At 53.9% G+C, this 52,617-nt stretch carries 44 protein-coding genes, 15 tRNA genes, 1 rRNA gene and 4 pseudogenes (2 of these 64 running past the window's edge); 19 read left to right on the forward strand and 45 right to left on the reverse strand.

Annotated features, from left to right (window positions below; genetic code table 11):
- From A0V43_RS12160 to A0V43_RS12170, 3 genes are all read right to left on the reverse strand, one after another.
- Positions 1 to 712, reverse strand: partial view of an Rpn family recombination-promoting nuclease/putative transposase gene (locus tag A0V43_RS12160; RefSeq protein WP_063193184.1) — the 5' portion only. 239 nt of this gene lie to the left of the window's left edge; 712 of the gene's 951 nt are visible here — the first part of the coding sequence; it begins with the start codon at positions 710 to 712; the stop codon falls past the left edge of the window.
- Positions 713 to 990: 278 nt separating this feature from the next.
- Positions 991 to 1,233, reverse strand: coding sequence for a DUF2584 domain-containing protein (locus A0V43_RS12165; RefSeq protein WP_015375661.1), 243 nt, complete (start codon positions 1,231 to 1,233; stop codon positions 991 to 993).
- Between the two features lie 92 nt (positions 1,234 to 1,325).
- The gene (locus tag A0V43_RS12170; protein ID WP_063193185.1) at positions 1,326 to 2,114 is read right to left on the reverse strand and encodes an alpha/beta hydrolase family protein; all 789 of its coding nucleotides are present in this window, start codon (positions 2,112 to 2,114) and stop codon (positions 1,326 to 1,328) included.
- A gap of 291 nt (positions 2,115 to 2,405) precedes the next feature.
- Between A0V43_RS12170 and A0V43_RS12175 the strand changes: the two genes are divergently transcribed.
- From A0V43_RS12175 to A0V43_RS12185, 3 genes are read left to right on the forward strand one after another with little or no spacing between them, the layout of a single operon-like run.
- A complete protein-coding gene (locus A0V43_RS12175) occupies positions 2,406 to 3,410 on the forward strand; it encodes an ABC transporter substrate-binding protein (protein WP_063193186.1) in 1,005 nt (334 codons plus the stop codon).
- An 18-nt stretch (positions 3,411 to 3,428) separates the two neighbouring features.
- On the forward strand, positions 3,429 to 4,220 hold the full coding sequence (locus A0V43_RS12180; RefSeq protein ID WP_063193187.1) for an ABC transporter ATP-binding protein: 792 nt from the start codon (positions 3,429 to 3,431) through the stop codon (positions 4,218 to 4,220).
- Positions 4,204 to 5,013, forward strand: a complete 810-nt coding sequence (locus A0V43_RS12185) for an ABC transporter permease (RefSeq protein WP_063193188.1) — start codon at positions 4,204 to 4,206, stop codon at positions 5,011 to 5,013. The genes A0V43_RS12180 and A0V43_RS12185 overlap by 17 nt, the downstream gene beginning before the upstream one ends.
- Before the next feature lie 123 nt (positions 5,014 to 5,136).
- Here A0V43_RS12185 and ytkD read toward each other — a convergent pair whose 3' ends face one another.
- From ytkD to A0V43_RS12205, 4 genes are all read right to left on the reverse strand, one after another.
- On the reverse strand, positions 5,137 to 5,628 hold the full coding sequence (gene ytkD / locus A0V43_RS12190; protein WP_063193189.1) for an RNA deprotection pyrophosphohydrolase: 492 nt from the start codon (positions 5,626 to 5,628) through the stop codon (positions 5,137 to 5,139).
- Between the two features lie 58 nt (positions 5,629 to 5,686).
- A complete protein-coding gene (locus tag A0V43_RS12195; protein ID WP_041470577.1) occupies positions 5,687 to 6,019 on the reverse strand; it encodes a hypothetical protein in 333 nt (110 codons plus the stop codon).
- A gap of 61 nt (positions 6,020 to 6,080) precedes the next feature.
- A complete protein-coding gene (locus tag A0V43_RS12200) occupies positions 6,081 to 6,476 on the reverse strand; it encodes a phage holin family protein (RefSeq protein WP_011232332.1) in 396 nt (131 codons plus the stop codon).
- Positions 6,477 to 6,626: 150 nt separating this feature from the next.
- Entirely contained in the window at positions 6,627 to 7,067 is a 441-nt protein-coding gene (locus tag A0V43_RS12205; RefSeq protein WP_063193190.1) for a Dps family protein, read from the reverse strand.
- Between the two features lie 150 nt (positions 7,068 to 7,217).
- On the opposite strand from A0V43_RS12205, the gene ytzI reads away from it, so the two are divergent.
- Positions 7,218 to 7,379, forward strand: coding sequence for a YtzI protein (gene ytzI / locus A0V43_RS19165; RefSeq protein WP_128578025.1), 162 nt, complete (start codon positions 7,218 to 7,220; stop codon positions 7,377 to 7,379).
- 22 nt (positions 7,380 to 7,401) lie between these two features.
- On the opposite strand, the gene A0V43_RS12210 is transcribed toward ytzI, so the two are convergent.
- Positions 7,402 to 7,878, reverse strand: coding sequence for an S-ribosylhomocysteine lyase (locus tag A0V43_RS12210; protein WP_011232335.1), 477 nt, complete (start codon positions 7,876 to 7,878; stop codon positions 7,402 to 7,404).
- Between the two features lie 210 nt (positions 7,879 to 8,088).
- Between A0V43_RS12210 and yidD the strand changes: the two genes are divergently transcribed.
- From yidD to A0V43_RS12230, 4 genes are all read left to right on the forward strand, one after another.
- Positions 8,089 to 8,334, forward strand: a complete 246-nt coding sequence (gene yidD, locus A0V43_RS12215) for a membrane protein insertion efficiency factor YidD (protein ID WP_011232336.1) — start codon at positions 8,089 to 8,091, stop codon at positions 8,332 to 8,334.
- Positions 8,335 to 8,437: 103 nt separating this feature from the next.
- Positions 8,438 to 9,400 (forward strand): metal ABC transporter substrate-binding protein, encoded by a 963-nt coding sequence (locus tag A0V43_RS12220; protein WP_063193191.1) that lies wholly within the window; start codon positions 8,438 to 8,440, stop codon positions 9,398 to 9,400.
- A 130-nt stretch (positions 9,401 to 9,530) separates the two neighbouring features.
- A complete protein-coding gene (locus A0V43_RS12225) occupies positions 9,531 to 10,880 on the forward strand; it encodes a cytochrome ubiquinol oxidase subunit I (protein WP_063193192.1) in 1,350 nt (449 codons plus the stop codon).
- A 15-nt stretch (positions 10,881 to 10,895) separates the two neighbouring features.
- The gene (locus tag A0V43_RS12230) at positions 10,896 to 11,927 is read left to right on the forward strand and encodes a cytochrome d ubiquinol oxidase subunit II (protein WP_053413947.1); all 1,032 of its coding nucleotides are present in this window, start codon (positions 10,896 to 10,898) and stop codon (positions 11,925 to 11,927) included.
- 106 nt (positions 11,928 to 12,033) lie between these two features.
- Here the strand turns inward: A0V43_RS12230 and A0V43_RS12235 are convergent.
- The 4 genes and pseudogenes from A0V43_RS12235 to A0V43_RS12250 form a co-directional block, all read right to left on the reverse strand.
- A pseudogene (locus A0V43_RS12235) lies at positions 12,034 to 13,991 on the reverse strand (beta-propeller fold lactonase family protein).
- 96 nt (positions 13,992 to 14,087) lie between these two features.
- A pseudogene (locus A0V43_RS12240) lies at positions 14,088 to 16,165 on the reverse strand (hypothetical protein).
- 145 nt (positions 16,166 to 16,310) lie between these two features.
- Complete coding sequence (locus A0V43_RS12245) at positions 16,311 to 16,799, reverse strand: hypothetical protein (protein ID WP_015375672.1); 489 nt, start codon at positions 16,797 to 16,799, stop codon at positions 16,311 to 16,313.
- Between the two features lie 18 nt (positions 16,800 to 16,817).
- Positions 16,818 to 17,108: a DUF2325 domain-containing protein gene (locus A0V43_RS12250; RefSeq protein ID WP_063193193.1), complete on the reverse strand. Its 291-nt coding sequence runs from the start codon at positions 17,106 to 17,108 to the stop codon at positions 16,818 to 16,820.
- Positions 17,109 to 17,433: 325 nt separating this feature from the next.
- Between A0V43_RS12250 and A0V43_RS19170 the strand changes: the two genes are divergently transcribed.
- Both A0V43_RS19170 and A0V43_RS12255 read left to right on the forward strand, forming a co-directional pair.
- Positions 17,434 to 17,595, forward strand: coding sequence for a DUF1540 domain-containing protein (locus A0V43_RS19170; protein ID WP_015375674.1), 162 nt, complete (start codon positions 17,434 to 17,436; stop codon positions 17,593 to 17,595).
- Positions 17,596 to 17,659: 64 nt separating this feature from the next.
- On the forward strand, positions 17,660 to 17,857 hold the full coding sequence (locus A0V43_RS12255; RefSeq protein ID WP_015731616.1) for a hypothetical protein: 198 nt from the start codon (positions 17,660 to 17,662) through the stop codon (positions 17,855 to 17,857).
- 306 nt (positions 17,858 to 18,163) lie between these two features.
- Here the strand turns inward: A0V43_RS12255 and A0V43_RS12260 are convergent, their stop codons facing one another.
- The 5 genes from A0V43_RS12260 to A0V43_RS12280 form a co-directional block, all read right to left on the reverse strand.
- Complete coding sequence (locus A0V43_RS12260) at positions 18,164 to 19,636, reverse strand: o-succinylbenzoate--CoA ligase (protein ID WP_063193194.1); 1,473 nt, start codon at positions 19,634 to 19,636, stop codon at positions 18,164 to 18,166.
- A 105-nt stretch (positions 19,637 to 19,741) separates the two neighbouring features.
- Positions 19,742 to 20,560: a 1,4-dihydroxy-2-naphthoyl-CoA synthase gene (gene menB / locus A0V43_RS12265; protein ID WP_011232345.1), complete on the reverse strand. Its 819-nt coding sequence runs from the start codon at positions 20,558 to 20,560 to the stop codon at positions 19,742 to 19,744.
- Complete coding sequence (gene menH / locus A0V43_RS12270) at positions 20,561 to 21,373, reverse strand: 2-succinyl-6-hydroxy-2,4-cyclohexadiene-1-carboxylate synthase (RefSeq protein WP_063193195.1); 813 nt, start codon at positions 21,371 to 21,373, stop codon at positions 20,561 to 20,563.
- Positions 21,374 to 21,384: 11 nt separating this feature from the next.
- A complete protein-coding gene (menD, locus tag A0V43_RS12275; RefSeq protein ID WP_063193196.1) occupies positions 21,385 to 23,118 on the reverse strand; it encodes a 2-succinyl-5-enolpyruvyl-6-hydroxy-3-cyclohexene-1-carboxylic-acid synthase in 1,734 nt (577 codons plus the stop codon).
- Entirely contained in the window at positions 23,111 to 24,487 is a 1,377-nt protein-coding gene (locus A0V43_RS12280; protein ID WP_063193197.1) for an isochorismate synthase, read from the reverse strand. Before A0V43_RS12280 ends, menD begins: the two co-directional genes overlap by 8 nt.
- Positions 24,488 to 24,655: 168 nt before the next feature.
- On the opposite strand from A0V43_RS12280, the gene A0V43_RS12285 reads away from it, so the two are divergent.
- The 3 genes from A0V43_RS12285 to A0V43_RS12295 all read left to right on the forward strand — a co-directional run bounded on the left by A0V43_RS12285 (position 24,656) and on the right by A0V43_RS12295 (position 27,374).
- Complete coding sequence (locus tag A0V43_RS12285) at positions 24,656 to 25,585, forward strand: 1,4-dihydroxy-2-naphthoate polyprenyltransferase (RefSeq protein ID WP_063193198.1); 930 nt, start codon at positions 24,656 to 24,658, stop codon at positions 25,583 to 25,585.
- An 85-nt stretch (positions 25,586 to 25,670) separates the two neighbouring features.
- Positions 25,671 to 26,480, forward strand: coding sequence for a yteA family sporulation protein (locus A0V43_RS12290; RefSeq protein ID WP_063193199.1), 810 nt, complete (start codon positions 25,671 to 25,673; stop codon positions 26,478 to 26,480).
- Between the two features lie 99 nt (positions 26,481 to 26,579).
- The gene (locus A0V43_RS12295) at positions 26,580 to 27,374 is read left to right on the forward strand and encodes a TIGR00266 family protein (protein WP_011232351.1); all 795 of its coding nucleotides are present in this window, start codon (positions 26,580 to 26,582) and stop codon (positions 27,372 to 27,374) included.
- 126 nt (positions 27,375 to 27,500) lie between these two features.
- Here the strand turns inward: A0V43_RS12295 and A0V43_RS12300 are convergent, their stop codons facing one another.
- From A0V43_RS12300 to glgB, 5 genes and pseudogenes are all read right to left on the reverse strand, one after another.
- The gene (locus A0V43_RS12300) at positions 27,501 to 29,915 is read right to left on the reverse strand and encodes a glycogen/starch/alpha-glucan phosphorylase (protein WP_063193200.1); all 2,415 of its coding nucleotides are present in this window, start codon (positions 29,913 to 29,915) and stop codon (positions 27,501 to 27,503) included.
- Complete coding sequence (glgA, locus tag A0V43_RS12305; RefSeq protein ID WP_063193201.1) at positions 29,902 to 31,359, reverse strand: glycogen synthase GlgA; 1,458 nt, start codon at positions 31,357 to 31,359, stop codon at positions 29,902 to 29,904. Before glgA ends, A0V43_RS12300 begins: the two co-directional genes overlap by 14 nt.
- Positions 31,356 to 32,390 carry a GlgC family sugar phosphate nucleotidyltransferase gene (locus A0V43_RS12310; RefSeq protein WP_063193202.1) on the reverse strand — a complete coding sequence of 345 codons (1,035 nt, stop codon included), beginning with the start codon at positions 32,388 to 32,390 and terminating at the stop codon, positions 31,356 to 31,358. Before A0V43_RS12310 ends, glgA begins: the two co-directional genes overlap by 4 nt.
- Positions 32,390 to 33,556, reverse strand: a complete 1,167-nt coding sequence (locus A0V43_RS12315) for a glucose-1-phosphate adenylyltransferase (protein WP_128578026.1) — start codon at positions 33,554 to 33,556, stop codon at positions 32,390 to 32,392. Before A0V43_RS12315 ends, A0V43_RS12310 begins: the two co-directional genes overlap by 1 nt.
- Positions 33,438 to 35,449: pseudogene (gene glgB / locus A0V43_RS12320) on the reverse strand (1,4-alpha-glucan branching enzyme). The gene A0V43_RS12315 and the pseudogene glgB overlap by 119 nt, the downstream one beginning before the upstream one ends.
- Positions 35,450 to 35,655: 206 nt before the next feature.
- On the opposite strand from glgB, the gene A0V43_RS12325 reads away from it, so the two are divergent.
- Both A0V43_RS12325 and A0V43_RS12330 read left to right on the forward strand, forming a co-directional pair.
- Positions 35,656 to 36,606 carry a cation diffusion facilitator family transporter gene (locus tag A0V43_RS12325; RefSeq protein WP_013144385.1) on the forward strand — a complete coding sequence of 317 codons (951 nt, stop codon included), beginning with the start codon at positions 35,656 to 35,658 and terminating at the stop codon, positions 36,604 to 36,606.
- Positions 36,607 to 36,736: 130 nt separating this feature from the next.
- Positions 36,737 to 37,363 (forward strand): LysE family translocator, encoded by a 627-nt coding sequence (locus A0V43_RS12330; protein ID WP_063193203.1) that lies wholly within the window; start codon positions 36,737 to 36,739, stop codon positions 37,361 to 37,363.
- 203 nt (positions 37,364 to 37,566) lie between these two features.
- Here A0V43_RS12330 and A0V43_RS12335 read toward each other — a convergent pair whose 3' ends face one another.
- Complete coding sequence (locus A0V43_RS12335) at positions 37,567 to 37,854, reverse strand: hypothetical protein (protein ID WP_013144383.1); 288 nt, start codon at positions 37,852 to 37,854, stop codon at positions 37,567 to 37,569.
- A 9-nt stretch (positions 37,855 to 37,863) separates the two neighbouring features.
- Positions 37,864 to 38,418, reverse strand: a complete 555-nt coding sequence (locus A0V43_RS12340; protein ID WP_063193204.1) for a GNAT family N-acetyltransferase — start codon at positions 38,416 to 38,418, stop codon at positions 37,864 to 37,866.
- A 322-nt stretch (positions 38,419 to 38,740) separates the two neighbouring features.
- Here A0V43_RS12340 and A0V43_RS12345 point away from each other — a divergent pair, with 322 nt between their 5' ends.
- Positions 38,741 to 39,367, forward strand: coding sequence for a TetR/AcrR family transcriptional regulator (locus A0V43_RS12345; protein ID WP_063193205.1), 627 nt, complete (start codon positions 38,741 to 38,743; stop codon positions 39,365 to 39,367).
- Positions 39,364 to 40,266 (forward strand): class I SAM-dependent methyltransferase, encoded by a 903-nt coding sequence (locus A0V43_RS12350; protein WP_063193206.1) that lies wholly within the window; start codon positions 39,364 to 39,366, stop codon positions 40,264 to 40,266. The genes A0V43_RS12345 and A0V43_RS12350 overlap by 4 nt, the downstream gene beginning before the upstream one ends.
- A 135-nt stretch (positions 40,267 to 40,401) precedes the next feature.
- Here the strand turns inward: A0V43_RS12350 and A0V43_RS12355 are convergent, their stop codons facing one another.
- From A0V43_RS12355 to A0V43_RS12370, 4 genes and pseudogenes are all read right to left on the reverse strand, one after another.
- Positions 40,402 to 41,922 (reverse strand): Ig-like domain-containing protein, encoded by a 1,521-nt coding sequence (locus A0V43_RS12355; RefSeq protein WP_206501565.1) that lies wholly within the window; start codon positions 41,920 to 41,922, stop codon positions 40,402 to 40,404.
- A 16-nt stretch (positions 41,923 to 41,938) separates the two neighbouring features.
- Positions 41,939 to 42,157: pseudogene (locus A0V43_RS12360) on the reverse strand (iron chelate uptake ABC transporter family permease subunit); the annotation flags it as partial.
- Position 42,158: 1 nt separating this feature from the next.
- On the reverse strand, positions 42,159 to 43,166 hold the full coding sequence (locus tag A0V43_RS12365; RefSeq protein WP_236930818.1) for a FecCD family ABC transporter permease: 1,008 nt from the start codon (positions 43,164 to 43,166) through the stop codon (positions 42,159 to 42,161).
- Positions 43,167 to 43,187: 21 nt separating this feature from the next.
- A complete protein-coding gene (locus tag A0V43_RS12370) occupies positions 43,188 to 44,129 on the reverse strand; it encodes an ABC transporter substrate-binding protein (RefSeq protein ID WP_013144379.1) in 942 nt (313 codons plus the stop codon).
- 625 nt (positions 44,130 to 44,754) lie between these two features.
- Between A0V43_RS12370 and A0V43_RS12375 the strand changes: the two genes are divergently transcribed.
- Positions 44,755 to 45,369: a hypothetical protein gene (locus tag A0V43_RS12375; protein WP_063193209.1), complete on the forward strand. Its 615-nt coding sequence runs from the start codon at positions 44,755 to 44,757 to the stop codon at positions 45,367 to 45,369.
- A 503-nt stretch (positions 45,370 to 45,872) separates the two neighbouring features.
- Positions 45,873 to 47,099 (forward strand): NAD(P)/FAD-dependent oxidoreductase, encoded by a 1,227-nt coding sequence (locus tag A0V43_RS12380; protein ID WP_063193210.1) that lies wholly within the window; start codon positions 45,873 to 45,875, stop codon positions 47,097 to 47,099.
- Positions 47,100 to 47,209: 110 nt separating this feature from the next.
- Here the strand turns inward: A0V43_RS12380 and A0V43_RS12385 are convergent, their stop codons facing one another.
- The 17 genes from A0V43_RS12385 to A0V43_RS12465 all read right to left on the reverse strand — a co-directional run.
- Positions 47,210 to 47,671 (reverse strand): YobA family protein, encoded by a 462-nt coding sequence (locus A0V43_RS12385; protein WP_236930819.1) that lies wholly within the window; start codon positions 47,669 to 47,671, stop codon positions 47,210 to 47,212.
- A 326-nt stretch (positions 47,672 to 47,997) separates the two neighbouring features.
- Positions 47,998 to 48,081: transfer RNA gene (locus A0V43_RS12390), tRNA-Leu, on the reverse strand.
- 62 nt (positions 48,082 to 48,143) lie between these two features.
- Positions 48,144 to 48,217: transfer RNA gene (locus A0V43_RS12395), tRNA-Cys, on the reverse strand.
- 9 nt (positions 48,218 to 48,226) lie between these two features.
- Positions 48,227 to 48,298 (reverse strand) — tRNA-Gly (locus A0V43_RS12400).
- Positions 48,299 to 48,303: 5 nt separating this feature from the next.
- Positions 48,304 to 48,378: transfer RNA gene (locus A0V43_RS12405), tRNA-Gln, on the reverse strand.
- Between the two features lie 15 nt (positions 48,379 to 48,393).
- Positions 48,394 to 48,466, reverse strand: a tRNA-His gene (locus tag A0V43_RS12410).
- 17 nt (positions 48,467 to 48,483) lie between these two features.
- Positions 48,484 to 48,557, reverse strand: a tRNA-Trp gene (locus A0V43_RS12415).
- Positions 48,558 to 48,566: 9 nt separating this feature from the next.
- A tRNA-Tyr gene (locus A0V43_RS12420) sits at positions 48,567 to 48,651 on the reverse strand.
- Positions 48,652 to 48,657: 6 nt separating this feature from the next.
- Positions 48,658 to 48,733 (reverse strand) — tRNA-Thr (locus tag A0V43_RS12425).
- Between the two features lie 307 nt (positions 48,734 to 49,040).
- Positions 49,041 to 49,116 (reverse strand) — tRNA-Phe (locus A0V43_RS12430).
- A gap of 190 nt (positions 49,117 to 49,306) precedes the next feature.
- A tRNA-Asp gene (locus tag A0V43_RS12435) sits at positions 49,307 to 49,382 on the reverse strand.
- 5 nt (positions 49,383 to 49,387) lie between these two features.
- Positions 49,388 to 49,464 (reverse strand) — tRNA-Met (locus A0V43_RS12440).
- A gap of 181 nt (positions 49,465 to 49,645) precedes the next feature.
- Positions 49,646 to 49,721, reverse strand: a tRNA-Val gene (locus A0V43_RS12445).
- A gap of 9 nt (positions 49,722 to 49,730) precedes the next feature.
- Positions 49,731 to 49,802: transfer RNA gene (locus A0V43_RS12450), tRNA-Glu, on the reverse strand.
- 14 nt (positions 49,803 to 49,816) lie between these two features.
- Positions 49,817 to 49,907: transfer RNA gene (locus A0V43_RS12455), tRNA-Ser, on the reverse strand.
- 4 nt (positions 49,908 to 49,911) lie between these two features.
- Positions 49,912 to 49,986, reverse strand: a tRNA-Asn gene (locus tag A0V43_RS12460).
- A gap of 375 nt (positions 49,987 to 50,361) precedes the next feature.
- Positions 50,362 to 52,617, reverse strand: a 23S ribosomal RNA gene (locus A0V43_RS12465) (it continues 674 nt past the right edge of the window).

A 52,617-nucleotide genomic window follows, 5' to 3' on the forward strand; every position in this document is an offset into this window, starting at 1 on the left:
ATGAGATGATGAGCTCCATCACTTGTTTCGCTTCCTTCGTCTCCATTTGGCTCACCTCGTTTCGCAGTTGGATTTCCTCCGCTTCGGACAACCGCAAATACGTTTCAAAAAAACCGAACAACAGCCGCTGTTTCGCCTCATCGAGCTCAAGGCGGACGAGCATGCGCAAAAATTCCTTTTTCACGTCGACTTTCTCCTCTTCATTATACCCCATTTTGCTTAACAAGGCAGCGGCGACGGGATTGTCATGGCGGATGTACGCGCGCCACGGCAGTTTGCGCAGTTCCACCATCAGAAAGCGGAAGTCAAGAACCGTCAAAAATGGAAATTGAATCATCAATGAGGAAGGTTCGTCGTGGCGTTCGTCGTAGCTGAAAATGGCGATCGGGAGGATGCGGCGGCGGTGTTTTTGAAACAAGCGGCTGAAGTAGAGGAACATTCGCTCGGGGAACGTCCGCTGCTTATAGCTTTGATGTTCGACATGAACGATGACGAGCCCGTCCTCCCCTCTTACCTTTGTTTCGACCAACAAGTCGACGCGGTGCTTTTCCCCAGCTGTCACGTCGGTGAACAGCTCTTCGGAGAGAAAGGAAAGATGATGGACGTCGATGTGCTCGTACACGTCAGGAAAGAAAAGAAGCAAAAAGTCTTCGAAAAACGTCGACAGCAGCTCCTTGAACAACCGGTCGTGATCGATTCGCTTTTTCGCCACGTTTTCCCTCCTTGCGGCATCGAATTCATCGTATGATATTCGCTCTCCGCGGCCAAACTCCTTCTCCTCCCCCTACTTTTTTATGGTATGATCAAACGTCGCACAGGAAGTCCTCAAGCAAAGGCTATTTTTATGCTTGTCTGAATCGGCCTGACGCCACAAGTTAACTATAGACGGAAAAAACTTGAGCCAAGAGCGCAAACCGTTCTTCCGTTTGCGCTCCTGTCCGATGAACCCGTTCAGCTCTCATTCAGCCGCTTCGTGGTGTGCAGCCTCGTTCAATTCGTCGAATACAGGCTGACGAGCTCATACGTCACCGTCGTCCGGCTGTCTTTCCACTCAAGCTTTCTCACGACCGCAACGCCGCTCGCTTCGCTTTGCACCGTCCGGCGCACTTCAAGCGGTACGTCAAGCGGATACAAACGGTACCCTTCTTTTTCCAACACAAACACATTTCCTTGAACGCGCTGTTCCTTTCCTTTTGTCACAATGACCGTCTGCAGCTCCATCGGCATGCCCATATGATTCCAACCTCCTTGGCACCCCATCGATTCGTTGGCGGCCGCGCCGCCACCCGAGCGGCGCGCGCAGCCGCCCCTCTAGTTGTATCGTATCACATTGTCAGCTGTTGTTTCATCCATTCCGTGAGCCTTTGCACCGTCTCGCGATTGGCTGGCGGCGGAAAATAGTGGGTGAACTCAGGGAAGTACCAAGCCGTGACCGGTTTGCCGAGCTGCTTCAGCCGCCGCTCAAGCCGATAGGCGTGCTCAATCGATACGTTCTCATCGCGCCCGCCGTGGATGATGAGCACCGGGGCTTGGAGCCGCTCGAGATAATAAAGCGGGGTTCGATGCCGGTAGCGCTCCGGGCATTTGTTCGGCGTCCCGCCGATGACGCGCTTCATCATTCGCCGCAAGTCAGGCCGCTCCCAATACGTAAGCTCCAGATCCGCCACCCCGCCCCAGACCGCCACCGAACAGACCCCCTCGGCCATTAGGGCGGCATGGAGCGCCATCGCCCCGCCGCGGGAGAAGCCGAACATGTGAACGCGCCCGGGATGGACGAGCGGATGGCGGCGAAGGAGATAAAACCCAGCGAGCGCGTCATAACGGTCGTCGCCGGCGAAATCTTCGTTTCCTTCTCCGCCCCCATTGCCGCGGTAAAGCGGAGCGAAGACGACAAACCCTTGCGAAGCGAATTGGACAAGGCGCGGCACTCGCACCTGCCCCACATTTTTAATCCCGCCGCGCAAATACAAGAAGCCGTCATACACCTTATTTTGTTTCGGCGCCGCTAAAAATCCTTTCACCTTCAGTCCTTGGGACATATAGGTGACAAAGAACACATCGATTCCCGGATGTGGCGACGGAAACAGGTATTGGTCGATGATGTCCCCGTCCATACGCCTGCCTCCTTCCTATGCGAAAACAGATGATGCGAACCACCCGTCATCATCCCCCAACGCCTTCTTTCATTAGGACAAGTGGGGATGTCCGACTGCCTTGCCGCTCTTGCATGCCGCCCTTGGAAGAGCATCAACTTGAAAAAGCCCTCGAGCGCGAGGAACGGCCCGACCGCCACCTGTTCTCGGCCGACCGCCTATTTTTTCTAGGCATTCACACATTTTTCCCTCCTGCATACGATAAGGTGAAACCAATGTTCACCGCACGTGGACGAAAAGGGGGTAAGCCGCATGAAAAAATGGATCGCATGGTTGTGTTCGCTTCTTCTCCTTTTGCCGCTCGCTGCCTGCAGCAACGGCGCCGATCAAGGAGAAAAGCCGCTTGAAAAAGTTCGCCTCGCCGAAGTGACGCGTTCGATTTTTTACGCGCCGCAGTATGTCGCCTTGGCGAAAGGGTTCTTCAAGGAAGAAGGGCTCGATGTCGAGCTGACGACGACATGGGGCGGCGACAAAACGATGACGACGCTGCTGTCTGGCGGCGCGGACATCGCGTTGGTCGGTTCGGAAACATCCATTTATGTGTATGCACAAGGGTCAGACGATCCGGTCATCAATTTCGCGCAGCTCACGCAAACCGACGGCACGTTTCTCGTCTCCCGCAAAAAAATCGACCACTTTACGTGGGAGATGCTGAAAGGGAGCACGTTCCTCGGCCAACGAAAAGGCGGCATGCCGCAAATGGTCGGCGAGTTTGTGCTGAAAAAGCACGGCATTGACCCGCATCAAGATTTGAAGCTGATCCAAAACGTCGATTTCGCCAACATCGCCAACGCCTTTGCGAGCGGGACGGGCGATTTCGTCCAGCTGTTTGAACCGACGGCGAGCATTTTTGAACAAGAAGGAAAAGGCTACATCGTCGCTTCATTCGGCACCGAGTCCGGACGCGTGCCGTACACGTCGTATATGGCGAAACGAAGCTACATGAACGAAAACAAAGACGTGATCGAAAAATTTACACGCGCGATTTACAAAGCGCAGCAATGGGTCGACTCGCACAGCGCCGCCGAGATCGCGAAAGCTATTCAGCCGTATTTCAAAGACACCGATTTGGCTTTGATCGAAAAAGTCGTCGACCGGTACAAAAGCCAAAGCACGTACGCGACCGACCCGATTTTGGATGAAGAAGAATGGAACCACTTGCAAGACATTATGGCCGAAGCCGGCGAGCTGCCGAAGCGCATCCACGTTGACACGCTTGTTGATTCGTCGTTTGCCAAAAGCGCGATGAACAAGTGACGAAAGCGGGTGAACGAAATGTTTCTTGTCATCGACCGCCTCTCGCACACGTATTTGACAAAAACGACCGCTGTCACTGCACTCGATGATGTGTCGCTGTCCGTCGAGAAAGGGGAGTTCGTCTCCTTTCTCGGCCCTAGCGGCTGCGGCAAAACGACGCTGCTTTCGATCATCGCCGGATTGATCGAACCAACGGAAGGGGCGGTGCTCATAGAAGACGAACCGCTCTGGTCGGGCGGATCGGACGCCCAAACGGCGCGGCGTGCGGTCGGCTACATGCTTCAGCAAGACTACCTATTCCCTTGGAAAACGATCGAGGAAAACATCCTTCTCGGCTTAAAAATGACTAGAACGCTAACTGCTCAAACCAAAGAACGGGCGCTCGCTCTGCTGGCGGAGATCGGCCTAGCCGGCGTCGAGTCGTATTACCCGAGCCAGCTGTCCGGCGGCATGCGCCAGCGTGCGGCGCTCGTGCGCACGTTAGCGACCGACCCGAAGCTGCTTTTGCTTGATGAACCGTTTTCCGCCCTCGATCAACAAACAAAGCTGAAACTGGAAGAACTCGTTTGGAAGACGTTAAAACAATACGAAAAAACAGCGGTGCTCGTCACCCATGACATCGAAGAAGCCATCGCCATGAGCGATCGCATTTTCTTGTTTTCACCGCGCCCTGGGCGCCTTGTGCGGACGTTTGTCATCCCGGATGAACTGCGCGGCCGCCCGCCGCTTGCCGCCCGCCAGCATCCGGCGTTTTCGCCATTGTTCCAATCCATTTGGAAGGAGATGGAGGCCCTTGAATCAAGCTCCTGACCGCATCCAGTCGCTGCACCGTGAGTACCTCGCCGCGTTGCGCAAAGAACGGCGGGTGATCCGCCTTTGGCAGGCGGCGCTGCTTGTCGCCTTTTTCGCCGTCTGGGAAGCGGCGAGCCGCTTTCATTGGGTCGATCCGCTCTTGTTCAGCTCACCGTCGGCCATCATCAGGCTGTTTATCGAAAAACTCAGCGATCATTCGCTGTTTGTCCACACATGGGCGACATTGTTTGAAACGTTGCTCGGGTTTTTCATCGGCACCGTCGGCGGAGCGCTCATCGGCGCGGTCCTTTGGTGGTTTCCGCGCTTAGCGAAAACGCTCGATCCGTATTTGGTCGTCTTCAACGCCATGCCAAAAGTCGCCCTCGGGCCGATTTTGATCGTCGCTCTCGGACCAGGATTTACGTCCATCATCGCCATGGGCGTCGTCATTTCCATCATCATCACGACGATTGTCGTCTATTCGGCGTTCCAAGAGGTCGATCCGAACTATTTGAAAGTATTGCGAACGTTCGGCGCCACCCGCTGCCAATGCTTTCAAGAGGCGGTGCTGCCGGCGTCGTTCCCGGCGATCATTTCGACGTTGAAAGTGAACGTCGGCCTCGCTTGGGTCGGCGTCATCACCGGCGAGTTTCTCGTCTCGAAACAAGGGCTTGGGTATTTAATCATTTACGGCTTCCAAGTGTTCAACTTCACGCTTGTATTGATGAGCCTGCTCATTGTCGCTTTGTTGTCGACTGTTATGTACCAACTTGTTGCCATCGTCGAGAAAAAATGGGGCAGCCGCCGTTAAGAGACGTTCGTAAACGATCGACGGGCGTCTCTTTTCATTCCTGACGTCGGGCCGGCATCCGCCCATCCCCCTTGGCTTCTTCCTTCATGGAACCGGATGACCAACAAAAGCCGTCTAAAATCATCACCGCTCTCCGCTTCTTTCCCCTCGGCTGATCAGTCCGCGCTGTTTCAACTCGGCAAGCGAAAGCGAAAGGACATCGTCTTTCATGATATAGCTGAACCGTTCATCCGTGCGGATGTCATCCGGCAGCGCCTCAAGCAGCACCGGGCCGTTCGTTTCCAAATACGACCCCCGCTCGACGAGCGCAGTGATGTCGGCAAAATAAATGTTTTTCACGATATCCGGCTCCACTTTATATTGGCCGATGTATTCGAGCCGGCCGACGATTCCCCCCGTTTCTTCCATCACTTCGCGGGCCGCGGCTTCCGCCGCTGTTTCCCCTTCTTCCACCTTGCCGCCGGGAAACTCAAGGCCGCGGCGCGGATGATCCGTCAACAGCCATCGCCCGCCATAGCGGCAAATGACCCATACATGCCCGGGGGAGGGGGAAAACGGATGATCCGCAAAGGCCAGCCGAACGCGATGTCCGTAATAATCGCGAAATTCATGCATCGGACTCTCCCCTTTCCTCTCCCCATTATACAGAAAAACGCCGCTCGACTCGCGGCGTTTACTCTTCTTTTTCGTCCGGGAGAATGCCCATCGAGCGGATGTGCGCTTTCGCTTCGTCGTTGCCGAGCTCATAAATCATTTTGTAAATGTCGACCATCGTCCGGTCGTACGCATCGTTTTCCCGATCATAGTGGTATTGGATGTACGGCACATGGGTGCGCCAAAACGCCTGCCAGTCGGTGGAGTAGTTTTGGTCAAAATACTCGCGCAGGCGTGCGATTTCCTCGTCGGTCGCCTCAATTTGAAAGTCCCACGGCGATGCCGTTTTCAACTGGGAAATTTCCCCGTGCGCCATTGAGACGTAATACGTCTTTTTTTGTTCATCTGCCACCTTCATCCACTCCTTCTTTTGCTCTTTTTGCTTAGTGTGGGGCAATCGGGGAAAACTATGCTCATTTTATTTCATCTTTCAACAGCTCGATCGCCTTGCGCAGCACGGACGGGATCGGAACGCCCGCCCGGCCGGCGTTTTCCACAATCGAGATAAACTCATTGGCGATATAGAAAAAAATGATCGCATCGCGGATGACATGCATGTTCCATCCAATGGCCAAATCGACGAGATGCGATGCCGCCACCAGAATGAAAATCAACAGTTTGCGGATGATGCCGCGAAAGCCGACTTGACTTGATAGCTTGCCTTCAACCGCGCTGGCGGCGATGCCGGTGAGGTAGTCGACAATGACCAAAGCAAGCAAAATCACGACAAATGAGTCCACGCTGCCGACAAACAGCGACAAAAACGAACCGAACAGCGACACGGCAACCATCGGGATCGGCTTGTTCACGCTCCCCCTCCTTGAACATAGGATACGCGTAACTATCGTATGCCCGGAGGGGAGAACGCGGCGCGGCGCATTCCCTAAAAAATCGCCCTTTTTCGACAAAGACAGGACAAAGCAAAAGGCCGTCCCCGGCCTGAGGACAGCCTCCTCTTCTTATCGTCCTAAGAACGATTTCAACATCCAGACGTGTTTTTCTAAGCTGCGATGAATGCCAAGCAGCATATCCCCCGTCGTTTCATCGTTCACTTCATCCGCCAGCTGCATGCCTTCTTTCAATTCGCCGATCATCGTTTCAAAGTCGCCGACAATCGAAGCGACCATTTGCTCCGCCGTTTCCGTCCCGGCTGCTTCTTTGACGGACGCCTGCTTGAGGCAGTCTTTCATCGTCGCCACAGGCTTGCCACCCAAGGCCAACAGCCGCTCGGCCAGTGCGTCAATGTGGGCCGCGGCTTCGTTGTACAGCTCTTCGAATTTTTCATGCAGCGTGAAAAACTGCGGCCCGGTGACATACCAATGATAGTTGTGCAATTTCACGTACAACACAGTCCAGTTGGCGATTTGCTTGTTGACAAGATCGATCAGTCGAGTTGTCATCCTCTCACTCCTCCTCATGGTTCTTGTACCCAGCTGGTTTGTTGATGAAACATGGAAAACGTGTCGATGGATAGCTTGCCCGATTTCACCGGAAATATGAACGCCAGCTCTGCCAGATATGGTATAATAAAAAGAAAAAAGGCGGGCGTCATGATGTACTGGACCTTGATCGTTTGCCTCATCATCGCCGCTGTCGTTCTCGTGCTGGCGGTCGTCACGACGTCCAAAGCGTATGCCTACAAGCATACGGTCGATCCGCACCCGAATGAACACGGCGGCGAACAACAAGCCGACCCGAAGCAGCCGCAGTAGCGGCGCGGGGCTGGCTTGTTCATCAACCAAACACCTTTTTCAACTCTTCTTTCTCTTGCGAAAGCCAAAAGCGCATCAGCTGTTTGGCCGCCTCTAGATCATGCAGCTTCGCTTGGCCGCATTGCCGCTCGGTCGCGGCTGGCACTTCCGTCGCGGCGAGCGCGTCCTTCATGGCTTCTTCCAACAAATCAATGATCTCGTCCACGGTCGGCGAGCCGCTCACGACAAGATAAAACCCGGTTTGGCAACCCATAGGCGAGATGTCGATAATATCGAAATGATCATATTTGGCCGCATGTCGGCGCAGCGTATACGCCAACAGATGTTCGAGCGTATGAATCGCGGCCGGGTCCATCGCTTCTTTGTTCGGCTGGCAAAAGCGAATGTCAAACTTATTGACGACGCCGTCACTGCCGACTTTGTGAACGCCGCAATGCCGAACGTACGGCGCTTTGACCGCGCAATGGTCCAATTCAAAGCTTTCCACCGGTGAAGGCATGTCAATCACTCCTAGTTATTTATTCTCTTTTTTATCATAACCAAAACGAAGAACGTCCTGCATCTTTTTTGCCTCTCGCTTGGCGTCTATGCCCAAAAAGCAAGGTCTGGGCGAGCGCCCCCATTCCGAGCGAACGACAGTCGTTTTGCTTGAACAAAAGAAAGGTTTGTTCTATTGTAATCATGATGATCACAGAAAGGAGAACTGGGCATGGGCCAATGGCTGATTTGGTGCATCCGCTTTTATCAACGCTTCCTTTCTCCGCTCAAGCCGCCGACATGCCGCTTTTATCCGACCTGCTCGAACTATGGCATCGAAGCGATCCGGCGCTTTGGCGCCATAAAAGGGGGATGGCTGACGGCGAAGCGCATTTTGAAATGCCACCCGTTCCATCCGGGCGGTTTTGATCCCGTTCCTGAATCATCAGAACATGCGAAAAGAAACAAAATCACTTAATGGCCTTGCCATTTGCTTTATTTTTTTGTATGATCGATCTTGTAAATCGTAATGATTACGATATAATAAATGCGGACATCTTGATTCCAGAAAGGAGTTCAACATGAGACTAACGTCCATCATTTTGTCTTTCCTTTTGGCGACGAGCGCCTTGCTATACGGCTGTCAATCGAAGCCAGAAACAAAAGAGGGCCAAACATCGAACGATCAGCTAACGATTTATACAACCGTCTATCCGCTTGAAGACTTTACGAAAAAAATCGGCGGCGACGCTGTGAACGTCAAAAGCGTTTACCCGCCGGGAGTGGAAGCCCATACGTTCGAACCGACAACCAAAACCGTGCAGCAGATTGCCGATGCGGACGCCTTCATTTACATTGGCCACGGGATGGAACCGTTCGCCGAAAAACTGCAGGAAACATTACAAAATGAGCACGTCCGATTTCTCGTTGCTACAAACGGCATCGAATTGCTGGAATCGAACCATGAGCATGGCGACAAATCAAAAGACGAACATGAGGAAGAACATGGCCATGAACACGGAGACAAAGATCCTCACGTATGGCTTGACCCCATCCGCTCCATTGCGATCGCCAAGAACATCCGCGATTTGCTGATTGAACTGAAACCGGAAAAAAAAGACCTGTTTATGCAAAACTTTGAAACGTTAAAGATGAAACTCGAGCGCCTTGACGGGCAATTCCGTTCAACAGTGGAGAAAGCTCCTAGAAAAGAGATACTCGTTTCCCATCAAGCCTACGGATATTGGGAAGACCGCTACGGAATCAAACAGCTGAGCGTTTCGGGGCTTTCTCCGAGCAACGAACCATCGCAAAAAGAGTTGACTCAGCTCATCCAGACAGCCAAACAGCATCACATCCGCTATGTCATTTTCGAACAAAATGTTCATCCCAAAACGGCGGAAGTGATTCAGAACGAAATCGGCGCCAAGCCGCTCCGTCTGCATAACTTGGAATCGCTGACCGATGAAGATCGAAAAGCCCACAAAGATTACTTTTCCCTTATGGCCGAGAATCTCCGCGTACTGCAAAAAGCCCTTCATTGAAATACAACCGCCTGCCTCTTTCGATTGAGGCAGGCGGTTTCGTTTTCCTTCCAGACCATCCTTCCCTAAAATAAGGAATAATCAAAGAAAAAATGGAAAACCATAAGAAAAAAGAAAGGGATGTTGTGAAATGGATGACGTGATCATTGCCCGCAGTTTATTCGGGACGACAATGGCGTTTCATATCATTTTCGCCACACTTGGAGTCGGAATCCCGATCATGATTTTGCTGGCGGAACTTTTATACCAAAAGACAAAAGATTATGATTATGCCGTCATGGCAAAACGCTGGACGAAGGGGTTGGCCGTATTGCTTGGAGTGGCCATTCCGTCAGGCACCATCGCTGGGGTGCAGTTGTCGCTCCTATGGCCGGGCTTTATGGAAGTGATCGGAAAAGTGATGTCCCTCCCGTTTCAAATTGAAATTTACGCCTTTTTTATTGAAGCGTTGTTTATGTCCATTTATGTGTACGCCGCTGACCGCATCTCTCCGTTGATGCGGATTGTGAGCGTGTTTTTTGTCGCTCTTGGCGCCAGCGCTTCCGCCATTTTAATTACCAACGTGCACGCTTTTGAAGGCACGCCGGCGGGATTTCGGATCGAAAACGGCGAAATCGTGGATGTCGACCCATGGGCGGCCTTTTTCAATCCAAGCTTTTTCGTCACGGCCGGACATGTCGTCCTGTCCGCCTATATGACCGGAGCCTTTGTGTTGGCATCAATCGCCGCTTACCAGCTGTTGCGCGCCTCCCAAAACGAGCAAGTGCGGCGTTTTCACCAAAAAGCGCTCAAGCTCTCGTTGACGGTCGGCGGCGTATTCTCGCTGTTGACCGCCATCAACGGGCATGAATCGGCCCAACTCCTTCATCAATACCAGCCGGAAAAACTAGCGGCGGCCGAAGGGCTGTTTGAAACCCAATCCCATGCCCCGTTAGCCATCGGCGGATTTACCGATGCAAAAACGCAATCCGTAAAGTGGGCCATTGAAATTCCGTGGGCGCTCAGCTTTTTGGCCGGCAACCGTTTCGACACCGTCGTCAAAGGGCTGAACGATTTTCCGAAAGAATGGTGGCCGCCGCTGTTTGTCCATACGCTATTTAACGCCATGGTGGGCATCGGCGTGCTTCTCCTGTTCCTGTCGGCGGCCGCGCTGGTCTGGCAGAAATGGCGGAAGCGGCCTGCCTTTCCGCGCTGGCTCCTATATAGTTTTGTCGCCGCCGGGCCGCTTTCCATGATCGGCATTGAATGCGGCTGGATTTTTGCCTGCACCGGAAGGCAGCCATGGGTCATTTACCGGATGATGAAAACGGAAGAAGCCGTCACGCAAACAGGAAATTTAGCGGTCTGGTTTGCTTTGTTTGTGGCGATTTACATCCTATTGAGCATCGCCGTGGCGCTCGTGCTTCGCTATTATTTCCGCCGCCATCCGGTGGCGGACGAGCTGCGCAAACCGCCCAATGAAGGCACGCTGCCCGTCTAGAAAGGAGAACGATTCATGACCAATGAGCTGATTGCCATTACCGTGCTATGGGGGTTTATTTTCATTTATGCCGTCATGGCGACGATGGACTTTGGCGCCGGTTTTTGGTCGATGGTCTATATCCATCGCGAAAAAGCGAATGCCACCAAGATTGCGAACCGCTATTTATCGCCCACCTGGGAGGTGACCAATGTCTTTATCGTCGCGATTGTGGTCGCCTTGTTCAGTTTTTTTCCCGGCGCCGCCTTCCTGCTTGGGACGGTGCTTCTTGTCCCCGGCAGCATCATTTTGATCTTGCTCGCGGTCCGCAGCGCCTTTCTCGTGTTTGCCCACGTCGCCAAAGAATATGAAAAAGCGCTCACCTATATTTCCGGCATCACCGGGATCATCATCCCGGCCTTGCTCATTAGCGTGCTGCCCATTACGCATGGAGAATTCATCGACATCCGCAAGGGCGTCCCGACTCTCGATTTGGAGCGCTTCTTTACAAGCCCCCATGCCTATTCCTTCATGGGCTTTGCGATTTCGAGCACGCTGTTTCTGTCTTCTCTCTTATTGGCGGATTACTCTCTTGAAGCAGGAGACCGTGAAGCCTACCGCCTGTATCGGCGCGACGCTTGGATCACGGGGCCCCTCTCGTTGTTGATGGCGGGGGGCATGATGCTGACGATGCGCTACGAAGCCAAATGGCTGTATGACAGGATGATGGAGTATTGGCCGTGGCTGATCGGTTCGGTGGCGATGTTCGCCGCCGCGGGCATCGCCCTTCTCTTGCCGTCTTCTCGGCACCCTCATGTCAGAGGGAGGCCTCGGCTCGCGGTCATCGCGATTGTCATTCAATATTTTCTGGCTAGTTACGCCTATGGAAAAGCCCATCTGCCCTATATGGTGTATCCGGATGTCACGATCGAGTCGGCCTTTACCCATCCGGATACATTCCGGGCGCTGTTTGCCTCCTACATCGTGGGCTTTCTCATTTTGTTTCCCGGCTTCGTCTATTTCTGGCGTTTGTTTATGCACGATAAGCGCTATGTACGGCCAAAATAACAAGGAAAAAGGTGTCCCCAACACGCGTGGGACACCTTCCTTTATGACGGTGCTATCTTCTGCCCTGCAGAAAGAAAAGCACCCTTTTCCTCACCCATCACTCTCACTATTGCAGCGAGCGGACATAGGCCGCAATGGCCGCAATTTCTCCCGGCGTCAATGTTTGCACTTCTTTCGTCCGATGGCGCCGGATTGCTTCCTCGATCGTTTTCGCGCTGCCGTCATGCAAATACGGGGCTGTCGCCCATACGCCGCGCAGCGTCGGCGTATCCCACTGCTTGGGCGTCCGCGGGTTTGTGAACCGGGCGCGGGCGTCGCCTTTGGAGGCGCGGTCCTTCGGATTGGCCGTGCCGATGTCGTGCAAGTAGGCGGTATTGGCAGTCGTCAATTTCCCGTCCGGTCCGACCGCCTTGACGCTGTCGGTGAAATACTCGCCCCATGGCAGCTTAAGCAATTCCCTTTCCCGTTAAACAGGCGCTCCCCTTCCTTCGCTTCCGCCGTCAAGCTGCCGTTGCGGTTCCGGTACGGGCTTTTCGGCACGGGGAACGAGCGCGGGTCGTTCAAGTAGGCGAGAATGGCGTCAAACATATGCTGGACGTTCGGCGGCAGCGGCTTGGACGGGTCGATCGCCGTCATGCCGCCCATCTCGCCTTGCACGGTATGAATGTAGTCGGTAAAATCGTCGCGCGACCCATCCCACATAAACAGCCCGGTTTTCGTCGCCAAAATATTGCTCGGCACGTTGCGCGGCCCTTTCGCCGTCATGAGCGTCAAGCCGTTGATGTCGCCGTCGCTATGGCACGAAGCGCAGCTCATCCAATTGTTCCCTGTGATGTTGATGGCAAACTCGTCGCTGTTGGCGCTGTAAAAGATCGTTTTTCCTTCACGCACGAGCGGGGAGAGCGAATCTTTCGCAATGAGGCGGATCGTGCCATCTTCCTGCTTCGCTTTCGCATATGGGCTTTTTCCTCCGGTTTTGATCACGGCCAAATCATGGCTCATGGCGTTGTGGACGTAAAGCGTCTTCCCATCCGGCGAAATCGCGATCCCGCGCGGATTGTTGCCGTGGATGCGGCGCAAAATTTGCGTCGCCTTGCCGCCGCGTCGCAAGTCAAAGACGACGAGGTCCTCGCTTCCAGACATGACCGCGTACGCTTTGCCGCCGTCCGGGGAAAACGCCACATCGTACGGATTGGAGACGATGATCGTCTCGTTATGAACATCCGTGACATTGATCGCGGCAAACAGCTCTTTCCGCTCGTCCGGCAACTCAACGTCTTTCGTTGCATCAATGACCGAGATGGCCGGAAAGACCGTTTCCTCAAATTGGATCGGCGTATCGATGTTCGTCAATAAGTGCGGAATATACGCTTTTTTGCCGTCCGAGGCGATGACGATTTGCTCAAGCGTGTTCGGAACGCCTTGGCTCTTTTTTCGATCGGCTTTGTCCGGCGACGGGGCGAGGGCGATTTCCTTGACCGCCCGCCGTTTCTTTGTGTCAATCACGGTGACTTTGGCCGCCAAATATTGCGTCACGTACAGCTTCCTTCCGTCCGCTGTCAGCGCCAGCGCCCGCGGCCGATCGCCCGCTTGGATGTCTTTCGTCCGCTTCCCGCTCTCGGCGTCAAACACCGAGACCGTGCCCGAGCGGTAGTTGGCGACATATACTTCCGCCCCATCCGGACTGGTGACGATGCCGAACGGCTCGATCCCCGTTTTCCAACGGTCGACGACTTTCCGCTTGTCAAGCGACACGACGTCCACTTCATCATCGTACATGCAGGAAACATACAGTGTCCGTCCATCCGGGCTGAGCGCCAGCTGGCGCGGTTCGCGGCCGACGGGAATTTCCGCTTCCTTCGTTTTCGTTTTCGCGTTGATGATTGTCACTGTATCCACATCGATGTTGGCGGTGTAGACATAGCGCCCGTCGCTGCTTACGGCGATGTTGTCGCCGTGCGCCGGGGCATGTCTGACCACTTTCGGCTGCTCATGCCATGCCTTTTCGTCCTGACAACCGGCCAACAGCGCGGCGATCGCCGCGGCGAACCACCATTTTCGCATTTCAATATTCCCCCGTTTTTTCACGAAAATGATAACCATCCTCAATTTTACAAAGAAAAGCGGCGAATCTCAATCGTATTCGCCGCTTTCTTTCTGTTATTTGTTGGCGGATCCAACGTTGACCTTGACCGTCCGCAACACCGGCGCCACGCCGTATGGGCCGCCGGCCGCCTGCACTTGTGGGACATGGTCATGATCGGTGTTGCCCAATTTTTTCCCCTTGATGTACACATCCCCCGTATCCCAAAACTCGCTTGCCTGCATCCCTTCCTGAAGCGTCGGGCCGTCGACGATTCGGTCGTAAAAGTCGACGTAGCGGGAGATGATCGTTTCGCGGTCAAGGGATTTCGCCGTCTCATCCGCTTGGTCGTTGTTCAAGTTTTGCAAGGCCACGCGGAACACCCCGACAACGCGCCGGCGAGCCACGGGGTGTACTTGTCCTCTTTTTCTCCCGTATGGTACACGTGCCATTTTTGATCCCAAAAATGTTTGTTCATTGCCTCATAAACACGGCGCGCCGCATCGCGGTATGCTTCGTCTTTCGTCGCCAAAAATGCCGCCGTCAGCCCGCGGATCGCGCCAAGCTGGGCAAGAAGCGTCGGCTCGTCTTGATCCGGCCCTTGGCCGATCGTATAGCCGTTTTCGACAAGTCCGTCTTTTCGCATCAAGTTGTGCATGATAAAATCCGCTTGCCGGCGGATGAGCTCGAGCGCCCGCTTTCCTTCCGGCGTGCCGAGCCCTTTGGCGCTCTCTCCGCTCGCATAGCCGACAGGCATCCCGTCAATCGCCCGTTCGAAGATGCGGAGCGCTTCCATTGTATAGCCGGCTTGGAACGTATCGACCCGATTTCCTTGCGTTCGCCCGTCATGTTCGGTCACAAACGCGCCCGCTTTTTCATTGAAATGCATGGCATCGATGTTGCGAAACACTTGCAGCAGCACGTCGCGGTTGACGGAATACGGGTCGTCGGCCACGCGGTCGTTCGCCGTCGTCGCGTCAAGGTTTTCCTTTGGCGCGCTTGGGAACGGTTTTCCGTCAAACACGGCCAAAAACGCGGGGTTTTGGTTTTTGTTTTCCGGTCGCTGGTCGGTCATGCCGAAAAACTCCGCCGCCGGCCATAGCATGAGCCATTGGTCCTCAAGCAAGCTGCGGGGATCTTTGACGACCAACTTCGCCGCATCCGGCGCCAGCTCGCTTCCCCCTTCAGCCACTTCCACCGCGTGCGGCAAATAGACGAATCCCCCGCTTGGGTTGTAGCGGCTGCCGGCTGCCTTCGTCAACGCCTGTTGCTTCGCATCATAAAATAAATGGTCACGGATAAAAGCCAGCTTGTTCCATATTTGTTCCGTCAAAATCATCCCTTGCATCCCGTCGGCGGAGCTGACGCCAAGAGCGATGTTCCCGCTTTGATCGTCGTTTGGCGTTTTCGCCTCCACCTCTTCATCGCTGTCTTTTTGATGAAAATTCCCCAAAAAGTCGCCGGCCCAAAGCGCTTGCTTCAAAAAGACGCCGCCGTAAGCCGATGGCGTGAGCACTTTGTCCATTTTTCCGCGATCCCAGCGAAGCGATTGGAAATCGACTTGATAGACGGGAACATATGTACCGTCATCATTTTCCGCATACACGCCCGTGTCAACCTTTTGTGCATAATGCGGATCGCCGCCGGCGTACTCGATGAAGGTTGGGAACATGTTGCGGAAAAGTTCCTCGCGCGGATAGCCGACGCTGTCCGCAAGCTCATAAAAACGGTCGGCGAGCGCCTGATCGGCTGGCTGATGCCGCTGTTCGGCCCGCTGCTTCGCGATCGGGCCGTTGATGAGATGAAGCCCCAGCCCTGACTTTTCCGTCACTTCGTACATCGCCTCTTCGGAATACTCGTATGACTCGATGCCAGCCGTATAGTCGAATTTCGTCGGTTTATCAGGTTTTCTCGCGTCAAGGGTGTCCAAATCAAGCCCGAGCCCTTCAGCGAGCGGTTCGCCCGAAAGTTCAAATTCCGAGTAGGCAAACATATTGCCGGCCGTATCAAAATGATCGTCCGCCACCGGCACGTGCAGGCGCGGCGCTTCCGATGAACGGCCGTTCTCTTTCTCCCCGACGGCGGAACAGCCGGACGCCAAAAGCAGCGAGGCCGCCGCCGACGTGGCCATGACTTTCCAAGGCATGCGTTTCATGGCTTGCTCCTCCATTTTTAAAATAACGATTTTCATTCTCACTAACGTTTATTATACGCCGTCCCTTCCTCTTTGTTCAAGCCAAAATTGATTCGACAACGCTTTGCCTATAAAACGGCGCTTTTCATGCCTGTGGTTCTTCCATTCAAGCCGAAAGCCACTCAACGCGGCGTCCGCCCGTCCATAAAAAGCAGCATTCCAGTTCGTTCGGGCAACATCCGATCGCGTCCCTGCATAAGGACGACGCCGTTTCTTTGCATCGCCGAATGGCTTCCTCTTCCTCGCACCACAGCAGCACACGAACCCGGTCGCGGTAAACGATGTACAACGCTCGATCCGCCTCTTCCCCCAATCCGCCGTCCGCCAACAATAGCGGCTTGCACGCCGCCTCTTCCATCGAACCAAAAAACTGCAGCAAATGATCCGTCACCTTGGCCAACACTAGTGCATAATGCAACGGCGTCGGAAACATCGACAAAGGAAGGAGCGAACGGTGCTGATCAATCAGCCGGAGCAAGCAAAGCGGAGACCGCAGCGAAGGCGCGGTGTCGCAATACGCTTGAATGACGCGACGAAGAAACCGGCGCAGCGCACACGGCCAGACATCCAACGTCTCGTGATGGATAGGCACCATGGCTCGCCTCCTGTTTGTTCATGCATGTTTTTCCAGCTGCTCCAACACGGCGTTGATCGAGCTCCATGACCGTTTCGCAAAATAAATAGGCTTGTCTTTGCTTTTCGCCTTCTCTTTCACTTTCTTCGCCAAATTATGGTTCACGTAATCGATCATGACCAATACGGCATCAACATGGTCAGGGATGCCCCGCCTCACCATATTCACTTTTCTGCCGCTGACATGAATGATCTCACGGAATCCGGAACGCTCCAATTTATCGGTAATATGGCCTAAATGATCCGCTCCAACGACAAGAAGCGATGCCATCATAAAATCCTCCTTTGTTCTCTTCTTTTTTCTCTTTTATTTTAATTGAGAATGATTTTCTATGTCAATTAAAATAAGAAAGATTTTCATCTATTTTTAGGCCATGATGTCCTCTTCAACAGCGGCACGAGGCAAACACCATTTCTGCACGAAGCCCTTCTTTCCATTTGGGACAGCGTGAAGCAACGGGCGCAACGGAAGCTGTCGATTGCCCCTGCCTCCGTTGATCCCAAGCAGGAGTCTTCTCGGTTAGAGATGGATAAAATGCCTGCAAATGCGTCAAACTATAGATGCGGGCGATTTCATCACGACAAGGGGGATGACCATGGCGAAAGATGTTCTTTGCGAAGTGCGCAACTGTCGTTATTGGGCAGAAGGGAATCGCTGCAGCGCTGAAGCCATTTACGTGGTCAGCCATGCCGGAAACATGGCGTCTGATTCCACGGAAACAGACTGCAAAACGTTTGTTCCGGCCCATGAAGCATAATGCGAGACCAACGAGGCGCTGCCCGACCGACCGGGCGGCGCTTGCACGTTGGAGGGGGATGACGATGGACAAACGCGCCAGCCTCATTCAAGCGCTGCAAACGGAAATGAAGCGGGCCGCTTTAGGAACATACCCAGCTTGCATCGACTCCTTCGCCCGTTTGTGGGATTATGAGTTCGGTTCGTTTGATCAGCTCCCACCTGAGATTGAACGGCTCGTCGCCCATCGGGCCGCTGAACTCGGGTGGATGGATGACGTTTGAGGGCCGTCCATTTCGAAACCAACGCCAGATGGAGTAAAAAACATCGTTGGATGGCCATCCCTATGTTTCCATCTGCGCGATGGAAATCGGCCGTGCAAGGGATGACGTTTGACTGCCGTCCTCCAACAGGGGACAAAGCGGATGGATGAAGCTGGATCGCAGCGGTCTAAAAGCAAGGGCTTCGATTCGGCGAACGCCATGCCTCCCGGTCGGAACGCCGCAGGAATGGCAGCGGCAAAAAGGCAGGAAACTCGGCCTAGGCGAGGTCCTGCCTTTTCTGCTTCCGAACATATGTTTCTACTCCTATCAAAATGTTTGTTCCGTTTTTGGAATGAGCCTTTTCAGTTCGCGGCGCAGCAGTTTTTGCGCGGCGTTGCGCGGCAGTTCGTCGACGAAGTAAATGCGGGCCGGCACTTTATATTTCGCCAGCCGCTCGCGGCAAAACGCGCGAAGGGCCGCTTCGTCTGGCGACGCTCCGCGCTTCAGGCGGACGAACGCATACGGCACTTGCCCCCACGTTTCATCCTCGACGCCCGTCACCCCGGCTTCTTCCACATCGGGATGCGACAGCAGCACCGCCTCCACCTCAGCGGGATAGACGTTTTCGCCGCCGGAAATGATCAAGTCAGAACGGCGGTCAAGGACGTACAAAAATCCGTCTTCATCAATATAGCCGATATCGCCGGTAAAAAACCAGCCGCCGCGGATCGCTTGCGCCGTCGCTTCCGGGCGATGCAAGTATCCTTTTGTCACATTCGGCCCTTTGACGACAATTTCTCCCGCTTCATGCGGCGCAGCCGGCTTTTCGTCTTTTAGGATGCAAAGCTCCGCCGGAAAAAGCGGCTTGCCGGCTGAACCGAGCTTCGTCAAACTGTATTCCGGCGCGAGCGTCGCGATTTGCGACGCCGTTTCCGTCATCCCGTATGTCTGGTACACCGGAATGCCTTTTTCTTTGCACGCCTCAAGCAGCGGGCGCGGCGCCGGCCCGCCCCCTAGCAGCATGCAGCGGAACGTATCGGGGTAGCGCGCTTCCCCCAGCTCCGATATCATCCGCTGAAGCATGGCAGCCACGACCGACATGATCGTCACGTCACCGCGCATGATCCATTCGTTCGCTTCCTTCGGGTCGAATGACGTTTGCAGCCGCATCGGCATGCCGTAAATGACGCTGCGCATGGCGATCGACAGGCCGCTGATATGAAACAGCGGCACGGCGGCCAGCCAGCAGTCCCGCTCATGCAAGCCTAAATTGAGCGCCGAACCGACCGCGCTCCACCAATGGTTGCCGTACGTTTGCAAGACGCCTTTCGGAGTGCCGGTCGTCCCGGACGTATACATGATCGTGGCGACTTCCTCCAAATCGCACGTTTCTTTTAAGGAGACGTCCACTTCCGGAAGCGCGGCAACCGCGCCCACAGTCAGAACGCGTCCGTCGCCGTCAAGGCTCCCGGCCAGCTCCTCATCGGCGATGGCAAGCCGCGCGCCGCTGTCGTCAAGCTGCCAGCCGAGCTCATAGGACGTGAGGCGCACGTTTTGCAGCAGGACGCGGGCGCCGAGAAAAAACAACGCATGGATGATCTCGATCATCTCGATGCGATTTTTCATCAGCAAGGCGACAATATCTCCTTCCTTGACGCCTGCTTGAGCGAGGCGCCGCGCCCAGACGGCAGCCGCTTCATACAGCTCGGCAAACGTTTTGGTCCGCCGCCCGTCGCTCACGGCGATTCGCTCCGGGGTTAAAAACGCCCGCTGCTTCAGCCAGTTTGGCATCGTTGTCATCTAGCGTTCCTCCTTTCTTGCCGCTCTCGCCCATCGGCCATCATTCCTCGCTTTGAAAAAGCGGCAAAAAGCAGCTTGATTCTTCATCAAGCTGCTTTATTCCCATCACGGAAAGCGCGGGAATTGGCTGAAGTCCGGCTTCCGTTTTTCTTTGAACGCCCGCATGCCTTCCTTCGCCTCTTCGGTCGTGTAGAAGAGAAGCGTCGCGTCGCCGGCGAGCTGCTGGATGCCGGCCAAGCCATCGGAGTCGGCGTTGAACGCCGCTTTTAAGAAGCGAATGGCCGTCGGGCTTTTTTCCAAAATTTCCTGCGCCCATTTGACCGTTTCTTCTTCAAGCTGCTCAAGCGGCACGACTTTGTTGACCAGCCCCATTTCGAGCGCTTCTTGCGCCGTGTACTGACGGCATAAATACCAAATTTCCCGCGCCTTTTTATGGCCGACGATGCGGGCCAAATAGCCGGCGCCATAGCCGCCGTCAAAGCTTCCCACTTTCGGCCCGGTTTGGCCGAAGATGGCGTTGTCCGCGGCGATCGTCAAATCGCATACGACATGAAGCACATGCCCGCCGCCGATGGCGTAGCCGGCAACCATCGCAATAACCGGCTTCGGAATGACGCGGATGAGCCGCTGCAAATCAAGCACATTGAGGCGCGGAATTTCATCCTCGCCGACATAGCCGCCATGGCCGCGCACTTTTTGGTCCCCGCCCGAGCAAAACGCCTTGCCGCCGGCGCCGGTCAAAATGATGACGCCGATATTCGAATCATCGCGCGCTTTCGTAAACGCATCGATCATCTCGTTCACCGTTTTCGGCCGAAACGCGTTATGTACTTCCGGACGGTTGATCGTAATTTTGGCGATGCCGTTGTACGTTTCGTAAATAATGTCCTCATAGTCGTACTGCTTCACCCATTCAAACGGCATTTACACTTCCCCCTTTGTCATGAATTCACTTACTATTTTAGCAAAAATGCCGGGCTGTTCCACGTGAATTGCATGTCCAGCTTCTTTTACACAGATAATTTCGCTGTTGGGCAGCCGCTCGTGCATTTGGGCAGCGATGCGGCAAAACTTCTCATCGTGCTCCCCGCAAACAAGGAGCACAGGCATGGCAAGTTCGCCAAGCCGCTCCCAAAACGACGGCTGCACGCCGGTCCCCATCCCGCGCAAACTGTTGGCAAGCCCCGTTGCCGTATGGCGGAGCCGCTCGCGGCGAATCGCCGCCCGCACCGAATCCGGAAGCGCCTGCTGAGTGGCAAACAGCGGGATTTTTTCCCAATCATCGACAAAAGCACGGACGCCTTCCGTTTCGATCTTTCGCGCCAACGCCTCATCCGCTTCCCGCCGCGCGCGCCGCTCCTCCTCTGTCTTCAAGCCGGGCGAACTGCTTTCCAGCACTAAGCGGCGAACGCGGTGCGGATGCCAAACGGCGAACGCCAACGCGAGCCGGCCGCCCATCGAGTAGCCGAGCACGTTCACTTGTTCGACGCCCCATTCGTCAAGGAGCGCCGCCAAGTCAGCCGCCGCGTGTTCGATCCGATACCGTCGGGCGTCCTTTGGCGCCTCGGTCCGCCCATGGCCCAACAAGTCGACGGCCATCACACGGAAGTCCGGCCAAAACGGGGCGAGCGGCCGCCACGTGTCCGCGCTGCCCGTAAACCCGTGAAGCAACAGAAGCGGCTCTCCTTCTCCGTATTGTTCCGCATGGTAACAAACCCCATTCACCATCATGGTCATGCCAATCCTCTTCATTCGAGACATTTCGCGATTTCCCGGGCAACCTCGTTCCACAACAATCGATGCATTCGGACATTTTCCGCGCGCGACGTGCGCACTTCAATGACATGAAGCCCGCCTGACGACAGCGATTCCGATACATGGCGGCGGAACTCCGCCCAATTGTGCGGCACCGTATGGCGGCCGCCGTACATCTCGACGGCGTGGGCAAACGACAAATCCGTCGGCGTGCCAAACAGCGTTTCAAACGCCCCTTTATGGCGCGCCTGCGGCAAAAACGAGAAAATGCCGCCGCCGTTGTTGTTCAACAACACAATGGTAGCTGACAACGAATGCATCTTCGCCGCCAACAAGCCATTTAAATCGTGGTAAAACGACAAGTCGCCGATCACCAGCACAAGCGGGTTCGCGGCAACGCTTGCGCCCAAGGCGCTCGAGACGACTCCGTCAATGCCGTTGGCGCCGCGGTTGGCCAAAACGCGAAGCGGCTTGTCCGTCGCAAAGAGAAACGTATCCGCATCGCGAATCGGCATGCTGTTGCCGACAAACAGCGCCGCCCCGGCTGGAAGCAAATCGGCAAGCTCCGTGAACACGTTCCCTTCAAACCATTCTTCTTTCGGCAGATGGCGCTCAAGCGCCGCGCGGGCGATCGCGTTCATCTCGCGCCATATCGCCGACCACGCGCTTTTGTTTTCTTTCGGTTTCGCCCATTCAAGAAGCTGGCGGCAAAGAATCCATTCATCACTCTGAACGAAGCTGTCCGCGGACAACGTCGGATCACGCCAGCCGCCGTCGTCGACAACAATTTGACGAATCGCGCGATGGCGCTTGAGCCATAAAAAGAGCGGCTTCGACACCGGCATGGCGCCGAACCGAAGCACCACATCCGGAACAAGCTTGGAAGCGGCGGTTTCCTCCCGCAATATGGCGTCATAGCTGTCCAGCACGTACGTTTTGTCATGCGTACCGGCGCGCAACTGGGAAAGCGGATCGGCCAAAATCGGAAAATCAAGCGCCCGCGCCAACTCGGTGACCGCCTCGGCAAACCCAGGGCGATCGAGCGGCCCGCAGACGATCAACCCGCGTTCCGCCGCCGATAGCTGCTCATACAGCGCCGATACGCTCTCTTGCGGCAGCGCTGGGCGGCCGCGCCATACTTGCGGCGCTCTCGAAACGGACCGCACCCGCTCCCAAACCGCCTCATCGATATGCGGGACAAGCGGCTCGCGAAACGGCGCGTTCACATGCACAGGCCCGCACGGTGCACCGGCGGCCGTTTGGACGGCTCTTGCCGCCATCGTCCGCGCGTATCGCAGCATATCATCCGCCTCTTCCGGCAGCGCCAAGTCCACAAACCACTTGGCGTAGCGTCCGTATAAGTGCAGCTGATCAATCGCCTGCGGCGCCCCGACATCGCGCAGTTCATGCGGCCGGTCGGCCGTCAGCACCACGAGCGGCACGCGCGAATAGTATGCCTCGACAACCGCAGGCCCATAGTTGGCCGCCGCCGTTCCGGACGTGCATACGAGCGCGACCGGACGCTGCTTCGCTTTCGCCAAGCCGAGGGCGAAAAACGCGGCCGACCGCTCATCGATATTCATATATAGTCGAAGGCCAGGGTGGGCCGTCATCGCCATCGCAAGCGGCGTCGAGCGCGAACCGGGGCTGATCACCGCCTCCGTCACCCCGGCCTGCGCCAATCCGTCCACCAATGCCGCTACATAAACAGACAAGGCATCAGCCATCGTTCATCACTCCCAACGCCGATAACATCGGAGCCATTTTCACATTTGTCTCTTCATATTCGCTGTTTGGGTCGGAATCGGCGACAATGCCGCAACCGGCAAACAGCACGGCTTCCTTCCCGGCGAGCAAGGCGGAGCGAATGGCGACCGCCCATTCCCCATTGCCTTCGCCATCCACCCAGCCGATCGGCGCTGCATACCATCCGCGGTCAAGCGGCTCAAGGGCGCGGATCACCTCCAGCGCCCGATCGCGCGGCGTTCCGCCGAGCGCGGGTGTCGGATGCATCATTTCCACTAAGCGGAGCACCGAGCGCTCGCGGCAGCCACGGCCGACAACCGGAGTGCATAAATGCTGGATGTGCGGCAGCTTGAGCAGCTGCGGCGCGGGCGGCATCTCGACCGTCTCGCAGACGGAAGAAAACAAGCGGCCGATCATTTGCACAACAAACTGATGTTCTTCGTTGTTTTTTCGATCTGCCCGCAGCCAAGCGCCAAGCCGCTCGTCTTCCTCCATAGCGGCCCCGCGGCGCACCGATCCGGCGAGGCAAACCGACCGGCACATTTTCCCTTCTTTTTGGACAAGCTGCTCAGGGGAAGCCCCGATAAAACAGCGGCCGTCCTGTTCAAACGCAAAAATGTAAGCAAACGGCTGCTGCTCGCGAAGCCGCTGGAGTACGGCCGCGGCATCCACCGTTTTGGCAAACGCCAGGCGCCGAGCGCGGGCGAGCACCACCTTGTCCAACGCCCCCACCCGAATCGAGGCGATCGCTTCGCGAACAGCCGCCAACCATCGTTCTTTCTCTTCTTCTTCGTCTGACACAAGGCGCGGAAGTTGCTTTGGAGCGGCCATAGGGCCGCTGATCCGCTCAAGCAAGCGCCCGACCCGCTCCCAGTCCCGTCCTCTTTTGTCCGTTGGGACGGTGACGGTCAACGTCGTTTTGCCGTTTCTTACGGCAAGAAGCGCGGCCGGCGCCACGAGCTTCCCGGCCGGAAAGCCGCGCCACATGTCGGTGCCCGGCCGATAGGGGTCAAACGAAAATCCGCCAAACAATAACGGCGGCGCATCGGCCGCGCCGTATGGCTCCATCTCCTTCTCCCATCGGCGCCGGCCCGCTTCCACGTCATCAAACCGGCTGTCGGCCTTCTCCGTTTCGATCGCATAAACGGAGCCGAGGCCGACCAATATCGTGCCTCCGGTTCGATCCGCCCAAAAAAACCGTTCGCGGAAGCCGCATGACGGCCCTTGCATAAAAAAAGAAACCGGATCAACGCCCTCCCACGGTTCCGTCCAGCTGACAAACGGCCGCCCTGCATTCACCGCCAATCTATGCAATTGTTGCTGCAGGTGATGTCGAAATCCAATCGCCACGTTCCTCACGCTTTCTGTCGTAAAATTCCCCCTCCATCCCCACTTCCCATTATAATATAATAGGAAATCATTTATCTATCGGGAAGGGTTGACATGCTTTCAACGTTTGCCTACACTTATTTTGGACATAAACGAATGACATTTTCACAGAATCTAAGGGGAATGAATATGCAATCATTCACACATATGGACCATCGCCCGCCGACGCGCCGCGACTGGCGCGTCTTTTGGCGGCTGACGCGCCCGCATACGCTGACGGCGGCATTTGTGCCCGTATGCGTCGGCACGGTGCTGGCGCTTGGCGAAACATCGATCGATTGGCTGCTGTTTGCCGCGATGATGATCGCCTCTTTGTTGATTCAAGCCGCGACGAACATGTTCAACGAATACTACGATTATCAACGCGGCCTTGATTCACCGGAGTCGGTCGGCATCGGCGGCGCCATCGTCCGAGACGGCCTCAAGCCGAAAACAGTGCTGGCGTTGGCGTTTGGCTGTCTTGGGTTGGCTATGCTCATCGGCATCTACATTTGCGCCGAAAGCAGTTGGTGGCTCGCCGTTGTCGGAACGATTTGCATGGCGGCCGGTTATTTTTACACCGGAGGGCCGGTTCCGATCGCCTATACGCCGTTTGGCGAACTGGCGGCTGGGTTTTTTATGGGCTTTGTCATCATTTTGATTTCATTTTTCATCCAAACGGGCCATATCAGCGGCGGCGCCGTGCTCACCGCCATTCCGATTGCGATTTTGGTCGGCGCCATTTTGCTGGCGAACAATATTCGCGACTTGGACGGCGATCGTGAAAAAGGGCGAAAGACGCTCGCCATTTTGATTGGCCGCGATTGGGCCATCCGCCTGCTCGCCGCCATGTTCGCCGTTGCCTTTCTTTGGACGGCCGCGCTTGCGGCGTTTCAGATCGTGCCATTTTGGGCGCTGCTCGCTTTATTGAGCATTCCAAAAGCAATCGCCGCGACGCGCGGATTTATCGGCAAAATCAAGCCGATCGAGATGATGCCGGCCATGAAGGCGACGGCGCAAACGAATACACAGTTCGGCTTTTTGCTCGCCGCTGGCTTGCTCATTGCCCATTGGCTGTAACACGGTCAACATGACCGTGTTTTTTTTTGATTTTCGCCCATACTACACCATATAGACGCTACTGCGAAGGAAGGGATTGCGACTGATGCTGACGAACGAACAGCTTGCCGCCCTCCGCTCAAGACTGCTCGACATGAAACGGGAGACGGAAGACCGGCTGAAGCAAAACGACCATTTCGGCATGATCCGCAGCCACGCCCACGATGCGGTCGGTGAGCTGGCGAGCTACGACAACCATCCGGCCGATGAGGCGACAGAGCTGTATGAGCGGGAAAAAGATCTCGCCCTAAAGGAGCATGCCGAGCGCGAACTTCGCGAGATTGAACGGGCGCTTGGCGCCATCGCCGACGGCACATACGGAACGTGCCGCGTATGCGGCCGGCCGATCCCATACGAACGGCTCGAGGCGCTGCCGACAACACTCTACTGCCGCGAGCACAACCCGGATCAAACGGTGTCGCAAAAGCGGCCGCTTGAAGAGGGCGTGCTCATGCCGCCGTTTGGCAAATTCGATTTCGATGACCGCACGGAATCGGTCGCTTACGACGCAGAAGATGCATGGCAGGAAGTAGCCCGCTACGGCACATCCGACACCCCTTCCGACCTTGGCAAAAACGTCGATTCCTACAGCGAAGTGTATGCCGAGTCGGAAGAGAACGTCGGCTATGTCGAAGACTTGGAAAATTTCGCGGCCGTCGATTTGCATGGCCAACACGTACGTGTGTACCCGACGCGGGAGCATGAGCTGCTGGAAAACATATTGGATGACGAAGGCATCATGTCGAACATCGGCGATTTGCCGGCGTATGAAAAAGACCCGTATACATCGAAAGACAGCTACCGCCGGTACGATGAAAGACCGTCCCAGCAGCATTTTGGGGAAACGACTCCATGAAAAAGGCCATCGGCAAGATGGTCTTTTTTGTGAAACGGGCCAATGCCGTTTTCCGTAGTACAGAGCAGAACGTTATATGATCCGAATGGAGGCGAAATGATGAACGCACATGAGATCGATTACCGGCTGTACGGCGATGACATGCAGTTTGTCGAAATCGAGCTCGACCCATACGAAAGCGTGGTCGCGGAAGCGGGCGGGATGATGATGATGGATGACGGCATCGTCATGGAAACCGTATTTGGCGACGGCTCCTCGTCCGGAAAAGGGTTGCTTGGCCGCCTTGTCGGCGCGGGGAAGCGGCTGCTCACCGGCGAAAGCTTGTTCATGACCGTGTTTACCAACCAAGGAAGCGGCAAGCGCCGCGTCGCCTTCGCCGCTCCGTATCCGGGAAAAATCATCCCGGTCGATTTGAGCGAACTTGGCGGGAAGCTCATCTGCCAAAAAGACTCCTTTTTGTGTGCGGCAAAAGGCGTCTCCGTCGGCATTGAGTTTCAGCGCAAGCTAGGCGCTGGCTTTTTCGGCGGCGAAGGGTTTATTATGCAAAAGTTGGAAGGTGACGGGCTTGCCTTTTTGCACGCCGGCGGAACGATCCACCGCCGCGACTTGCAGCCCGGGGAAACGCTTCGCATTGACACCGGCTGCCTTGTCGCCATGACGAAAGACGTCAACTACGATATTGAATATGTCGGCAACATCAAAACCGCCTTCTTCGGCGGCGAAGGATTGTTTTTGGCCACCGTCACCGGCCCCGGGGCGGTGTGGGTGCAGTCGCTTCCGTTCAGCCGGCTCGCTGACCGCGTCCTCGCAGCCGCCCCGAGCGCCGGCGGACGGTCGGTCGGCGAAGGCAGCATCCTCGGCGGCATCGGCGACTGGCTCGACGGCGACGACTAAGCGAGAAAGGGCGCTCCGGCCAAACGGAACGCCCTTTTGCTTTTATGCCTTCTCCATCGAAATTCCCTAAAAGGACGATGATTGGATGCAAAAGCAGCCCAAAAATGTCCTTTCCAACGTCCTTTCCTAAGTTGAGAAACGTTCCCCCGACGGCAAAAGACCCCAAATTTCGGCGGCGTATTCCGCTACGGTCCGATCGCTGGCGAAACGGCCGGAATGGGCGATGTTGACGGCGCTCATCCGCCACCAGCGCGCCGGATCGCGGTAAGCATCCTCAACCCGCTCGTGCGCCTCGGCATAGGCGGCAAAGTCGCGCAGCACAAAATATTCGTCGTTTTGCGCCAACAGCGAGTCGTAAATCGACTCAAAGTAGTCGCCGACATCAGGGAAAAAGCCGTTGATGAGCTGGTCGACAACTTGCTTGATCCGTTTGTCATGATGGTAATACTCATGCGCTCGATAGCCTCCGTGTTCGTAGTAGCGGAGCACTTCATCGGCCGTCAGCCCGAACAAAAACATGTTTTCCTCCCCGACGGTTTCCTCGATTTCGACGTTCGCTCCATCCAGCGTGCCAAGCGTAACAGCGCCGTTCATCATAAACTTCATGTTGCCCGTCCCGGACGCTTCTTTGCTGGCTGTTGAGATTTGTTCGCTCACATCGGCGGCCGGAATGATTTCTTCCGCGAGCGATACGCGGTAATTTTCCAAAAAAATGACTTTCAGCTGTTCATTTACCTGGTTGTCGTTGTTCACCTTGTCGGCAACAGAATGGATGAGCTTAATGATCCGCTTGGCGTAGTAATAGCCTGGCGACGCTTTCGCTCCGAAAATGAACGTGCGCGGGTGGATCGAAACACGCGGGTCTTCTTTCAGCCGATTGTATAAATGCATAATGTGCAACACGTTTAACAACTGCCGTTTATAAGCGTGCAGCCGTTTCACTTGGACATCAAATATCGACGATTCGTCGACAACAATGCCCGTTTTTTCCGAAATGCGCTTGGCAAGCTTCAGCTTCCGCTGCTGTTTGACCGCAGCCAACGCCTGCTGAAACGCCGGATCGGAAGCATAAGACTTCAGCTCAATCAATGCTTCCGGCTCGCGGATCCAGCGCGGACCAATCGTTTCCGTAATCAACGCCGACAGCTCAGGGTTGGCTTTCAACAGCCAGCGCCGGTGCGTCACCCCGTTCGTTTTGTTGTTGAACTTGTGCGGCGCCCATTCGTAAAACAAGCGCATCTCCCGCTGTTTCAAAATCTCCGTATGCAGTTTCGCCACGCCGTTGACGCTATGGCTCGCAACGACGGCCAAGTGCGCCATTTTCACCATCCCGTGGGCGACGATGGCCATTTGTTCAATCCGCCCCCAATTGCCGGGGTAGCGTTCCCACAGCTCGCGGCAAAACCGTTCGTTGATTTCCTCGACGATCATATAAATGCGCGGCAACAGCGGCTGAAACAGACGAATCGGCCATTTCTCCAACGCTTCCGCCAGCGTCGTATGATTCGTGTACGCGATCGTATGGGTCGTAATGTGCCAAGCCTCTTCCCAGCTCATCCCTTCCTCATCGAGCAAAATGCGCATCAACTCCGGAATCGCGAGCACCGGGTGCGTGTCGTTGATATGAATGGCGACATATTCATGGAGGCGGCGCAAGCTCCCGTGCTGGCGGCGATGGGCGCGAGTGATGCTGCCGAGGCTGGCGGCGGCGAGAAAATACTGCTGCTTTAACCGGAGCAGTTTGCCTTCATCGTGCGTATCGTCCGGGTACAAAAACTCCGAAATGGCTTCCGTCTCCCGCTTGTATTGCATCACATCTTTATGAAGCGGGAACGTTTTCGCCGGCTCGGCGCTCCAAAGCCGGAGCGTGTTGACCGTGTTCGTCCCGAAGCCGATGACCGGCATATCGTACGGCACAGCCATCACGTTTTCGCTGTCGACATGGCGGAACACAAGGCGGCCGTTTTGTTCCGACACCTCGACCCTTCCCCAGAAGCGAACTTCGACCGCCAGCTCTTCTTTCCGGATTTCCCAAACGTTCCCGTTTCGCAGCCATTGCTCCGGCAGCTCGACTTGATAGCCGTCAACGATTTTTTGGTCAAACAGCCCGTGTTTATAGCGAATGCCGTGGCCGTGGCCCGGCAAATTCAATGTGGCGAGCGAGTCAAGAAAACAGGCGGCGAGCCGCCCCAGCCCGCCGTTGCCAAGCCCGGCGTCCGCTTCGCATTCCTCAATGTCCTCAAGGCGGATGCCGAGCTCGCGAAGCCCCTCTTCGACCATCGGGCGGACGCCGAGGTTTAACAAGTTGCTTCCGAGCAAACGGCCGAGCAAAAACTCGATCGACAAATAGTACACCTGCTTCCGCCGCTCCGCCCGGCAGCGCTCGTTCGTCGCGATCCAATGGCGGCTGATATGTTCGCGTACCATATGGCCAAGGACATGATAATGATCGCGCGCCGTCGACTCCGCAAACGGTTTGCCGCACAACGCCTCGACCCGCGTCACAAACGCCCGTTGAAACGTTTCTTTATCCGCGAACAAGCGTGTCTTCCCCCTTTTTGTTCAGCTGTTCGTACGCTTTTCGATACTCCCTCGCCGACCGGCGCCAGCTGTAATCGCCGCGCATCGCCCGCTCCATGAGCCGCTCCCAGACAGATGGCTGGTGGTAGAACGACAGCGCCCTGCGGATCGTGTACAACATGTCATGGGCATTAAAGTTCGTAAAGCTGAACCCGTTTCCCTCTCCTGTAAATTCATTGTACGATTGCACCGTATCGTTCAGCCCACCCGTTTCCCGAACGATCGGGATCGTCCCGTACCGAAGCGCGATCATTTGGCTCAACCCGCACGGTTCAAATAATGACGGCATTAAAAACAAGTCCGAGCCCGCATAGATTTGATGGGCGAGCGGTTCGTGAAAGCCGATGTACACCCCGACTTTGTCCGGATAGGCCGCTGCCATTTGCGAGAAAAACTGTTCAAAGCGCCAATCCCCCGTTCCAAGCACAACAAGCTGCATCTCTTCCTGCATCAGATCATGGAAGACGCACGTGACTAAATCGAGTCCTTTTTGCGCCGTCATTCGCGTCACCATCGCGACAACGGGCGCATCATCCCGCTCTGGCAGACCGAACCGCCGCTGCAGGGCGCGCTTGTTGAATTTTTTTCTTTCCCGCGTATGTACGCTATAGGTCGCCGCCAAAAACGGATCGGTTTCCGGGTTGTAAAACTCGTCGTCAATGCCGTTTAAAATGCCAAGCAAATCATCCCGCCGCGCCCGCAACAGCCCGTCAAGCCGCTCGCCGTAATAGGCGGTTTGAATCTCTTCTTTGTACGTCGGGCTGACCGTCGTAATCAAATCGGAGGCGACAAGCGCCCCTTTCATAAAGCTGACGCTTCCGTAAAACTCGAGATGGTCGACGGTGAAATACCGTCCGTCCAAATTCAACAAATCCTCTAAAATCCCGCGCGGAAACAGCCCTTGAAACTGCAAGTTGTGAATCGTAAAGATCGTGCGGATATCCGCATAAAACGGATCATGACGGTATTGCTCGCGCAGCAAAAATGGAATCATGCCGGTGTGCCAGTCATGGCAATGAATGATGTCGGGCTGAAACCCGATCTCCGGCAGCGCGTCCAGCACCGCCCGGCAAAAATAAGCGAACCGCTCGCCGTCGTCATCATGGCCGTACAGCTGCGGCCGTTTGAAATAGTATTCGTTGTCGATCAAGTAATAGACGACCCCGTCATGCTCGAGCTCCTCAACGCCGCAATACTGGCGGCGCCACCCGACTGGCACGACGAACTCCGCCACTTTGTCCATTCGTTCTTTCCACTTTGAAGCGATTGTTTCATACTTGGGCAACATGACGCGGACATCGACGCCAAGCCGGCGCAGCTCTTTCGGCAGCGCGCCGGCGACGTCGGCCAATCCCCCTGATTTGGCAAACGGGGCGCATTCTGATACGGCAAACAGCACGTTCATCGGCTGGCGACCTCCCCCTGCACCGTTCCTTTGCGAACGACAAACGGCCGCTCCGCCGTCCCTTGCAAAACGACCCCCGGTTCGATTTTCGCATCTTTGTCGACGATGACGCCATCAAGCACGCACCCGTCGCCGATTTGGCATTTTTGCATCACGATGCTGTTCTTCACAACAGCTCCTTTGCCGACTTTCACAGAACGAAACAGGACGCTGTTTTCCACCGTTCCTTCAATGACGCAGCCGTTGGCGATCATCGAGCGCTTCACATTCCCCTCCCGCCCGTATTTCGTCGGCGGCTCGTCTTTCACTTTCGTATAAATCGGCCGCGATGGAAGAAAAAGCTGCTCCCAAGCGCTTCGGTCAAGCAGCGCCATGCTTGCCTGAAAATAGCGGGCGAGCGAATCGATGACGGCCGCATACCCGCTGTATTCATAGTCGCAAATGGACAGCGAATGGCGGTCGTCATGAATGACATCGACGATGCTCCGATAGCCGTGGTCTTTGTAGCCGGCGATCAAATCAAGCAGAAGATACGTCTCCAACACGTACATCTCCAGCGGCTCGCCGCGATGGCAAATTCGCGTCACATCGCAGCCGCGTTCGATATGGCGCTCGAGGACGGCGTCAAAGTCGATGTTGCACACCGTGTAGCTATTGACGATGACCGCATACTTTTGCCGGCTCCGCAAAAAATAGTCGATATGCTGCTCAAAATGGGCGAACGCCCCGACCCGGCGCTCACCGGAAAACAACAAGTCCGGCGATGGGAAGAAAAACAATCCGTCCCGCTTTCGGTTTAAATCCCAATTCTTCCCTGATCCTAAATGGTCCATCAGCGACCGATATTGGTATTTCGGAAAAATCGCGACGCTTTCAATGCCGGAGTTGACCATGCTTGAAAGCACGAAATCAATGAGCCGATACCGCCCGGCAAACGGCACTGCTGCGATGGAACGCCTCTCGACAAGCGGCGCCATTGCCTCCATATACGTGGTCGCGTCGATGACGCCCAACATCACGTTGTTGTTCATTATGCTCCATCCTTCCTTGCAGTGTCCTTATTCCGTTGCTTGATCCACTCGCTCGTTACGAGCACGACGTCATCATCAGCATCGCCCGGGCTCATAGTCGAATGCGGCGGGATGACGATCTCCGGAGTGACGATCGCTCGCTCGACATACGCTCCTTCACCAATGGCCGCCCCCGGCATAATGACGGATTCTTTCACAACCGCTCCCTTGCCGATGCGGGCGCCTTGAAACAGCACTGAGCGCTCCACCGTTCCTTCCACGACGCATCCCTCATTGATGAGAGAATCGCTCACTTCCGCCTCGGGAGCGATGTATTGCGGCGGCTGGTTCGGGTTGACCGAATAAATGCGCCACGAGCGGTCAAACAAGTCAAGTTCATTGTGTTCATCGAGCAAATCCATGTTGGCTTCCCACAAGCTTTTGATGGTGCCGACATCTTTCCAATAGCCTTTGAACGGATAAGCCACGAGCCGCTTGTTCTCCCGAAGCAGCCGCGGAATCACATCTTTGCCGAAGTCGTGCGACGAATGCGGGTCGGCATTGTCGATTTGCAAATACTCCCTCAATAACGGCCAATTGAAAATGTAAATGCCCATCGATGCCAAATTGCTTTTCGGATTGGCCGGCTTTTCGGCAAATTCGACAATCTCCATGTTTTCATTCGTGTTCATAATGCCGAATCGGCTCGCCTCTTCCCACGGCACTTCAATGACGGAAATCGTTGCATCCGCCTGTTTGGCGATATGGTAGTCGAGCATCTGCTGGTAATCCATCTTGTAAATATGATCGCCAGACAGCACGAGAACGTAATCCGGGTCGTATTGTTCAATATAATTCATATTTTGATAAATGGCGTTCGCTGTGCCTTCGTACCATTTGACGCCGGAAGAGGCGGAGTAAGGGGGAAGGACGGTGACGCCCCCGTTTCTTCGATCTAAATCCCATGCGCTTCCGATGCCGATGTACGAGTGCAAAAGAAGCGGCTGATATTGGGTCAACACCCCGACTGTGTCAATGCCCGAGTTCGTGCAATTGCTCAACGTAAAATCAATGATCCGGTACTTCCCCCCAAACGGCACGGCCGGTTTCGCGATGTTTTTCGTCAGCGAGCGAAGCCGGCTTCCTTGCCCGCCGGCCAATAACATGGCGATGCACTTCTTCTTCATTCTGCTTTCTCTCCCCTCGTTTTTGCACTGGCCGCAAAATGGAAATGCCAAACGGCGGAATCGTCATGCGCACATGGTACGGTTTTCCATGAAACGTCTCATGGAAAGCGGGAAGCCGCTTCCCGTTGACATGTCCCGAACCGCCAAACTCCGCTGCATCGCTGTTCATCACTTCGCGGTACGGCGCCAAAAGAGGCACGCCGACTTTGTAATCGTCATACGCCTGATTTGTGAAATTACAAACAATGACCAGCACATCACCTTCTTTTTTCCCCCGGCGGATGAATGAGAAAATACTTTGCTCGGCATTATGAACGTCAATCCATTCAAACCCCCTCGGATCATGATCAAGCTCGTAAAACGGCTTATACCGTTTATAGCAGGCGATCAGCTGCTTCACATATTCGTCCATTTTCCGGTGCAATTCAAAATCGAACAGCACCCAGTCGAGCTCTCCCTCAAACTTCCATTCATCAAACTGGGCAAACTCACTGCCCATAAACAGCAGCTTTTTCCCAGGGTGGGCCATCATGTAGCCATACAATAGGCGCAGCTGGGCGAACTTCTCTTCGTACGACCCAGGCATTTTATTGAGCAGCGATTTTTTGCCATGCACCACTTCATCATGGGAAAATGGCAAAATGAAATTTTCCGAATACGCATAAAGGAGGGAAAAACTGACTTGGTTATGGGCGTATTTCCGCTCATGCGGCGGCGTTTCCATATACTTCAGCATGTCGTTCATCCAGCCCATGTTCCACTTGTAGTTAAACCCAAGGCCGCCATCGTACGTCGGCGCGGTCACCCGAGGCCAGTCGGTCGAATCTTCAGCGATCATCAAGACGTTCGGCTCATAGGCAAACACCGCCTCATTCAACTGGCGCAAAAACTCGACCGCATACGGATTTTCGTACAGCCTATCATTGTTCGGCCAATAAAGCATATTAGCGACCGCATCGACGCGAAACCCGTCCACATGGTAATACTCCAGCCAAAACAACGCATTGGAGATCAGAAAACTGCGCACTTCCGGCTTGCCCAAGTCAAAATTCGCCGTCCCCCAGACGTAATTTTCTCGGTCTTTTTCATTCACGTATTCATACGTCGGTGCGCCGTCAAACATGTACAGCCCGTGGGCGTCCTTGCAAAAATGCCCCGGCACCCAGTCGATGATGACGCCAAGCCCCGCTTGATGGCAGCGGTCGACGAAATACATGAAATCGTGCGGCGTGCCATAGCGGCTTGTCACCGAATAATAGCCGGTCCCTTGATATCCCCACGAACGATCGAGCGGATGCTCGACAAGCGGAAGCAGCTCAATGTGCGTAAATCCGCGCTCCAGCACGTACGGAATGAGTTCGTCGGCCATCTCACGGTACGTATAAAAGCGGCCGTCCGGTTTCTTTTTCCACGAACCGAAATGAAGTTCATAAATGACCATCGGTTGGTCATAAATCCGCTTTCGCCGTTTCTTCCGCTGCCAAGATGAATCATTCCACTCGTATCCTTTCAAATCGTAGACAATCGAGGCGGTATGAGGGCGCAATTCGGAGTAAAAGGCGTACGGGTCGGCTTTCAACAGAACACGGCCATCCGGTGTGATGATCTCATATTTATAGAGATGCCCTTCCAAGTTTTCTGGAACAACGATCGTCCATACCCCTTCGTCGTTCACCTTCGTCAGGGGGAATTCGCCCCATTCCAATCGTTGAAACTGCCGACAAGACGGACTTCCCGCGCATGGGGCGCCCACACGCAAAAGCGAGTGCCGACCGCTCCGCCGTCGCGGATGACATGAGCGCCGAACAGCTCATAACTTTGATACAAACGGCCTTCATGAAACAAATACACTTCTAAATCTGTCGGATTCGCCGCAATCAAGCTGGATCGCATCCTTTCCGAAGCAAAATGATGGCCATACACAACATTGATTCCTATTCGCCAACAGAAGGCTTCATTCCTTGAATGCTTCGTCTATATTTTTAGACAAATTCCAACAACCGCTGTTTCTGGCTGTCGAAATTTCATTTGCACACAGGCAGATTTTTATATTATAATATATATAAGTTGATAATTATTATAAATAACGGAGGTGCATTATGGCTCCAACACTGTACGATTTTCATCATCTCCCGCACGTCAAAACGCAAAATGAATCGAAAAAAGCGCTCTGGGTGACGCTTTTGTTGACCATGTTTTTCACCGCCGTCGAAATCATTGGCGGACTGATTTCCAACTCACTCGCCCTCTTGTCCGATTCGGCCCATATGGCATCCGATGTATTGGCGCTTGGCTTAAGCATGGTCGCCCTCTACATGGCGACGCGCCCGCCGAACCGCCGGTTTACGTTCGGCTTTTTGCGGTTTGAAATCATCACATCGTTTTTGAACGGGCTGACGTTGGCCGTCATTGCGCTGTGGATTTTATGGGAAGGCATTCAGCGTTTTCTCCATCCTGAACCGATCAACTTTCGCCTCATGCTCGGGATCGCAGCGATCGGCCTCGTCGTCAACTTGACGTTGACCATCGTCTTAAGCCGGAGCACGAAAGAGGAAGACAATTTGAACGTTCAGAGCGCCCTTTGGCATTTCATCGGCGACTTGATTAGCTCGATCGGCGTCATCGTTTCCGCGCTGCTCATTTACTTCACCGGCTGGACGGTGTTCGACCCGATCATCAGCTTAGTGATCGCCGCCATCATTTTCACAGGCGGGGCGAAAATTATGCGCGAATCGTATCTCATCTTAATGGAAGCCGTGCCAGATGGGTTCGACCTCGAACAAATCCGCGCCGATATTCGAAAGATCGAAGGGGTCGAAGACGTGCACGACATGCACTTATGGGCCATCTCAACCGACCATTACTCGCTGTCGGCTCATGTGTTTGTCAACGAACGCATCCAGCCGCTATGCGTCATCTTGGCGGTGAATGAAATGTTGAAGGAAAAATACGGAATCGAGCACGCCACCATCCAGGTGGAGCACGCCATGCTCCATGACCATGGCCGCTATGGCCGGGCGTTTTTGGAGAAAAAAGCTTCCCATGAATAGGAAATGCCGCCTCTGCTTTGAATGGCATGGGCGGCTTTTTCGTTTGTCCATTTTCCCTTTCAAACAAAAAGGAATCAATACGATCCGCGGCGAACATATAGAGTCATCATGCCGAAGGAAGGGATGCCTCATGGGAATCGGAACGATCTTCGCGTTTTTAGGCGTCGCCATTTTGCTTACGTTAGCGCCAGGGCCAGACATTTTGTTCGTCATCGCCCAAAGCCTGTCCCAAGGCAAACAGGCGGGCATCGCCACCGCGCTCGGGCTGTGCTCCGGCCTGCTTGTCCACATCAGCGCAGCCATGCTTGGCGTCTCGGCTGTCATTTACCAATCCGCCTTGGCGTTTGCCATCGTCAAGTACGCCGGCGCCGCGTATTTGCTGTACTTGGCATGGCAGGCGTTCCGCGAAAAAGACAGCAGTCTCGCCTTTGGGCGGCAGAAGCCAATGGCATACGCCTCGCTGTACAAAAAAGGCATTGTCATGAACGTGCTCAACCCGAAAGTGTCGCTCTTCTTTTTGGCGCTCCTGCCGCAGTTCGTTGATCCGTCAGCGGGCCGCGTGCCGCAACAGATGTTGCTTCTTGGCGCCGTCTTTCTCGCTCAAGCGCTCGCCGTCTTCACCTTGGTGAGCATCGGCGCGGAAAAACTGCGCCATTGGCTCTTGGCCAACACCGCCATCACGAAGCGAATCCATTGGCTCAAAGGCGCCATCTTCGCCCTAATCGGCATTCAAATCGCCTTCAGCGAGCGTTCGTAGCGGCGCGCGGCCAGGAGCGGCCGCTCCTTTCTGCGAGCAGCCCCCAACACCTCTTTTACTCAAAAAAGCGCCGCGCCTCCTAGAAGACCGGTGAAAAACAACGGATTCGCTCGATTTGCGAGAAGTCGAAAGGGATAAAGTTATGGTGTTGCAAGGTTTTTCAATTTGAGAAACGCTGTTGGGGAGCAACATTTCCCCTTAAATCACAAGCCTTCTAGGAGAAGCAACGGCAGAAACAACAGCACATCGGGACCAAATGACAAAAGATTGGGCATTTCAACCAAAACCAACATGGCGGCCTTTCTCTCGCAGGCCGCCATCCGTTTGTATTGTTCCCGCTGCGGCTTCATGAGCCTGACGCCAAGCGGCAACAACCTCATTCCCTTGTCTCTCACGTTCTCCCTCCTTGTCACGCCGACCGCCGCACCGAAGCGCAAACCGGCGCAATAGAAAGGAAGGAAATGCTCATCGAGCGATCTCCCCGCACTCATCCGCCGAACCTACTTGACAAAGCGGGCCATCAAAATCAAATCCCAATACGTCCCGTCATCGATTTTTGCAGCTTTTTTCTTCACGCCTTCTTCCACAAATCCAAACTTTTGATACAATCGAATCGCGTTCGTGTTGTCAGCGACGACTTCGAGGCAAACTTTTTCAATCAAAGGATTTTCTTTTGCCCAATCAAGGAGCGCTGCAAGCAACGCCGCGCCGATCCCCTGGCCTCGAAAGCCGTTTTTCACGCTCATGCCGAAAGACCCTTGGTGCTTGGTTCGCCGCTTATTTCCATTATGAAAATCTAAAAACCCGATCATCTCTCCGTCATGCTCGGCCAACAGCGCCAACTTTCCAGGATCGTCCGCCATTTTTTGCAGCCATTGGCGTTGTTGCTCTTCTGTGACCGTCACTTCCGCTTCCGTCGTAAGCAAGTAAAGCGCTTCCGCGGTCACGGCCTTGACAAACGCAACGATCCGCTCGGCATCCTCGGGCCATGCCGTCCGTATAACAATCGGTTGGCCGCTTGCCGTCACCAACCGCCTTGGCTGGATGTTTCCCATAGCCATCCTCCTTGCTTGATGTGCATCCGTATAGATTCGTAAGCACGAGGGCAATATCCTGCACGCAAAAGAAAAACCTCTTCTGTCTCATAGTTCGTATTACCGTCAACCATTGGGCCATTCACCAAAAGCCCCGATATATTTTTAGTGATTCGCCTGATGAATGTTGAACCATCCACTTTCGATATGCTCTACGAACACCACCCCAGCTCCCCTTCATCACCATTGTTTTGATGGCTCGTTTGTCAATAAAGTAACCACTTGACAAACAGAAAAACAAGAGTATACTGATAGTATACTTTTGATACTAGGAGTATCAGCTATGAAAGAACATATCGCCGCTGTACACAAACAAACGATTGCCCAAGCCGCTGAGCGGTTGTTTCTCGAACGCGGGTTTGACGGCACGTCAATCAGCGACATTTGCGCAGCGTCGGGATACAGCCGCCGTACGGTGTACCGCTACTTTGACACGAAGGAGGAGATTTTGTACTACATTGTCGCGAATGGTCTCAAACAGTTGCGTGATCGTCTAACCGACATCGTGCAAGCCGAGCAGCCGTTTTTGGCCAAGTACGAACACATTTGTAAAGCAATGCGCGCTTACTACGAATATTGTCCCGTTTCGGCGCGCGCCGTCCGCCAGTTTCGCCCGCCATCGCTGGACGCAGTGACACCCACCATGGAAGCTATTTTCTCTTTAGGAACGGACATCAATGACGCCCTCTCCTGCTGGATCGAGCAAGGCATCGCAGAAGGCGTTGTCCGTGAAACCGCAGACGTCATGATGACCGTGTACGTGTTCTCCGCACAGCTACACGCGTTGTTTGACCTTATCGAAACAAAAGGAGCGTTTTTGCTGCCGACGCTCGGCAAGACGAAAGAACAATTTGTCGCCTACGGCCAGAAGATGATTCTCCATAGCCTCGCAAAGGAGCCATTGCCATGAAACCAAACGAACCGAGCATGACCGCATTGATGTCCTGTTTCGTCCGCGCTTATCATACGGAACACGATACGCCTGTCATATTTCGTGACGATATGGCCAGACAGCTGATCACAGACGAAGAATACAAACAAATCCAAACCTTTCTCGCCAACGGCTTGGGATTTTTTGCCCCCGAGCGGCTTGATGCGGTCTCATCGGACGAAGAGAAAGTGAAATGGATCGTCCAAACGCAGCTCGCTCCGACTCCAATCGCCCGCGCCGCCTATACCGAACGGATCGTCCAACACGAAAAGCGGCTTGGCGCGACGCAGTATGTCATGTTAGGAGCAGGGATGGATACGTTCGCCTTCCGTCATCCAAACAGCGGCCTGACGATATTCGAAGTCGACCATCCCAACACGCAGCAATTCAAGCGCGAACGCATCCACATGGCCAACGGGAAGATGCCAAACTGCTTGCAACTGGTCGCCGCTGATTTTACCAAGGATGACGTGGCTTCCCGATTGCTCGCAGCCGGCTTTCGCCCAAACGAAAAAACGGTGTTCAGCCTGCTTGGCGTCTCATATTATCTAGAAAAAGAGCACTTCTATCGTCTTTTGCACCAACTCGCTCCATTGATGACAGAGGGCAGTTCTATCGTGTTTGATGTTGCCGATGAGCAGCTGTTCACCTCCACCGTCAAGCGGGTGCAAAACACGCTCGCCCTCGCCCGGCAAAGCGGTGAACCGATGAAAGCGGCGTATTCGATCGAGGAACTTGAGAAACAGCTGCAGCATCACCGTCTCCTCATTTTCGAACACGTATCGCCGGAACAAATCCAAGCGGAATTTTTCTCGAACCGAAACGACGATCTGACAGCGTTTGAACATGTCCATTATGTCCATGCGGTGCGCAAATAACATCCAGGAAGGCCTCTGAATTTTGTGATTTTCCATGATTATGTGATATTGAAACATGTCTATTCACCAAAAAATCGACCGAACCCTCTTTAAAGCATCCCGCTTCAAAGAAAGGCTCGGCCGACAGGTTCCTTCTTATTGCCCTTTCGTCACCGTCGCTGTGGTCGCTTCACTATGGTTTTGCGCTTTGTCTTCTTGTGTCACAATGATCATCAGCTGGCCATTGTGGAATGCAGACAGATCGATCGTCTTCGAAAAATTCCCATTCGAGTCCGCCGACGTCCATTCCACGAGAGATTTTTGCCCATCCGTAATGATGATTTGCACCGATGCGTTGCTTTCTGCCGTTCCTGCGATCGTGTACGCCGCTTGATTTTGATTCGTAACAGCTGGCAGGGCGTTCAATGATGGAGCGGCAACAGCTGTATCCTTCCAAACCGTCGCGGTTGCCTCTGGGCTTACATTGCCTGTAACGCTCGTTTGAACGGCTGTAATGGTAATCAGTCCATCGCTTAACGGGGAAATATCCGCTTCTACATGGTATCTCCCGTTTTCTTCCACCGTACCGACTGTGCTGATTTCATTCGTTCCATCGGACAAAGTGACCTCCACTTCCGCTCCTGGCTCTCCCTTGCCCGTCACCTCATAAGCAGTTGCATCTGCACTGGCGTTCACATATCCTTTATTGTCAATAGACGGCTTGGCCGGAGAAGACAACGATTTGATGAGGACGACACTTGCCATCCGGCTTTCATTCCCCGCTTGATCGATCGTTTTCACACGGATCGCGATCTTCCCGTCCTTCAGAGAAGAAGTATTGATCTCCACTTCATAATTCCCATCTTCATCCACAAGTCCGCTCGCTGAGACGGATTTTTTTCCATCAGCAGCCTCCACCACCACTTTCTCTCCAGGCGTTCCTGTCCCCGTTACTGGATAAGCTTCATAGTTGAAAGCGTTGATATATCCTTCATTCAACAGTTCAGGAGCCTCTATGCTCACATCTTTCCGAAGCACTTTCTTCGATTGTCCGCTTTGGTTTCCTGCCGAATCCACACTAACCGCGGAGACCGTAATCTCTCCTTCCGCCAACTTTCTTGCATCGATCACCGCCCGGAATCTCCCTTTGCCGTCTGCACGCACCGTTTTGGTGATGCGCTGCTTTCCATCGCTCAACAAAACTTGCACAGCGCTATGGGGTTCTGCTGTTCCTTGGACAGCATAAGCGTTCTGCTGCTTGGCATTGATCCATCCTTTATTCGTGATCACCGGAACGGAAGGCGCCTTCGTATCCTTGATAATCTTTTTTTGTACGCGGCTATGCTTCTGTCCCTTGATGATTTGCGTGACAGACACCGTCAAAGTCCCATCTCGTAATGTCGATACGTTGACCGGCGCTTCAAACGATCCGCTCTTTTGAACAACAGTGTCATGAGTGACAGATGCTTTTCCATCAGTGATCACTATTTTGATCTTCGCTCCCTTGAGCCCTTTTCCTTTTACGATATACTCTTTCACAGTTGAAGCATTCACCGGCTGTGCACTTTCAATGGCAAGCTTGGCCGGTTTCGCTGCATATGCTTCAGACTCCGCCGCTCCCGCTATGGCTAAACTGACGGCTGCGAAACTAGAAACCATCCATGTTTTCCAACTCATACCGATCCCCTTTTCATTATAATTTTGCTCGTCGAAGCAGAAAGAGAAAGTACGGCGCACCGATGAATGCCGTTAAGATGCCGACCGGAATTTCAATTGGCGCCGCGATGGTTCTTCCCGCCGTATCCGCGCTGATCATCAAAATCGCTCCTAATAAGGCGCTGACCGGAATGAGCCGCTGATAATCGGCCCTTGTCAACAAACGGGCAAGATGGGGGATGACCAGTCCCACAAATTTACGCATTCCATTCGCCCTGCTTCCTAATCAAATACAAAAAATATGGGCAACCAATGGCGGCGGTAAACACCCCGACAGGAAGTTCAATCGGCTGCGCCACCAAGCGTGCAAGCAAGTCAGCCGTCAAAAGCAACATTCCTCCGCACAAGGCGCTGACCGGAACGATATACGTATAATTCACCCCGACCATTTTTCGGACGATGTGCGGAATGATCAAGCCGATAAACCCAATGACCCCGGATACGGACACCGCACTTCCAGCCAAAATAATAATCATGACTGCCATCACAGTTTTGAGAATCCCCACATGAACACCAAGCCCTTTGGCTGTATCATCGCCGAGCTCCAACAGATCCATTTTCGAAGCGATCATGATGGACAGGAGCAAGCCAGCAAGAGACCACGGAGCGATCAGCGAAACATGGCGCCACGTCAAGCCGTTTAACCCACCGGCCAGCCATGCATATACGGCGGCCGCATCCTGGCCAAGCAAGACCAAAATTCCGACGGTGATCGCATGCAAAAATGCGCTGACCGCCACTCCGGCAAGGGTCAAACGAACCGGGGAAAGGGCGCCTCTCTTCAGAGACAAACTATATACGAGGGCTCCCCCAACCGCCGCCCCCAAAAAGACAAGGGGAGAAAAGAAAAGAAGGGGAAGGCCGGCGAAAAAATACTCGATGAGAACAACCATCGCAGCAGCGCCGGCCGACACTCCCATGATTTTTGGCTCGGCCATTGGATTTTTCGTTAAACATTGCATCATCGCTCCAGCGACCGCCAGATTCGCCCCAATCAAAACCGCCAAAAGCGCACGGGGAAACCGTAGATTCCAGACAACCGTTCGTGCTTTGGATCCATCATCATGCAAAAGGACATCCAGCACTTTTGGAATCGGCACAAAAAACGGACCAGAGACTAAAGAAACGATCATCAACAAAACGATGCCCAATCCTGCAATGACGCTGATCCATATGGCTTTTTTTCCGTATGTCAAAGATGACATCCTCTCGCCGGCATCATCCCATCACTGATAACGTTTTAAAATGGATGCCGCTTCTTTTACAATCAATTTCGCCGCCAACGGTCCCCGGCTGCGAGACCAAAGATCGCGATTGACTTCCACCACCCGCTTCTTTTTCACCGCTTTTAATTGGAACCAAATCGGGTTGGCTTTCACTTTTTTCAGGTCATTCTTCCCAGGATCCGTATAGGCAAACAGCACGTCTGGATCGATTTCTAAAATTCTTTCTAAACTTACTGTTTTAAAGTCGGAGTATTCATCCCCTTTTTCCTTAAATGCATAATCAGCCTTAAGCGCCGTAAAAATCGATCCGGAGAAGGAGTTGTCCTGCCATACATTAATGCCATCTTTATTGACGAAAAAGCCCAATACACGAAGATTTTTATCTTTTAATTTTGCCTGCTGCGATTTCAATTCTTTATAAAACTGATTCACAAACGATTTTGCCTTCGCCTTCCGCCCTAAGATGTCTCCCAATACAAGAAGCTGATTCATCGCTTCTTTGTAGCTATTCGCACGAAATCCCGCTACTGGCGCAATCTTTTTCAGCTGAGGGATAATCGCTTTATGGAACTCAAATTCATGGTCGATAATGATCAAATCCGGTTTGAGCGCTGCGATTCTCTCCAAACTCGGGGCGCTAAGTGCCCCAACGCTTGGCACCCCTTTTAGTTTATTGCGCAAGTATGTAGGCACCGTTCCAGAATTGGAAATCGTATACCCCACTGGCTTTAAGCCCAACGTGACAACCGCATCTGTCCCCGCCATGCTTAACGTGACAATCCGCTTCGGGGTTCCTTTGATCACCAGCTTGCCAAGCTCCGTCTTAAACACCCTTGTCTTGGATGCGGCCTCAACAGGCGCAGCCGGTTGAGCCAACGGCACAAGCAGCACGAACAGCGCCATCAGCACGGCAAGAAGAGAGGTCCATTTTTTCTGCAACACGTTACATATTCCCCCTTCAATCTATATTTAATAATGATAATCCTTATCAATTAAGGTGATAATTGATATTGAATATCTTTGTCAATACAATAATAAAAAACATTCATGAGCAAGCGTTGCTCCCCACCCTGGCATGAAAATCGCTGATCAAAGCGGCGCATTTTTACAGAAAAAGAAAATCGGTTTTGCAAGGATTTCTCTAATTGAGAAAGAATGCGAATCGATAGTCTTTTTTACCAAATCACCCACCCTCTAGAAGGATGGTGAAAAACGAGAACGGCCTGCAAATCGATGGCATTTCATCAGAAAAGAAAGCCGATTGGCCGCGTTTTTCGAATTGAAAGATAGCAGGAATCAGCCATATTTTGCGCTAAATCACCAGCCCTCTAGAACTTGTCGCCCCTTTTCATCATAATTCTTCAAAAAATCCCTTGTCTCCCCCCATACGATTTATGCTAAAATGGAAGCTGGATGTCCCCAAATCTGCTGCACACATGCCCACGGATGATCAACTCCTTTGGCAAACCCTTCACCAACAAGGTCCAGACAGCGTTAGGAAAGCAACAAAAGCCATGAATAGCTGTTTTGAATCACCGTCAATCCACACTTGGAAAGGATGATCCATATGGAAGCATTGCTTACCCAAATTTTAGATCGGCTCGATCAACTCCATTCGAGCGTCGGCGTCTTGACATCCGACGTCAACGAGATGAAAAATCAACTGAACAAGATCGAAGCGAGAGCGGGCAGCATCGAAGAGAGAGTGAACAGCATCGAGGCGAGAGTAGACAGCATCGAATCAAGAGTAAACAACATTGAAGCCAACATGGCCACCAAAGACGAACTCGCCGAGCTCCGATCCAAAGTGGACGACATCGAAGCGAAAATGGCCACGAAAGACGAACTCGCTGAACTTCGCTCCACTGTGAACGGACTCCAGTCCAACGTAAACGAAATTCAAGCGAAGATGGCGACCAAAGAGGAACTGGCTGAACTCCGGTCCAAAGTGAATGAACTCCAATTCAAAGTGAACGAACTTCAATCCAATGTAAACGAAATTCAAGCAAAGATGGCGACCAAAGACGATCTCGTTCCTATTCGACAAACGGTCATGGAAATCGATCAAATTGTCAAAAGGATCGAAGTCAACCAAGAACGCCACGAGCACATTTTGGCCATCCTCTCCAAACGCTCGATTGAACATGAGGCATCCATCGCCAGCCTGCGGCAAGCGCAATAACTTGACAAGGGAACAAATGGACAAGGGGCGAGCTGTGCAGCGCAACATGGAAAAAACATTCCTTCCAGACACGAACCGCGGGGGCTGTCCGAAAGAAATTCCCCCAAATCAACACAACAACTTGACAGCGTTTGAACCATGTTTAGGATATCCACAGGGGCACTCATCACATCCGGGAAGGCCAAGCGTCTTCCCGGATGTGTCTGGCTTGAAACATGCTTGTCTTCAGGCGACATCTCATCCATCAACATTTTTTGTCAGCCCTTTCGTTTGCCGTTCTTATTCTTCCTGCAAAACTCTCTACATGATGTACGTCTTATTCCGATTCATGTTTCAAAAAACACAAATTTTCCACTTCTCCACACACCCCATCTCCTTTGATTTGCCGCTCCAGCCATGAAGCCGAAAAAGCGTTGGGCGCGGTTCTCCTCCTTCGCAACGAATAAACCAAATGATTCCGATCATGCTAAAGACGAACTATGAAGTGGAAGGAGACGAGAATCATGAACTTGCAATCCGGAACATTCTACTGGCCCACAACGTTCCCCGACCCGCCGAGCTACCCGGTCTTAGAGGAAGACATCGACTGCGATGTGCTCATTATCGGCGCTGGCACCTCGGGCGCCCAATGCGCCTACTTTCTTAGCGACACCGATCTTGACGTCGTGGTCGTCGATAAACGAAAAGCGGGGCATGGAAGCACAGCGGTCAACACGGCCCTGATCCAATACCTGGGGGAAAAAATGTTTTTCGAGCTAATCCATAGCTTTGGCGAAATGTACGCAGTGCGGCACCTTAAACTTTGCGAGCAGGCCATCCGCGATCTCGCCGATGCCGCGGAAAAGCTGCCGCTCGACTGCGAATTTGTCACCCGCGACAGTTTGTATTACGCCAGCTCTCCTGAAGATGTAAGCAAATTAGAAAAAGAATACGCCGCTCTCAAGAAACACGGCTTTGCTATCGAATGGTGGCCGGAAGAACAGATCGCCCGCCATTACCCGTTCCGCAAACCAGCGGCGTTGCTGACAAAAGGAGACGGCGAAGTCAATCCATACAAACTGACGATCGGCCTGTTGGAATATGCCAAACGCCGAGGAGTCGCCATTTACGAACAAACCGAAATCAATGGAAAAAAACTCGAAAAAGACCAAGCCATTTTTTATACGAAAACCGGTGCGGTCATTCGCGCGAAATCGGTCATCATTGCGGCTGGCTATGAAACGTTGGATTTCAAAAAGGACCCAAACGCCGTGTTGAACAGCACCTACGCCGTGGTCACGAACCAGGTCGCTGATTTCTCCAGCTGGTACAACCGGACGCTCATTTGGGAAACGGCCCGTCCTTACATCTACATGCGGACGACCGCCGACAACCGCGTTATCATCGGTGGATTGGATGAAGATACGACCTATGCCGATGAGCGCGATGCCAAGCTCATTCACAAGCGCGACCAGTTGATCGCGGAGTTCCAGCAACGCTTCCCCACGATCCCTGTCCGAGCTGAATTTTACTTGGGCGCCTACTACGCCGGCACGCACGACGGACTGCCGATCATCGGCGTGTATGACGAATATCCAAACTGCTATTTCGTCTATGCCTATGGAGACAACGGAGCCGTCTACAGCATGGTGCTCGCCAAATGCTTGCGCGACTGGATCGCGGCCGGCCAAAGCGACAACGCCCAGCTCTACTTGCCGGACCGTCCGCTTGTCTCGGCGTTGTCTTCGTAATTCCTGTTCGGAATCCAACGAATTGTTTGGCGCGTCATCGACAAGCTGCCCTCTCTCCCCCATGCTGGGAAGAGGGGGACAGCTTTTGCTTCGCATGCGGCAAAACGCTTTTATTCATCTTTGATCCGAACATCGAATTTCGTTCGTTCATGGGCGTCTTTTATTTGAATCATCCAAGTGTCCGCTTGTTTGTCATAATGAACAGCCCGAATCACAGGAATCATCTGCTCGAGCCGACTCTCTTCTTGTTTCAACGCTTGGCGAATCGCCTCCTCCTCCGATAAGCTGGCGCCATCACGCGGAGAGCTTGGCACAACCAATACTTTGCCCGCCTTCCCTTGGCCTGGATACGATTCAGCAATCCCCCCATCTATCCAAACTTGAACTTTTTGACCAATGTTCACTCGCGCTGGTGCACTAGAAACCAAGATGGTATTATAAAACTCTTTAAGCCCGCCTGTGGAACGAAAATCTTGCGGATCAGAACTGACAACCAAAATGCTCCCCCCTTCTTTTCTCACGACATACCCTTCAATGGCATAGCGGTCAGTTTGCCCGCTACAACCTGCCAACCAAACACTCCACACGGCGGCAATGAAAGCAAGCCATCTTTTCAGCCCAATCTCCTCCTCCTTTGTTATCATTAGTCGCATTTACGACAAAATTGTTTCACCCTTTTATGAAAAGCTCCAGTTTGTCAAATCCATCATGGGTACTAAAAAAACATGATGATTGACGAAATCATGGATGATCTAGATGGTAGAAATGCAAAATTCGTGCAAAATTTTTTCGGATTCTATCGTTTTTTTCGGAATTCCCAGAAAATGAAAAACGACCGCGTTTGCGGTCGTATCAAGGGTTCCACGATTTTAGATCGTGGGCTATCGAATTCTGAGGATGCCGATGGTGGGAGTCGAACCCACACGGGGGCTACCCCACACGATTTTGAGTCGTGCGCGTCTGCCAATTCCGCCACATCGGCGCGACAATTAACAATTTACCAAATCATCTTTCAACTGTCAACACTTTTTTATTCATTAGATATGGAGGCGGCACCCGGATTCGAACCGGGGGTAAAGGTTTTGCAGACCTCTGCCTTACCACTTGGCTATGCCGCCTTGATCGAGAGCGGAAGACGGGACTCGAACCCGCGACCCCCACCTTGGCAAGGTGGTGTTCTACCACTGAACTACTTCCGCATCCGTGGCTGGGGTAGCTGGATTCGAACCAACGCATCACGGAGTCAAAGTCCGTTGCCTTACCGCTTGGCTATACCCCAACGTTGTAAGTGAAGGGCGACTAGTGGGAATCGAACCCACGCATGCCAGAGCCACAATCTGGTGCGTTAACCACTTCGCCATAGTCGCCATAATCATGATAGGAATGGCAGGGGCAGTAGGAATCGAACCCACACCGGAGGTTTTGGAGACCTCTGTTCTACCATTAAACTATGCCCCTTTGTTAAAATGGTGGAGGGGGACGGATTCGAACCGCCGAACCCAAAGGGAGCGGATTTACAGTCCGCCGCGTTTAGCCACTTCGCTACCCCTCCAAGGAATGGTGCCGACTGCAGGACTTGAACCCGCAACCTACTGATTACGATTCAGTTGCTCTACCAATTGAGCTAAGTCGGCATAAAACAAATGCAAGAAGGTGGCTCATTGTTGTGCTCTGTGCCTCTTCCTCTACAAGCTGATTCGAGGAAGCAGGATGCGTCGAGGCAACTCGAAGCCGACTCGACGAAGCAAGTGCTCGTCTCTACCAATTGAGCTAAGTCGGCATAATTATGATATAAATCGTGGATCATTGTTCATTTGTTGTGTCCCTTCCTCTACCAGCCAATTCGAAGAAGCTGGGTGCGTCGGGACAACTCGCAATCGATTCGATGAAGCGGATGCTCGTCTCTGCCAATAGAGCTAAGTCAGCTTGCTATCAATTATATGGTGGCTCGGGACGGAATCGAACCGCCGACACAAGGATTTTCAGTCCTTTGCTCTACCGACTGAGCTACCGAGCCGTATCTTATTTTTCCCTTGTTCGTTGATGACTTTTGTGTCCCTTCCTCTGCCAGCGGATTCCAAGATGCTGGATGCGTCGAGGCAACTCGATGCGAATTCGATGAAGCGGATGCTCGTCTCTACCGACTGAGCTGCCGAGCCGTATTTCACCGATCACATGATTCGTTGCATCATGCATTTTTGGAAAGATGGCGGTCCCGACGGGACTCGAACCCGCGATCTCCTGCGTGACAGGCAGGCATGTTAACCACTACACTACGGGACCATTTTTGGTTGCGGGGGCAGGATTTGAACCTGCGACCTTCGGGTTATGAGCCCGACGAGCTACCGGACTGCTCCACCCCGCGGCGATAAGAAAGTAAGTTGATTTTCACAATACTTTTAGTGTTGTTGTTCGTTGCCTCTTCCTCTACAAGCTGATTCAAAGATGCCAGATGCGTCGAGGCAACTGGAAGCGGATTCGTTGAAGCAAAGGCTCTTTGCTCCACCCCACGATGATGAGAAAGCAAGTCAGCTTTTATATTAAGATGGTGGAGGATGACGGGATCGAACCGCCGACCCCTTGCTTGTAAGGCAAGTGCTCTCCCAGCTGAGCTAATCCTCCACAAAGAAGTGACCCGTACGGGATTCGAACCCGTGTTACCGCCGTGAAAGGGCGGTGTCTTAACCACTTGACCAACGGGCCATGCTGATGGATCATGGCGGAGAGCAAGGGATTCGAACCCTTGAGGCGCTATTCACGCCTACACGATTTCCAATCGTGCTCCTTCGACCACTCGGACAGCTCTCCACGATGGCTCCGCAGGCAGGATTCGAACCTGCGACCAATCGGTTAACAGCCGATTGCTCTACCACTGAGCTACTGCGGAATCATAACGAAGGTCAATTCTCCCAATAAGATGCCCTGCCTCTTCCTCTGCCAGCCGATTCAAAGAAGCTGGACGTGTCAAGGCAACTCGCAGTTCATCCGATGATGCAAATGCTCGTCACTGAGCTGCTGCGAAATGACATCTCTTTAGACATTTACTATTATAATGATTCGCGCTGAGCTGTCAAGAGTTTTTTCATTCCCTCAAAACTAGATAACCGTCGGAAGAAGCCGCTCGCCTGCGCTTTTCGCATTGTCCAGCTCCGGCTCGCCGCCGCTCGGGGTCAAATAACCTTCGCCTTCGGGATGTGAACATCCCTGCAGGCGAAGAACATTTGCCCGTCGCGGCGACCCGCTCGCCTGCGCTTTTCTAAGTTAGGTCAAGCCCTCGATCGATTAGTATCCGTCAGCTCCACGTGTCGCCACGCTTCCACCTCGGACCTATCGACCTCGTCATCTTCGAGGGATCTTACCCGCCTAACGCGGTGGGAAATCTCATCTTGAGGGGGGCTTCACGCTTAGATGCTTTCAGCGCTTATCCCGTCCGCACATAGCTACCCAGCGGTGCCCCTGGCGGGACAACTGGTACACCAGCGGTGCGTCCATCCCGGTCCTCTCGTACTAAGGACAGCTCCTCTCAAATTTCCTGCGCCCGCGACGGATAGGGACCGAACTGTCTCACGACGTTCTGAACCCAGCTCGCGTACCGCTTTAATGGGCGAACAGCCCAACCCTTGGGACCGACTACAGCCCCAGGATGCGATGAGCCGACATCGAGGTGCCAAACCTCCCCGTCGATGTGGACTCTTGGGGGAGATCAGCCTGTTATCCCCGGGGTAGCTTTTATCCGTTGAGCGATGGCCCTTCCATGCGGAACCACCGGATCACTAAGCCCGACTTTCGTCCCTGCTCGACCTGTCCGTCTCGCAGTCAAGCTCCCTTGTGCCTTTGCACTCTCCGAATGATTTCCAACCATTCTGAGGGAACCTTTGGGCGCCTCCGTTACCTTTTGGGAGGCGACCGCCCCAGTCAAACTGCCCACCTGACACTGTCTCCCACCCCGCTAAGGGGTGCGGGTTAGAATTTCAATACCGCCAGGGTGGTATCCCACCGCCGCCTCCACCGAAGCTGGCGCTCCGGCTTCCCAGGCTCCCACCTATCCTGTACAAGCGATACCAAAATTCCATATCAGGCTGCAGTAAAGCTCCACGGGGTCTTTCCGTCCTGTCGCGGGTAACCTGCATCTTCACAGGTAGTATAATTTCACCGGGTCTCTCGTTGAGACAGCGCCCAAGTCGTTACACCTTTCGTGCGGGTCGGAACTTACCCGACAAGGAATTTCGCTACCTTAGGACCGTTATAGTTACGGCCGCCGTTTACTGGGGCTTCGGTTCGCACCTTCGCTTCCGCTAAGCGCTCCCCTTAACCTTCCAGCACCGGGCAGGTGTCAGCCCCTATACGTCGCCTTTCGGCTTCGCAGAGACCTGTGTTTTTGATAAACAGTCGCTTGGGCCTTTTCACTGCGGCTCTTCAGGGCTCTTCACCCCAAAGAGCACCCCTTCTCCCGAAGTTACGGGGTCATTTTGCCGAGTTCCTTAACGAGAGTTCTCCCGCGCGCCTTAGGATTCTCTCCTCGCCTACCTGTGTCGGTTTGCGGTACGGGCACCTCTTCCCTCGCTAGAGGCTTTTCTTGGCAGTGTGAAATCGGGGACTTCCGGATCACTCCGTCGCCGTCACCGCTTGGCCTTATGATCCGCGGATTTGCCTGCGGATCAGCCTCACGGCTTGGACAGGCTCTTCCAGCCGCCTGCTCGCCCTATCCTCCTGCGTCCCCCCATCGCTCAAACGGGAAGAAGGTGGTACAGGAATCTCAACCTGTTGTCCATCACCTACGCCTTTCGGCCTCGGCTTAGGTCCCGACTAACCCTGAGCGGACGAACCTTCCTCAGGAACCCTTAGGCTTTCGGCGCAGAGGATTCTCACCTCTGTTTTCGCTACTCATACCGGCATTCTCACTTCTAAGCGCTCCACCAGTCCTTCCGGTCTGGCTTCTCTGCCCTTAGAACGCTCCCCTACCGATGACCAACGGTCATCCCGCAGCTTCGGCGGCACGTTTAGCCCCGGTACATTTTCGGCGCAGAGTCACTCGACCAGTGAGCTATTACGCACTCTTTAAATGGTGGCTGCTTCTAAGCCAACATCCTGGTTGTCTTTGCAACTCCACATCCTTTTCCACTGAACGTGCACTTCGGGGCCTTAGCTGGCGGTCTGGGCTGTTCCCCTCTCGACCACGGATCTTATCACTCGCGGTCTGACTCCCAGGCATAAGTCATTGGCATTCGGAGTTTGACTGGGTTCGGTAACCCGGTTTGGGCCCCTAGCCCAATCAGTGCTCTACCTCCAAGACTCCTAAACCCGAGGCTAGCCCTAAAGCTATTTCGGGGAGAACCAGCTATCTCCAAGTTCGATTGGCATTTCACCCCTACCCACACCTCATCCCCGCACTTTTCAACGTGCGTGGGTTCGGGCCTCCAGCCGGTGTTACCCGGCCTTCACCCTGGACATGGGTAGATCACCTGGTTTCGGGTCGACGACGACGTACTCACACGCCCTGTTCAGACTCGCTTTCGCT

This window comes from Geobacillus sp. JS12, from assembly GCF_001592395.1.
GTDB classification, from domain to species: domain Bacteria; phylum Bacillota; class Bacilli; order Bacillales; family Anoxybacillaceae; genus Geobacillus; species Geobacillus zalihae.

Bases quoted from the DNA above. Each gene is read 5' to 3' on its own strand.
- A0V43_RS12350 (WP_063193206.1), top strand. From the start codon at position 39,364: ATGAAACCAAACGAACCGAGCATGACCGCATTGATGTCCTGTTTCGTC.
- A0V43_RS12375 (WP_063193209.1), top strand. From the start codon at position 44,755: ATGGAAGCATTGCTTACCCAAATTTTAGATCGGCTCGATCAACTCCAT.
- A0V43_RS12285 (WP_063193198.1), top strand. From the start codon at position 24,656: ATGCAATCATTCACACATATGGACCATCGCCCGCCGACGCGCCGCGAC.
- A0V43_RS12355 (WP_206501565.1), bottom strand. From the start codon at position 41,922: ATGAGTTGGAAAACATGGATGGTTTCTAGTTTCGCAGCCGTCAGTTTA.
- A0V43_RS12325 (WP_013144385.1), top strand. From the start codon at position 35,656: ATGGCTCCAACACTGTACGATTTTCATCATCTCCCGCACGTCAAAACG.
- menH (WP_063193195.1), bottom strand. From the start codon at position 21,373: ATGACCATGATGGTGAATGGGGTTTGTTACCATGCGGAACAATACGGA.
- A0V43_RS19170 (WP_015375674.1), top strand. From the start codon at position 17,434: ATGGCGAAAGATGTTCTTTGCGAAGTGCGCAACTGTCGTTATTGGGCA.
- A0V43_RS12180 (WP_063193187.1), top strand. From the start codon at position 3,429: ATGTTTCTTGTCATCGACCGCCTCTCGCACACGTATTTGACAAAAACG.
- A0V43_RS12310 (WP_063193202.1), bottom strand. From the start codon at position 32,390: ATGAACAACAACGTGATGTTGGGCGTCATCGACGCGACCACGTATATG.
- A0V43_RS12245 (WP_015375672.1), bottom strand. From the start codon at position 16,799: ATGGTGCCTATCCATCACGAGACGTTGGATGTCTGGCCGTGTGCGCTG.
- A0V43_RS12175 (WP_063193186.1), top strand. From the start codon at position 2,406: ATGAAAAAATGGATCGCATGGTTGTGTTCGCTTCTTCTCCTTTTGCCG.
- A0V43_RS12330 (WP_063193203.1), top strand. From the start codon at position 36,737: ATGGGAATCGGAACGATCTTCGCGTTTTTAGGCGTCGCCATTTTGCTT.
- A0V43_RS12345 (WP_063193205.1), top strand. From the start codon at position 38,741: ATGAAAGAACATATCGCCGCTGTACACAAACAAACGATTGCCCAAGCC.
- A0V43_RS12205 (WP_063193190.1), bottom strand. From the start codon at position 7,067: ATGACAACTCGACTGATCGATCTTGTCAACAAGCAAATCGCCAACTGG.
- ytkD (WP_063193189.1), bottom strand. From the start codon at position 5,628: ATGCATGAATTTCGCGATTATTACGGACATCGCGTTCGGCTGGCCTTT.
- A0V43_RS12295 (WP_011232351.1), top strand. From the start codon at position 26,580: ATGAACGCACATGAGATCGATTACCGGCTGTACGGCGATGACATGCAG.
- A0V43_RS12290 (WP_063193199.1), top strand. From the start codon at position 25,671: ATGCTGACGAACGAACAGCTTGCCGCCCTCCGCTCAAGACTGCTCGAC.
- A0V43_RS12210 (WP_011232335.1), bottom strand. From the start codon at position 7,878: ATGCCTTCACCGGTGGAAAGCTTTGAATTGGACCATTGCGCGGTCAAA.
- yidD (WP_011232336.1), top strand. From the start codon at position 8,089: ATGGGCCAATGGCTGATTTGGTGCATCCGCTTTTATCAACGCTTCCTT.
- A0V43_RS12255 (WP_015731616.1), top strand. From the start codon at position 17,660: ATGGACAAACGCGCCAGCCTCATTCAAGCGCTGCAAACGGAAATGAAG.
- A0V43_RS12165 (WP_015375661.1), bottom strand. From the start codon at position 1,233: ATGGGCATGCCGATGGAGCTGCAGACGGTCATTGTGACAAAAGGAAAG.
- A0V43_RS12170 (WP_063193185.1), bottom strand. From the start codon at position 2,114: ATGGACGGGGACATCATCGACCAATACCTGTTTCCGTCGCCACATCCG.
- A0V43_RS12380 (WP_063193210.1), top strand. From the start codon at position 45,873: ATGAACTTGCAATCCGGAACATTCTACTGGCCCACAACGTTCCCCGAC.
- A0V43_RS12365 (WP_236930818.1), bottom strand. From the start codon at position 43,166: ATGTCATCTTTGACATACGGAAAAAAAGCCATATGGATCAGCGTCATT.
- A0V43_RS12335 (WP_013144383.1), bottom strand. From the start codon at position 37,854: ATGAGTGCGGGGAGATCGCTCGATGAGCATTTCCTTCCTTTCTATTGC.
- A0V43_RS12340 (WP_063193204.1), bottom strand. From the start codon at position 38,418: ATGGGAAACATCCAGCCAAGGCGGTTGGTGACGGCAAGCGGCCAACCG.
- A0V43_RS12230 (WP_053413947.1), top strand. From the start codon at position 10,896: ATGACCAATGAGCTGATTGCCATTACCGTGCTATGGGGGTTTATTTTC.
- A0V43_RS12220 (WP_063193191.1), top strand. From the start codon at position 8,438: ATGAGACTAACGTCCATCATTTTGTCTTTCCTTTTGGCGACGAGCGCC.
- A0V43_RS12315 (WP_128578026.1), bottom strand. From the start codon at position 33,556: ATGAAGAAGAAGTGCATCGCCATGTTATTGGCCGGCGGGCAAGGAAGC.
- glgA (WP_063193201.1), bottom strand. From the start codon at position 31,359: ATGAACGTGCTGTTTGCCGTATCAGAATGCGCCCCGTTTGCCAAATCA.
- A0V43_RS12260 (WP_063193194.1), bottom strand. From the start codon at position 19,636: ATGACAACGATGCCAAACTGGCTGAAGCAGCGGGCGTTTTTAACCCCG.
- A0V43_RS12250 (WP_063193193.1), bottom strand. From the start codon at position 17,108: ATGGCATCGCTTCTTGTCGTTGGAGCGGATCATTTAGGCCATATTACC.
- menD (WP_063193196.1), bottom strand. From the start codon at position 23,118: ATGGCTGATGCCTTGTCTGTTTATGTAGCGGCATTGGTGGACGGATTG.
- A0V43_RS12225 (WP_063193192.1), top strand. From the start codon at position 9,531: ATGGATGACGTGATCATTGCCCGCAGTTTATTCGGGACGACAATGGCG.
- menB (WP_011232345.1), bottom strand. From the start codon at position 20,560: ATGCCGTTTGAATGGGTGAAGCAGTACGACTATGAGGACATTATTTAC.
- ytzI (WP_128578025.1), top strand. From the start codon at position 7,218: ATGATGTACTGGACCTTGATCGTTTGCCTCATCATCGCCGCTGTCGTT.